General features: G+C 72.2%; 51 protein-coding genes (1 of these 51 only partly in view). 26 read left to right on the forward strand and 25 right to left on the reverse strand.

Features of this window, described 5'->3' with window-relative positions; genetic code table 11:
• The first annotated feature begins 18 nt into the window (after positions 1–18).
• Positions 19–525 (forward strand): 2'-5' RNA ligase family protein, encoded by a 507-nt coding sequence (locus tag ACZ5C2_RS15245; protein ID WP_468790609.1) that lies wholly within the window; start codon positions 19–21, stop codon positions 523–525.
• A 25-nt stretch (positions 526–550) separates the two neighbouring features.
• On the opposite strand, the gene ACZ5C2_RS15250 is transcribed toward ACZ5C2_RS15245, so the two are convergent.
• Together ACZ5C2_RS15250 and ACZ5C2_RS15255 are read right to left on the reverse strand one after the other, a co-directional pair.
• On the reverse strand, positions 551–1,306 hold the full coding sequence (locus ACZ5C2_RS15250) for a decaprenylphospho-beta-D-erythro-pentofuranosid-2-ulose 2-reductase (protein WP_468790421.1): 756 nt from the start codon (positions 1,304–1,306) through the stop codon (positions 551–553).
• Between the two features lie 29 nt (positions 1,307–1,335).
• Entirely contained in the window at positions 1,336–2,691 is a 1,356-nt protein-coding gene (locus ACZ5C2_RS15255) for an FAD-binding protein (protein ID WP_468790423.1), read from the reverse strand.
• 133 nt (positions 2,692–2,824) lie between these two features.
• Between ACZ5C2_RS15255 and ACZ5C2_RS15260 the strand changes: the two genes are divergently transcribed.
• From ACZ5C2_RS15260 to ACZ5C2_RS15275, 4 genes are read left to right on the forward strand one after another with little or no spacing between them, the layout of a single operon-like run.
• Entirely contained in the window at positions 2,825–3,358 is a 534-nt protein-coding gene (locus ACZ5C2_RS15260; protein WP_468790425.1) for a phosphatase PAP2 family protein, read from the forward strand.
• A complete protein-coding gene (locus ACZ5C2_RS15265) occupies positions 3,355–4,299 on the forward strand; it encodes a decaprenyl-phosphate phosphoribosyltransferase (protein WP_468790427.1) in 945 nt (314 codons plus the stop codon). The genes ACZ5C2_RS15260 and ACZ5C2_RS15265 overlap by 4 nt, the downstream gene beginning before the upstream one ends.
• Positions 4,296–4,733, forward strand: coding sequence for a GtrA family protein (locus tag ACZ5C2_RS15270; RefSeq protein WP_468790429.1), 438 nt, complete (start codon positions 4,296–4,298; stop codon positions 4,731–4,733). The genes ACZ5C2_RS15265 and ACZ5C2_RS15270 overlap by 4 nt, the downstream gene beginning before the upstream one ends.
• Entirely contained in the window at positions 4,721–5,632 is a 912-nt protein-coding gene (locus ACZ5C2_RS15275) for a YihY/virulence factor BrkB family protein (RefSeq protein WP_468790431.1), read from the forward strand. The genes ACZ5C2_RS15270 and ACZ5C2_RS15275 overlap by 13 nt, the downstream gene beginning before the upstream one ends.
• Here ACZ5C2_RS15275 and ACZ5C2_RS15280 read toward each other — a convergent pair.
• Positions 5,580–6,854 (reverse strand): D-alanyl-D-alanine carboxypeptidase family protein, encoded by a 1,275-nt coding sequence (locus ACZ5C2_RS15280; RefSeq protein ID WP_468790433.1) that lies wholly within the window; start codon positions 6,852–6,854, stop codon positions 5,580–5,582. The genes ACZ5C2_RS15275 and ACZ5C2_RS15280 overlap by 53 nt on opposite strands.
• A gap of 172 nt (positions 6,855–7,026) precedes the next feature.
• Here ACZ5C2_RS15280 and ACZ5C2_RS15285 point away from each other — a divergent pair, with 172 nt between their 5' ends.
• Positions 7,027–7,278: an SCO4848 family membrane protein gene (locus tag ACZ5C2_RS15285; RefSeq protein WP_468790435.1), complete on the forward strand. Its 252-nt coding sequence runs from the start codon at positions 7,027–7,029 to the stop codon at positions 7,276–7,278.
• 24 nt (positions 7,279–7,302) lie between these two features.
• A complete protein-coding gene (locus tag ACZ5C2_RS15290) occupies positions 7,303–8,640 on the forward strand; it encodes a metallophosphoesterase (RefSeq protein WP_468790437.1) in 1,338 nt (445 codons plus the stop codon).
• Positions 8,641–8,822: 182 nt separating this feature from the next.
• Here the strand turns inward: ACZ5C2_RS15290 and ACZ5C2_RS15295 are convergent, their stop codons facing one another.
• A complete protein-coding gene (locus ACZ5C2_RS15295) occupies positions 8,823–10,352 on the reverse strand; it encodes a sensor histidine kinase (protein ID WP_468790439.1) in 1,530 nt (509 codons plus the stop codon).
• Positions 10,349–11,038, reverse strand: a complete 690-nt coding sequence (locus tag ACZ5C2_RS15300; RefSeq protein ID WP_468790441.1) for a response regulator transcription factor — start codon at positions 11,036–11,038, stop codon at positions 10,349–10,351. The genes ACZ5C2_RS15295 and ACZ5C2_RS15300 overlap by 4 nt, the downstream gene beginning before the upstream one ends.
• A 162-nt stretch (positions 11,039–11,200) precedes the next feature.
• Between ACZ5C2_RS15300 and ACZ5C2_RS15305 the strand changes: the two genes are divergently transcribed.
• Complete coding sequence (locus tag ACZ5C2_RS15305) at positions 11,201–13,630, forward strand: MMPL family transporter (RefSeq protein WP_468790611.1); 2,430 nt, start codon at positions 11,201–11,203, stop codon at positions 13,628–13,630.
• Here the strand turns inward: ACZ5C2_RS15305 and ACZ5C2_RS15310 are convergent.
• From ACZ5C2_RS15310 to ACZ5C2_RS15350, 9 genes are all read right to left on the reverse strand, one after another.
• Positions 13,623–14,408 (reverse strand): TetR/AcrR family transcriptional regulator, encoded by a 786-nt coding sequence (locus ACZ5C2_RS15310; RefSeq protein ID WP_468790443.1) that lies wholly within the window; start codon positions 14,406–14,408, stop codon positions 13,623–13,625. The genes ACZ5C2_RS15305 and ACZ5C2_RS15310 overlap by 8 nt on opposite strands.
• 32 nt (positions 14,409–14,440) lie before the next feature.
• A complete protein-coding gene (locus tag ACZ5C2_RS15315) occupies positions 14,441–14,944 on the reverse strand; it encodes a thiol-disulfide oxidoreductase DCC family protein (protein WP_468790445.1) in 504 nt (167 codons plus the stop codon).
• Positions 14,941–15,348, reverse strand: a complete 408-nt coding sequence (locus ACZ5C2_RS15320) for a hypothetical protein (protein ID WP_468790447.1) — start codon at positions 15,346–15,348, stop codon at positions 14,941–14,943. The genes ACZ5C2_RS15315 and ACZ5C2_RS15320 overlap by 4 nt, the downstream gene beginning before the upstream one ends.
• Positions 15,349–15,473: 125 nt before the next feature.
• Positions 15,474–16,085 carry a Uma2 family endonuclease gene (locus ACZ5C2_RS15325; protein WP_468790449.1) on the reverse strand — a complete coding sequence of 204 codons (612 nt, stop codon included), beginning with the start codon at positions 16,083–16,085 and terminating at the stop codon, positions 15,474–15,476.
• Between the two features lie 158 nt (positions 16,086–16,243).
• The gene (locus ACZ5C2_RS15330; protein WP_468790451.1) at positions 16,244–17,023 is read right to left on the reverse strand and encodes a succinate dehydrogenase iron-sulfur subunit; all 780 of its coding nucleotides are present in this window, start codon (positions 17,021–17,023) and stop codon (positions 16,244–16,246) included.
• Positions 17,023–18,777, reverse strand: a complete 1,755-nt coding sequence (gene sdhA, locus ACZ5C2_RS15335) for a succinate dehydrogenase flavoprotein subunit (protein ID WP_468790453.1) — start codon at positions 18,775–18,777, stop codon at positions 17,023–17,025. The genes ACZ5C2_RS15330 and sdhA overlap by 1 nt, the downstream gene beginning before the upstream one ends.
• 19 nt (positions 18,778–18,796) lie before the next feature.
• A complete protein-coding gene (locus ACZ5C2_RS15340) occupies positions 18,797–19,279 on the reverse strand; it encodes a succinate dehydrogenase hydrophobic membrane anchor subunit (protein WP_468790455.1) in 483 nt (160 codons plus the stop codon).
• A 5-nt stretch (positions 19,280–19,284) separates the two neighbouring features.
• Positions 19,285–19,665: a succinate dehydrogenase, cytochrome b556 subunit gene (gene sdhC, locus ACZ5C2_RS15345; RefSeq protein ID WP_468790457.1), complete on the reverse strand. Its 381-nt coding sequence runs from the start codon at positions 19,663–19,665 to the stop codon at positions 19,285–19,287.
• Between the two features lie 181 nt (positions 19,666–19,846).
• Entirely contained in the window at positions 19,847–20,533 is a 687-nt protein-coding gene (locus ACZ5C2_RS15350) for a 2-oxo-4-hydroxy-4-carboxy-5-ureidoimidazoline decarboxylase (protein WP_468790459.1), read from the reverse strand.
• Positions 20,534–20,727: 194 nt separating this feature from the next.
• On the opposite strand from ACZ5C2_RS15350, the gene ACZ5C2_RS15355 reads away from it, so the two are divergent.
• The 4 genes from ACZ5C2_RS15355 (at position 20,728) to ACZ5C2_RS15370 (ending at position 24,126) form a co-directional block, all read left to right on the forward strand.
• The gene (locus ACZ5C2_RS15355) at positions 20,728–22,308 is read left to right on the forward strand and encodes a beta-N-acetylhexosaminidase (RefSeq protein WP_468790613.1); all 1,581 of its coding nucleotides are present in this window, start codon (positions 20,728–20,730) and stop codon (positions 22,306–22,308) included.
• 112 nt (positions 22,309–22,420) lie between these two features.
• Complete coding sequence (locus ACZ5C2_RS15360) at positions 22,421–22,924, forward strand: hypothetical protein (protein ID WP_468790461.1); 504 nt, start codon at positions 22,421–22,423, stop codon at positions 22,922–22,924.
• Between the two features lie 109 nt (positions 22,925–23,033).
• Complete coding sequence (locus ACZ5C2_RS15365; protein ID WP_468790463.1) at positions 23,034–23,591, forward strand: hypothetical protein; 558 nt, start codon at positions 23,034–23,036, stop codon at positions 23,589–23,591.
• Between the two features lie 139 nt (positions 23,592–23,730).
• Positions 23,731–24,126 (forward strand): hypothetical protein, encoded by a 396-nt coding sequence (locus ACZ5C2_RS15370; RefSeq protein ID WP_468790465.1) that lies wholly within the window; start codon positions 23,731–23,733, stop codon positions 24,124–24,126.
• 378 nt (positions 24,127–24,504) lie between these two features.
• On the opposite strand, the gene ACZ5C2_RS15375 is transcribed toward ACZ5C2_RS15370, so the two are convergent.
• Entirely contained in the window at positions 24,505–27,213 is a 2,709-nt protein-coding gene (locus tag ACZ5C2_RS15375; RefSeq protein ID WP_468790466.1) for an FG-GAP-like repeat-containing protein, read from the reverse strand.
• Between the two features lie 549 nt (positions 27,214–27,762).
• On the opposite strand from ACZ5C2_RS15375, the gene ACZ5C2_RS15380 reads away from it, so the two are divergent.
• The 5 genes from ACZ5C2_RS15380 (at position 27,763) to ACZ5C2_RS15400 (ending at position 32,602) form a co-directional block, all read left to right on the forward strand.
• Positions 27,763–28,497 carry a DUF3152 domain-containing protein gene (locus ACZ5C2_RS15380; RefSeq protein ID WP_468790615.1) on the forward strand — a complete coding sequence of 245 codons (735 nt, stop codon included), beginning with the start codon at positions 27,763–27,765 and terminating at the stop codon, positions 28,495–28,497.
• A 173-nt stretch (positions 28,498–28,670) separates the two neighbouring features.
• Complete coding sequence (locus tag ACZ5C2_RS15385) at positions 28,671–29,288, forward strand: RNA polymerase sigma factor (RefSeq protein WP_468790468.1); 618 nt, start codon at positions 28,671–28,673, stop codon at positions 29,286–29,288.
• Positions 29,289–29,561: 273 nt separating this feature from the next.
• Complete coding sequence (locus tag ACZ5C2_RS15390; protein ID WP_468790470.1) at positions 29,562–30,476, forward strand: hypothetical protein; 915 nt, start codon at positions 29,562–29,564, stop codon at positions 30,474–30,476.
• A 396-nt stretch (positions 30,477–30,872) separates the two neighbouring features.
• Positions 30,873–31,547, forward strand: coding sequence for an RNA polymerase sigma factor (locus tag ACZ5C2_RS15395; RefSeq protein WP_468790472.1), 675 nt, complete (start codon positions 30,873–30,875; stop codon positions 31,545–31,547).
• The gene (locus tag ACZ5C2_RS15400; protein ID WP_468790474.1) at positions 31,547–32,602 is read left to right on the forward strand and encodes a serine/threonine-protein kinase; all 1,056 of its coding nucleotides are present in this window, start codon (positions 31,547–31,549) and stop codon (positions 32,600–32,602) included. The genes ACZ5C2_RS15395 and ACZ5C2_RS15400 overlap by 1 nt, the downstream gene beginning before the upstream one ends.
• A 197-nt stretch (positions 32,603–32,799) precedes the next feature.
• On the opposite strand, the gene ACZ5C2_RS15405 is transcribed toward ACZ5C2_RS15400, so the two are convergent.
• A complete protein-coding gene (locus tag ACZ5C2_RS15405) occupies positions 32,800–33,645 on the reverse strand; it encodes a L,D-transpeptidase family protein (RefSeq protein WP_468790476.1) in 846 nt (281 codons plus the stop codon).
• A gap of 311 nt (positions 33,646–33,956) precedes the next feature.
• Here ACZ5C2_RS15405 and ACZ5C2_RS15410 point away from each other — a divergent pair, with 311 nt between their 5' ends.
• Positions 33,957–35,537, forward strand: a complete 1,581-nt coding sequence (locus tag ACZ5C2_RS15410) for an acyl-CoA mutase large subunit family protein (RefSeq protein ID WP_468790478.1) — start codon at positions 33,957–33,959, stop codon at positions 35,535–35,537.
• A 64-nt stretch (positions 35,538–35,601) separates the two neighbouring features.
• Complete coding sequence (gene leuE, locus ACZ5C2_RS15415) at positions 35,602–36,252, forward strand: leucine efflux protein LeuE (RefSeq protein WP_468790480.1); 651 nt, start codon at positions 35,602–35,604, stop codon at positions 36,250–36,252.
• A 3-nt stretch (positions 36,253–36,255) separates the two neighbouring features.
• Here the strand turns inward: leuE and ACZ5C2_RS15420 are convergent, their stop codons facing one another.
• Entirely contained in the window at positions 36,256–37,662 is a 1,407-nt protein-coding gene (locus tag ACZ5C2_RS15420; RefSeq protein ID WP_468790482.1) for an FAD-dependent oxidoreductase, read from the reverse strand.
• A gap of 70 nt (positions 37,663–37,732) precedes the next feature.
• On the opposite strand from ACZ5C2_RS15420, the gene ACZ5C2_RS15425 reads away from it, so the two are divergent.
• Positions 37,733–38,437, forward strand: coding sequence for a TetR/AcrR family transcriptional regulator C-terminal domain-containing protein (locus tag ACZ5C2_RS15425; RefSeq protein ID WP_468790484.1), 705 nt, complete (start codon positions 37,733–37,735; stop codon positions 38,435–38,437).
• Here ACZ5C2_RS15425 and ACZ5C2_RS15430 read toward each other — a convergent pair.
• From ACZ5C2_RS15430 to ACZ5C2_RS15455, 6 genes are all read right to left on the reverse strand, one after another.
• Complete coding sequence (locus tag ACZ5C2_RS15430; RefSeq protein ID WP_468790486.1) at positions 38,388–39,314, reverse strand: class I SAM-dependent methyltransferase; 927 nt, start codon at positions 39,312–39,314, stop codon at positions 38,388–38,390. The genes ACZ5C2_RS15425 and ACZ5C2_RS15430 overlap by 50 nt on opposite strands.
• A 178-nt stretch (positions 39,315–39,492) precedes the next feature.
• On the reverse strand, positions 39,493–40,584 hold the full coding sequence (locus tag ACZ5C2_RS15435) for an acyltransferase (RefSeq protein WP_468790488.1): 1,092 nt from the start codon (positions 40,582–40,584) through the stop codon (positions 39,493–39,495).
• A gap of 237 nt (positions 40,585–40,821) precedes the next feature.
• The gene (locus ACZ5C2_RS15440; RefSeq protein ID WP_468790490.1) at positions 40,822–42,168 is read right to left on the reverse strand and encodes a polysialyltransferase family glycosyltransferase; all 1,347 of its coding nucleotides are present in this window, start codon (positions 42,166–42,168) and stop codon (positions 40,822–40,824) included.
• A gap of 3 nt (positions 42,169–42,171) precedes the next feature.
• Positions 42,172–43,137, reverse strand: a complete 966-nt coding sequence (locus ACZ5C2_RS15445; protein ID WP_468790492.1) for a glycosyltransferase family 2 protein — start codon at positions 43,135–43,137, stop codon at positions 42,172–42,174.
• A 50-nt stretch (positions 43,138–43,187) separates the two neighbouring features.
• On the reverse strand, positions 43,188–45,488 hold the full coding sequence (locus ACZ5C2_RS15450) for a polysaccharide pyruvyl transferase family protein (protein ID WP_468790494.1): 2,301 nt from the start codon (positions 45,486–45,488) through the stop codon (positions 43,188–43,190).
• A complete protein-coding gene (locus ACZ5C2_RS15455) occupies positions 45,485–46,741 on the reverse strand; it encodes a hypothetical protein (RefSeq protein WP_468790495.1) in 1,257 nt (418 codons plus the stop codon). Before ACZ5C2_RS15455 ends, ACZ5C2_RS15450 begins: the two co-directional genes overlap by 4 nt.
• A 287-nt stretch (positions 46,742–47,028) precedes the next feature.
• On the opposite strand from ACZ5C2_RS15455, the gene ACZ5C2_RS15460 reads away from it, so the two are divergent.
• The gene (locus tag ACZ5C2_RS15460; RefSeq protein WP_468790497.1) at positions 47,029–48,288 is read left to right on the forward strand and encodes an RCC1 domain-containing protein; all 1,260 of its coding nucleotides are present in this window, start codon (positions 47,029–47,031) and stop codon (positions 48,286–48,288) included.
• Positions 48,289–48,845: 557 nt separating this feature from the next.
• Here the strand turns inward: ACZ5C2_RS15460 and ACZ5C2_RS15465 are convergent.
• Entirely contained in the window at positions 48,846–50,177 is a 1,332-nt protein-coding gene (locus ACZ5C2_RS15465) for a polysialyltransferase family glycosyltransferase (protein ID WP_468790499.1), read from the reverse strand.
• Positions 50,177–51,163: a glycosyltransferase family 2 protein gene (locus tag ACZ5C2_RS15470; RefSeq protein ID WP_468790501.1), complete on the reverse strand. Its 987-nt coding sequence runs from the start codon at positions 51,161–51,163 to the stop codon at positions 50,177–50,179. The genes ACZ5C2_RS15465 and ACZ5C2_RS15470 overlap by 1 nt, the downstream gene beginning before the upstream one ends.
• A gap of 198 nt (positions 51,164–51,361) precedes the next feature.
• On the opposite strand from ACZ5C2_RS15470, the gene ACZ5C2_RS15475 reads away from it, so the two are divergent.
• The 5 genes from ACZ5C2_RS15475 to ACZ5C2_RS15495 all read left to right on the forward strand — a co-directional run.
• Complete coding sequence (locus tag ACZ5C2_RS15475; protein WP_468790503.1) at positions 51,362–52,687, forward strand: DUF6716 putative glycosyltransferase; 1,326 nt, start codon at positions 51,362–51,364, stop codon at positions 52,685–52,687.
• A gap of 44 nt (positions 52,688–52,731) precedes the next feature.
• The gene (locus ACZ5C2_RS15480) at positions 52,732–53,985 is read left to right on the forward strand and encodes a cytidylyltransferase domain-containing protein (RefSeq protein ID WP_468790505.1); all 1,254 of its coding nucleotides are present in this window, start codon (positions 52,732–52,734) and stop codon (positions 53,983–53,985) included.
• A 13-nt stretch (positions 53,986–53,998) separates the two neighbouring features.
• Positions 53,999–54,937, forward strand: a complete 939-nt coding sequence (locus tag ACZ5C2_RS15485) for an N-acetylneuraminate synthase family protein (RefSeq protein WP_468790507.1) — start codon at positions 53,999–54,001, stop codon at positions 54,935–54,937.
• A 44-nt stretch (positions 54,938–54,981) separates the two neighbouring features.
• On the forward strand, positions 54,982–56,055 hold the full coding sequence (locus ACZ5C2_RS15490; RefSeq protein WP_468790509.1) for a hypothetical protein: 1,074 nt from the start codon (positions 54,982–54,984) through the stop codon (positions 56,053–56,055).
• 517 nt (positions 56,056–56,572) lie between these two features.
• Positions 56,573–57,221: the 5' portion of an amidohydrolase gene (locus ACZ5C2_RS15495; RefSeq protein ID WP_468790617.1), read on the forward strand. 581 nt of this gene lie beyond the right edge of the window; only the first 649 of its 1,230 coding nucleotides appear in the window; its start codon is at positions 56,573–56,575; the stop codon falls past the right edge of the window.

Below are 57,221 nucleotides of genomic sequence, written 5' to 3' on the forward strand. Positions count from 1 at the left end.
CCCCTCCACGAGGTCGTACTGGGGCCGTTCCCCCCCCCCCCCCCCCCCCCCCCCCCCCCCCCCCCCCTCCCCCCCCCCCCGCCCCCCCCCCCCACCGAGCTGGCGGCCGTCGAGGCGCATCTGAGCGAGGTCGCCGCGGCCGCCCGCCCGTTCCCCATGCGGCTGTCCGGCACCGGCACCTTCCGGCCGCTGACGCCGGTGGTGTACGTCCAGGTCGTCGAGGGCGGGGCGGCCTGCACCTGGCTGCAGAAGCAGGTCCGCGACGCCTCCGGGCCCGTGACCCGCGAGCTCCAGTACCCGTACCACCCGCATGTCACCGTGGCGCACGGCATCGACGAGGCGGCCATGGACCGCGCCTACGAGGACCTCGCCGACTACGAGGCCCAGTGGCCGTGCACCGGCTTCGCGCTCTACGAGCAGGGCGCCGACGGGGTGTGGCGCAAGCTGCGCGAGTTCCCCTTCGGCTCCACCGTGGTGCCCCCGCAGGCCGGGCGCGCGGACCGGGGCTCCGTCTCCGCCCACTGAGCCGGCCGGTGTCCCCGCGCGGCCCTCACACCGGCAGCCGCCGGAACAGCCCGCGCGGCAGATGCCGCAGCGCCGACATCACCATCCGCAGCGCCCCCGGCACCCACACCGTCTCCGCGCGGCGCCGCAGTCCCAGCTCCACGGCCGCCGCGACCGCCTCCGGGGTGGTGGCCAGCGGTGCCTCGGGAAGCCCGGCCGTCATCCGCGTACGGACGAACCCGGGGCGTACGACCATGACGTGCACGCCCGTGCCGTACAGCGCGTCCCCGAGGCCCTGGGCGAAGGCGTCCAGGCCGGCCTTGCTGGAGCCGTAGATGAAGTTCGCGCGGCGGGCCCGCTCACCGGCGACGGAGGACAGCACCACCAGCGAGCCGTGACCCTGTGACTGGAGCGCGCCCGCGCACACCAGGCCGGCCGAGACCGCGCCGGTGTAGTTGGTCCCCGCGACCCGGACCGCGGCCTGCGGATCCCGCTCGTCGTGCGCCTGGTCGCCCAGGGTGCCGAAGGCGAGCAGCACCATGTCGACGTCGCCCTCGGCGAAGACCTTGCCGAGGGCGTCCTCGTGGGCGGCGGGGTCGAGCGCGTCGAAGGCGACGGTGCGCACCTCGGCGCCGAGGCCGCGCAGCTGGTCAGCGGCCTCGTCCAGAAGGGGGGAGGGGCGGCCGGCCAGCCACACCGTGCGGGTGCGGCGGGCGATCAGCCGCCGCGCGGTGGCCAGCGCGATCTCGGACGTACCGCCGAGGACGAGCAGGGACTGGGGGAGGCCGAAGGCGTCCTTCACGGCGGCTCCTTGGAAGAGGGTCGACGGTTTCAGAGGTGGAGCCGGCGCGACAGGTCGGAGGTGAACACCCCGCGCGGGTCCAGTTCGGTGCGCAGGGCGCGGAAGTCGTCCAGACGGGGATACATGGCCGCGAGCAGCTCGGGGCGCAGCCGTGAGTCCTTGGCGAGGTAGACACGCCCGCCGGCACCGGCCACCTCCTCGTCGAGTTCGTCGAGGAAGCCGCCGAGACCGGGCAGCGCCGCCGGGATGTCCAGGGCCAGGGTCCAGCCCGGCACCGGGAAGGACAGCCAGCCCGGGTCGCACTCGCCGAAGCGTTTGAGGACGGCGAGGAAGGACGGACAGCGTCGCTCGGAGATCCGGCGCACGATCCGGCGCAGGGTGTCCTCCCCGCCGTGCCCGACGACGAACTGGTACTGCACGAAGCCGCCCCGGCCGTAGACCCGGTTCCAGTGCGGCACGCCGTCCAGGGGGTGGAAGAACGCGGGGATCCGCTGGAGCTGCCCGGTGCGCGCGCGGGGCGCCCTGCGGTACCAGAGCTCGTTGAACAGCCCCACGGTGAGGCGACTGAGCAGGCCCTCGGGGACGTAGGAGGGGGCGGCCGGGAGCCGGGAGGTGCGGAAGGACAGGGGTTCCCTGCGCGCGCGCGTGCCGCGCGGCAGCGCGTCCAGAGGCGCGTGGTCGCCGCGTGTGAGCACCGCGCGGCCGGTGGCCCGGCCCCGGGCCAGCAGATCGATCCAGGCGACCGAGTAGCGGTAGCGGTGGTCGGTGTCGGCGAGACGGGCCATCAGATCGTCGAGGTCGTTGGCGCGTTCGGTGTCGACCGACATCAGCGAGGTCTCGACCGGCTGGAGCCGGATCGTCGCGGTGAGGATCACCCCGGTCAGGCCCATGCCGCCCGCGGTCGCGTCGAACAGCGGCGTGCCCGGTGCGACCGTGCGGACCTCGCCGTCGGCGGTGAGCAGTTCCAGGGACAGCACATGGCGGGAGAAGGAACCGGAGACGTGATGGTTCTTGCCGTGGATGTCGGCACCGATCGCGCCGCCGACCGTCACATAGCGCGTGCCCGGTGTCACCGGCACGAACCAGCCGAGCGGCAGCAGGACCTCCATCAGCCGGTGCAGGGAGACACCCGCGTCGCACAGCACGGTGCCGCCGTCGGCGTCGATCGCGTGGACGCGGTCCAGGCCCGTCATGTCGAGCACCGCGCCGCCCGCGTTCTGCGCCGCGTCGCCGTACGCCCGCCCCAGTCCCCGAGCGATGCCCCCGCGGGCCCCGCACTCCCGGACGGCCAGGGCGGCCTCCTCGTACGTCCGTGGGCGGATCAGCCGGGCGGAGGTGGGAGCGGTGCGGCCCCACCCCGTGACGGAAACGGTGTCGGCAGGCATGACGGTGACCGTATCTCCCTTATGTGGCTCATTGGTTTTGAAACGTCAGCCCCGTCCCCGAAACGGGTGATTAATGGGATGTCGCTCCATAGCGGCGGAATTATGGCCCGGCGAGGGTGAACAGTGGGTCCACATGGACGACCACCACGACCTTCCGCACCCCCGGGGTCTCCACGGCATGGACCACCGGATCGTCGCCGTGCTCAGAGCGTGCGGCACGGACCCGCGCGTGGCCGGTGCCGCGCGGACCCTGTCCTGGGCGGGGGAGCACGGGGCGCTGTGGCTCGTGGCCGGTCTCGCCGGAGCCGTCGTGGACCGCCCGCGGCGCGGTGCCTGGCTGCGCGGCACCGCGCTCACCGCCGGTGCCCACGCCGTCAGCATGGGAGTGAAGCGCGTGGTGCGCCGGCCCCGCCCCGCCCATGTCGACCCCCTGGTCGGCACGGTCGGCCGGCACTCCTTCCCCAGCTCGCACGCCACCTCCGCCGCGGCCGCCGCGGTCGCCTTCGGCGCGCTGGGCGCCCGCGTGGTGCCACCCCTGGCCGCCGCCGTGTGCGTCTCCCGCCTGGTGGCCGGCGTCCACTACCCCTCGGACGTGGCGGCGGGCGCCGCCCTGGGCGCGCTCACGGCCCGGCTCGGCGCCCGCTGGATGACGGGAGGCCCCGCGTGACCGACACGGCCCTCCTGCACGACCGCACCGACCGGGGGGAGGCGCCACCGCCCCCCGGGGGCGGCCTCCTCAAGGGCCTGCTCCGAACCGCGCGGCCCAAGCAGTGGGTCAAGAACATCCTGGTCATCGCCGCCCCGGCCGCCGCCGGGGACCTGTTCTCCGCCGGCGCACCGACCCGGCTCGCCCTGGTCTTCGTCCTGTTCACCGCCTGCGCCGCCGCCGTCTACCTCGTCAACGACGCGCGCGACGCCGAGGCCGACCGCGCCCACCCCACCAAGTGCCACCGCCCGGTCGCCGCCGGCCAGGTCCCCGTACCCGTCGCCTACGCCGCCGGAATCACCCTCGGAGTCCTCGCGCCCATCGTCGCGGCCCGGCTGTGCCCGCCGGAGGTCGCTACCCTGCTGACCGCGTACCTCGCCATGCAACTGGCGTACTGCGTCAGCCTCAAGCACGTCCTCGTCGTCGACCTCGTCATCGTCACCACCGGTTTCGTGATGCGCGCAGTGATCGGCGGGCTCGCCCTCGGCATCCCGCTGTCACGCTGGTTCCTGATCACCACAGGGTTCGGCGCGCTGTTCATGGTCGCGGCCAAGCGCTACTCCGAGGCCGTGCAGCTCGCCGGGACGGCGGGCGCCACGCGCGCGCTGCTCACCGAGTACACCACCGGCTACCTCCGCTTCGTCTGGCAGCTCGCCGCCGGCGTCGCCGTCCTCGGCTACTGCCTGTGGGCCCTGGAGGAGGGCGGGGTGCCGCACACCAGTGTGCTGCCCTGGCGGCAGCTGTCCGTGGTCGCCTTCGTCCTCGCCGTCCTCCGGTACGCCGTCTTCGCCGACCGCGGGACCGCCGGCGAACCCGAGGACGTGGTGCTGGGCGACCGCGCCCTCGCCCTCATCGGCGTGGTGTGGGTGGCGATGTACGCCGCGGCGGTGGCGGACTGGTGAGGGACCGTCTGCTCCGGCACCGGCGGGAGCTCGTCGGTTTCGCCACCGCCGGTCTGCTCGCCTACGCCGTCGACCTCGCCCTCTTCGTCTACCTGCGCGGTCCCGCCGGACTCGACCCGCTCACCGCCAAGGCACTCTCCTTCGTCGCCGGGTGCACGGTCGCCTACGCGGGCAACGCGCACGGCACCTACCGCGGCACCCGCGTGCGCGGCGCGCGCGCCTGCGCGATGTTCTTCGCGGTCAACCTCGCCGGCGCCGCCGTGCAGCTGCTGTGCCTGGCCGTCAGCCACTACGGGCTCGGCCTCACGTCACCCCGCGCGGACGTGGTTTCCGGCGCGGTGATCGGCATGGCCCTGGCCACCGGTGTCCGATTCTGGGGCACCAGAACATTGGTCTTCCGCAATGAGGGCAGAGTCGGCTCATGGACTGGCTGAAAAAGCTCCCGGGCGTGGGACCGTGGGTGACGCGGCTGATACGCACCCACGCATGGCGGGCGTACGAACGTCTGGACCGTGTGCACTGGACACGGCTGGCCGCCGCGATGACGTTCCGCAGTTTCGTCGCGCTGTTCCCCTTCCTCACCGTGGCCGCCGCGATCGGCGCCGCCACCCTCGGCCGGGACCAGCAGGACGCCCTCCAGGACAAGATCACCGACCAGGTGCCCGGCATCTCCGACCAGATCGGGGACCTGGTGCAGAACGCCGGCACCGTCGGCCTCATCGCCGGCGCCGCCCTGCTGTTCACCGGCATCAGCTGGGCCGGTGCCATGCGCGACTGTCTGCGCGCGGTGTGGGAACTGCCCGACGAGGAGGAGAACCCCTTCCTGCGCAAGGGCAAGGACGCGGGCATCCTCGTCGGGCTCGGTGGCGCGCTCCTGACCACCCTCGTCGCCTCCGCCGTCGCCTCCGCGCTGGTCGGCCGGATCAGCGACGCCATCGGACTGGAGAAGGGCGGCTGGGGCGGGATCGTGCTGCACACAGCGGCCTTCGCCGTCGCCGTGGGGACCGACTTCCTGCTCCTGCTCTACGTCCTCACCCTGCTGCCCGGCGTCGAACCCACCCGGCACCGGCTGCTCGTCGCCGCACTCACCGGCGCGCTCGGCCTCGAACTGCTCAAACTGCTCCTCAGCGGCTATGTGCAGGGCGTCGCCGCGAAGAGCATGTACGGCGCGTTCGGCGTCCCCGTGGCGCTGCTGCTCTGGATCAACTTCACCACGAAACTGGTCCTGTTCTGCGCCGCCTGGACGGCGACGCCGAGCAAGCAGGAGGAGACGGACGAGGTCACGGACGCGAGCGACGGCGCACCAGGTCCGGCAGCGGCCAGCGCCGGTTGACCAGGAACGCACCGCCCGCGAGCAGCACCAGCACCCCGCCGGTGACACCCAGCGCCATCCCGATGCCGTCGGTTCCGCTGCTCGCCGGGGCACTTGCCACCGGCTTCGACCCGGCCCCGGCGCCCCCGGCCTCACCGGGGGAGGCCGACGGACCGGGCTGGGCACCGGCCGCGGTGGCGCTCTTCGGCCGCACCAGTGCGCCCACCGGCTCGACCTTGCCGGCCGCTTTGAAGCCCCAGTCGAAGAGCCGCGCGGTCTCCTTGTAGACCCCGTTGTGCCAGTCCTTCTCCGGGTTCATCACGGTGACCAGCAGCACCTTGCCGCCCCGCTCGGCCACACCGGTGAAGGTGGCGCCGGCGTTGGTGGTGTTGCCGTTCTTCACGCCGGCTATGCCCTGGTAGACGGGCACGTCGGAGTCACCGCTCAGCAGCCGGTTGGTGTTCTGGATCTCGAAGGACCCGCGGACCTTCTTGCCCTTCTTGTTCTTCTTCGTCTCACCCGGGAACTGCGCCCGCACCGTCGCGGCGTACTCCCGGAAGTCCTTCTTCTGCAGCCCCGAGCGGGCGATCAGCGTCAGGTCGTACGCGGACGACACCTGCCTCTCGGCGTCGTAGCCGTCCGGGCTGACCACGTACGTGTCGAGGGCCTGGAGCTCCTCGGCGCGCTCGTTCATTTCCTCGACCGTGTTCTCCACGCCGCCGTTCATCGCCGACAGCACGTGCACGGCGTCGTTGCCGGACCTGAGGAACACTCCGCGCCACAGGTCCTCGACCGTGTACGTCTCGTCCTCCTTGACCCCGACCATGCTGGAGCCGGACCCGATACCGGCCAGGTCGGAGACCTCCACCGTGTGCTTCGTCGTCTTGGGCCACTTCGGCAGCAGCGTGTCGGCGAACAGCATCTTCAGCGTGCTCGCCGGGGCCAGCCGCCAGTGCGCGTTGTGCGCGGCGAGCACCTCGCCGGACTCGGCGTCGGCGACGATCCAGGACCGGGCCGACAGGTCCTTCGGCAGTACGGGCACCCCGCTCGCGAGATTGACCTGTGTGCCCGGCTGCCCGAGCCGGGCACCGCCCACCGTCGACATCTTCGCCGGGGGAGTGGCCGACGGCGTCGTCGACGGCTTGGGGGCCGCGAGAGCGACGGGCGCGGCCAGCGCGGTGGACAGCAGGACCGTGGAAGCGACCAGCAGCGAGCGCCGGACGGTGTTCTTGGGTGCGGGCACGGACGGAAAGGTACATGCCATGCCTGAGGATGTCCCGCCCCGGTCCCCACCCCGGGCAAGGAACCGGACAGGGGCCGGTGATACTGGACCCATGCCGTGCTCATCCGGGGGACGAACCCCGGACTCCCGGCCGGCCGCGGGAGCACGGTGCCGCGACGAAAGGTCTGTTCCGGTGAAACTCAGCCGCCCCGTCTCCTGGTTCCTGCTCGCCTTCGGGGTGTGGAGCTGGATCATTTGGGTCACTTTCATCAGGAACCTGGTCAAGGACGGCAGCGGCCTCGCCTTCGAGGACGGGAATCCCACGGCGTACTTCTTCGTTCATCTGACGCTCGCTGTCGTCTCCTTGGTATTGGGGACGGTCATCGGGGGCATCGGGTTGCGCGGTCTGCGCGCACTGGGCCGGACGTCACGGACGACGTCGTAACGGAAAGCAGGGGATCTCCGCACCGTGGTCATCGTTTTCGTACTCATCGCGCTGCTGGTCGTGGCCATCCTGGTCACGGGCAACTGGTATGTCTGGCGGCGCCTGTTCCGGGACACCACGCGGGACCCGGGCGCGGTGCGCCGCGCGGGTGCGGTGATGATCGCCGGGGGCTGGGCGCTGACCGTCGGCGCGATGGTCGCCGAGCCGGCCGGGGCTCCCTTCTGGCTCCAGCAGGTGCTCGCCTGGCCCGGCTTCCTGTGGCTGGCGCTGTCCCTGTATCTGCTGCTGGCCGTGCTCGCAGGTGAGCTGGTACGGCCGGTGCTGCGCAGGATTCTGGAGCGGCGGGACCGGGCGGCGGAGACGACGGCCGCGGTGGCGGATGCGCCGGCGGAGCCGGAGGCGATATCGGCGGGCCGGGGCGCGGCCCCCTCGCAGGCCGACGGGCCGGGTGCCGGACCGGCCGGGGACGGCCCGGTGTCCGGCCCTGCTCCTGAAGTGCCGATGGTGCCCGAGACCCCCGCTCCGCCCTCCGGCCGCCCCTCGCGTCGTCTCTTCGTCTCCCGTGTCGTCGGCGGGGCCGCCGCCGCGGTGGCCGTGGGAACGGTCGGCTACGGGACGTACGGGGTGCTGCGCGGGCCGGGGGTGAAGCGGGTCACCGTGCCGCTGGCCAAGCTGCCCCGCGCGGCGCACGGTTATCGCATCGCGGTGGTCAGCGACGTGCACCTCGGACCGGTGCTCGGGCGGGGGTTCGCGCAGAAGGTCGTCGACGCGATCAACTCGACCCAGCCGGACCTGATCGCGGTCGTCGGGGACCTGGTGGACGGCAGCGTGAAGGATCTCGGGCCGGCTGCGGCGCCGCTGGCGCAGTTGCGGGCCCGTCATGGCTCGTTCTTCGTCACCGGTAACCATGAGTACTTCTCCGGTGCCGAGCAGTGGGTCGACGAGGTGCGCCGGCTCGGTCTGTCTCCGCTGGAGAACGCGCGGACGGAGTTGCCGCACTTCGATCTGGCCGGTGTCAATGACGTGGCCGGGGAGGGCGAGGGGCAGGGGCCGGACTATGCGAAGGCGCTGGGGGACCGCGATCGCGGGCGGGCGTGTGTGCTGCTGGCCCACCAGCCGGTGCAGATTCACGATGCCGTGGACCATGGGGTGGACCTGCAGCTCTCCGGTCACACGCATGGTGGGCAGTTGTGGCCCGGGAATCTCGTCGCGGGTGCGGTGAACCCCACGCTGGCCGGTCTGGACCGCTACGGGGACACCCAGCTGTACGTCAGCCGGGGGGCCGGGGCGTGGGGGCCGCCCACGCGGGTGGGCGCGCCCTCGGACATCACGGTGATCGAGCTGGCGTCGCGGGAGGCGTGAGGCAGCCGGCCCGCGGAGGGCGCCCGCCCCGGGGTGGGCGCGTTTGCCCGCGCGTGCGGGGTGCCTCCCGGGCGGCCCTCGAGGCACCTCAGGCACGGGACTGCCCGCGGCTACGGCCGTGTGTGCGCGAAGCCGCGGTGGCGGGCGGCTGCGGTGGACACCGTGCCGCGGGCCGCTGATCATCACCCCGGGGGAAGCAACGGGCCGCGCGCGGACAGCACTTGTCCTGGTCGATCCCCATCTGCCGGGGCCGGCGCCGCGCATCGCGCCGCGCGGTCCGGCAACGTCACCGTGGCGGTCAGGCCGGCACCCGGAGCCGTGTCCACCGTCACCTCGCCCTCGTGCGCCCGCACGACGCCCTGCACGATCGCCATGCCCAGGCCGCTCCCCGCGCCCCCGCCCGCCCGGAAGAAGCGGTCGAAGACCCGTGCCGCGTCCTCGGAGGTGAGCCCCGGCCCGTCGTCCGCCACGGACAGCCGTACCACCCCGTCCCTGCGGACCACCTCCAGCCGCACCGGCACATCCGCCGGCGTGTGCGTCCGTACGTTGCCCAGCAGGTTGCCGAGCACCTGCCGCAGTCCCGCCTCGTCCGCGTGCACCAGCACCGAACCGCCGGCGTCCACGGTCACCGGCCGTCCGGGCTGCTGCACCCGCAGATCCTCCGCCGCGTCCCGCAGCAGCCGGCACACGTCCACGTTCCGCAGCCGCAGTTCGGGACGCTGGTCGAGCCGGGCCAGCACCAGCAGCTCGTCGACCAGCCGTCCCATCCGGTCGGACTCCGCCATCATCCGGTCCCAGGCCCGCCTGCGCTCCGTGGGTTCCCGCAGCATCCCCTGGTCGTACAACTGGAGGTAGCCGCGTATCGCGGCCAGCGGTGTGCGCAGCTCGTGCGAGGCGTCGGCGACGAACCGCCGCAGCTGGGCCGCGCTGCGCTCGCGGGTGCGGTACGCCGACTCCACCTGCTGGAGCATCGAGTTGAGCGCGAGCCGCAGCTGCTCCACCTCGAGGATGGGGTCCCGGCTGGAGGGCACCCGCCGGGTCAGATCGCCCTCCGCGATCGCCGACGACGTCTCCACCATGTCCTCCAGCGGCCGCATCCGGCGCCCCACACTGAACATGGTCAGACAGGCCAGCAGCAACAGCAGCAGGGTGCCGATGGCCAGGTTCAGCTTGACCGCCTTGGTGACGACGTCGTGCACCCTCTCGGTGGAGCCGGCGATCAGGATGTACGTGCCGTCGGCGAGCCGGGTGGCGGTGGCACGGTAGGCGGCGCCGCGCACCGTGACGTCGTGCGGCTCCGGGTCCTTGATCAGCGTCCGGGCGTCGCCCACCGCGTCCGCCAGGGCGTGCTGGGCTTCGGTCGGCTGGAAGCCGAGGATGCCGACGGGCTCGCCCCGGGTGTCCACGGCGGCGAAGATCGAGTCCGGGTCGTTCGTCAGGTTCCCGTCCGGCTCCACCCGGTCGCGGAAGAAGCTCAGTGCGCTCAGCGAATCGATCTGCCGGAGCGTCAGCTCCGAGCCGCCCAGCGAGTCCCGGTTCCGGGTCAGCTCCGTGTCGATCTGGTCGAGCAGGTAGTACCGCATGCCCAGCACGCTCACCGCGGTGGCCGCGACGATGCCGAGGGCCAGCAGCACCACGTTGGCCAGGGTGAGCTGGCCGCGCAGCGAGTGGATACCCCGCGCGCAGCGCGGCCGTCGGATCGGCAGTCTCATGTCAGTCCGTATCCGACCCCGCGCCGCGTGGTGATCACCGGCGGGCCCAGCGTGTCGAGTTTGCGCCGCAGATAGCTGATGTAGGTCTCGACGACGGTCGATTCGGCGGGGGTGTGCTCGTACTGCCACACATGGCGCAGCAGTTGCTCCTTGGGCACGATCCGGCCGCCGTTGCGCACCAGGAAGCGCAGCAGGGCGTACTCGGTGGGGGTGAGCTCGACCGAGCGGCCCGCGCGGCGTACCGAGTACGTCGTCTCGTCCAGTTCCAGGTCGCCGTGGCGCAGCGGCGCCCGCTGCGGCAGTACGTCGGCGGGGCGGGTGCGGCGCAGTACGGCGGTGATCCGAGCGACGACCTCGTCGATGTTGAACGGCTTGGTGATGTAGTCGTCGCCGAAACCGAGCGCGCCGACGATCTCGGCGGGGGCGTCCCGCGCGGTGAGGAAGACCAGTGCCACCTCCGGCCGCCGGGACCGCAGTTCACGGCCCAGGGCACGGCCGTCCCCGTCGGGCAGCATCACGTCGAGCAGGGCGGCGTCGGGACGGGTGTGTTCGATCAGGGAGAGCGCCTCACGGACGGTGCCCGCCGTCATGACCTCGAAACGGTGGTAGCGCAGGGCGATGGCGAGGACGTCCGCGATGCTCTCCTCGTCCTCCACGACCAGCACGGTGCCGGGAACTGCTGTCATGCCCCCAGTATCGGCGCGGACGGTGTCGGCCGTACCGGCCGCCGCCTTGGAGTTCCTTGAGAGTCCGCGCGAGTCGTGTCGCCGCGCGGCTCCCGCCGTCGATTCTGCTGCCAGGACCTGGGGGACCGACCGATTCGACGAAGGAGCAGAAACGTGGCGGCATTGGCACGCTGGTGCTATCGGCATCGGCTGGTGGTCCTGTTGCTGTGGGTGGGGGCGCTGTTCGGACTGGGGGTGTCGGCGAGCAGCGCGGGCACGAACTACGCGGAGGTCTTCTCGCTTCCGGACACCGACTCCAAGCGCGCGTACGACCTGATGGAGCGGGCGTTCCCGGAGCGCGCCGGCGACACCGACACCGTGGTGTGGAAGGTCGACGAGGGGTCCGTGCGGGACGACTCCGTACGGTCCCGGATCGAGCCGGCGCTGAAGGAGATCGGGCGTATGGAGGGCGTCGGCGAGGTCACCGGCCCGTACGGTGACCAGGGCGCCGCGCAGATCAGCGAGAACGGGCGGATCGCCTACGCGCAGGTCACGTTCGCCGAACAGGCGGACGCGGTGCCGAAGGAGCTGGTGCAGGACGTCGTCGACACGGCGCGGGGTGCCGGGGGCGACGGGCTCCAGGTGGAGCTGGGCGGCCAGGCCATCACGCGCGTCCAGGCGCCGCCGACGGGCACCGCCGAACTCGTCGGCGTCCTCGCTGCCGCCGTCGTGCTGTTCGTGGCCTTCGGATCGCTGTTCGCGATGCTGCTGCCCATCGTGATCGCCGTCTTCGGTGTCGGCACCGGCATGTTCGGCACCCAGCTGCTCAGCCATGTCACCAACGTCCCCGAACTCGCCACGCTGCTCTCCACGCTGATCGGTCTCGGCGTCGGCATCGACTACGCGCTGTTCATCGTCACCCGTCACCGGCGCGGCATCCTGCGCGGCGCCGACCCGGAGGAGGCGGCGGTCACCGCCCTCCACACCTCTGGCCGCGCGGTGCTGTTCGCGGGCGGCACGGTGTGCATCGCGCTCGCCGGCATGCTGGTGACGAACCTGCGCTTCCTGGACGGCGTCGTCATCGGCACCTCGCTGACCGTCGTGCTCAGCGTGCTCGCCGCCGTCACCCTGCTGCCCGCGCTGCTCGGGCTGCTCGGCCACCGGGTGCTCAGCCGCCGCCAGCGCCGCAAGCTGGCGGCCACGGGCCCGCAGACCGAGGCGGTGAGTGGTCTCGCCGCGCGCTGGTCCGTCACCGTCGAGCGCCGCCCGCGTTCCGTCGCCGTGCTGGCCGTCGTACTGATGGCGGCGCTCGCGATCCCGCTGCTGTCCCTGCGGCTGGGCACCGTGGACCAGGGCAACGACGACGCCTCCCTGACCACCAGGCAGGCCTACGACCTGCTCGCCGAGGGCTTCGGGCCCGGATTCAACGGACCGCTCCAGGTGGTCGTGGACGGCGAGGCGTCCGAGGCGCTGGTGACGGCGGTGGAGGAGACCGAGGGCGTCGCCCAGGTCGCCGCGGTACCGCCCACGAACGGCGTGAGCGTCATCCAGGTCATCCCCTCCACCTCACCGCAGGACGTGGAGACGGACCGGCTCATCGACACCCTGCGCGAGGAGGTCATCCCGGACGCGGGTGTCGACGCCCATGTCGGAGGCGTGACCGCGGTGTCGAAGGACTTCGCGTCGGTGACGGGCGACCGGCTGCCGCTGTTCATCGCCACGATCATCGGCCTCGGCTTCCTGCTCCTGCTTCTGGCGTTCCGTTCCGTGGTGGTGCCGCTGACGGCCGCCGTGATGAACCTGCTCGCGGCGGCGGCGTCCTTCGGCGTCCTCGTGGCGGTCTTCCAGTGGGGCATCGGCCTGGACCTGCTGGGTCTCGGCACGGAGGGCCCCATCGCGTCCTTCCTGCCGATCATCATGCTGTCGCTGCTGTTCGGCCTCTCCATGGACTACCAGGTGTTCCTGGTGAGCCGGATGCACGAGGAGTGGGTGCACAGCCGGGACAACGCCCGCGCGGTGCGCGTCGGCCTCGCGGAGACCAGCCGGGTCATCAACTCCGCTGCCCTGATCATGGTCTGCGTCTTCCTCGCCTTCGTGCTCAGCGGCGACTACGGCGCGGCCATGGCGGGCGTGGGCCTGGCCGCCGCGGTCGCGCTGGACGCGTTCATCCTGCGCACCGCGCTGGTGCCGGCCGTGATGCACCTGCTCGGCCGGTCCAACTGGTGGCTGCCGGCGGGCCTGGAGAAGCGGCTGCCGCACCTGGCGGTGGAACCCGGGGAGGACGGTCCGGAGCCCGCCACCGGGACGCCCTCGGCGATCCCCGCGCAGCGCGGCGGGTCCCCCTCGGTCGTCCACGGCTTCGTCCGCACCGTCGACGGTGAGCCCGTCGAGGGCGCGGCCGTCACCCTGATGACATCAGGGGGCCGTCAGCTGGACCGGGTCGACTCCCTCGCCGACGGCGCGTACATCGTTTCCGTGCCGGCACCGGGTACCTACCTGCTCGCGGCCACGGCGGTGCCGCACGGTTCCCGCGCGGCACAGGTGACCGTGACGGACGGGCCGCTGGTGCATGACGTGGAACTCGCCTCCGGTGAGGTGGACGCCGTCAACTGACGGTGCCGGGGCGCTCGTCGTCGACGGGCGCCCCCTTCTCCGCGGGCGCTGCCTTCTTCGCGGGGTCCGGCAGCGCCTTCGTCATCCCGGGCAGGAACTCCGTGAACAGTTCGTGCACCTCGCGGACCAGGGGACGCAGCACCCGGAAGCGGGCCAGGGCGACGCCCCGCGCGGTGAGCCGGGCGCCCCGCTCGGCGAGCCGGTAGCTGCGCTCCCGGCCCTCGGTACGGTCGAAGATCCAGTACAGGCACAGCCCCATCTGCGACAGCCACATCAGCTCGGGCAGGATGTCGCGCAGCTCCGCCGGCACCTTGGTCCTCGTCCCGGCCAGGACCGACCGGTGCACACTGATCGCCTCCACGCGCGCGTGCTCCGACTCGGGGGAGAAGGGGCTGAGTGGGCTGTCGGGGTCGGCGGCGTTCTTGAAGAACTGCACCGCGAACTCGTGGTACGGGGTGGCGATGTCCAGCCACGCCTTCAGCACGCCCGCGAGCCGGGTCTCCAGGTCGGTCTCCCGGGCCAGGACCTCCCGGGCCGCCACCTGGTGTTCGGCGGCGATCCGGTCGTAGAAGCCCTGGATCAGGTGCTCCTTGCCCTCGAAGTAGTAGTACGCGTTGCCGACGGAGACCCCGGCCTCCTTGGCGATGGCCCGCATGGTCGTCTTGTCGTACCCGCGCTCCTGGAACAGCCGCATGGCCGTCTGGAGGATCAGGGCGCGGGTCTGCTCGGACTTGCTGAGGGTGGCGCCGTCGTCGGGGCCGTCGTTCTTCGCGGGCACGGAAAGAGAGCCTAATGCCAGGGGCGGATGCCCTACGGCGTGGTGCGGGTGTCCGCGGCGCAGCTCGGCGGAGCGTACGTCCAGCCGTCGCGCGGATCGAACGTCCACCCGTCCCCCCGGCGGTACACGCGCCCGCCCCACCCGGACCGCGCCCCGCGCCACTTGGCGGCGGCCAGCACCGCGCCCTTGGCGAGCAGGGCGCCGGACGGCGTGCTCAGCCGGTGGGCCAGCCGCCGGTGCCTCCGCAGCGCCCACAGGGTGACGATCCAGGCGGCGGCGCCCCGGTACACCTGACCACCGTCACCCACGACGGTGATCTCCTCCAGGGTGGCGCCGTGATCGAGGCCGGGAAGGCGGACCCGCGCGGCCTCCGACCCCGCCGGGACCAGCTCCAGCGGCACCAACTGCGGCTGGCGCACCAGCCAGTCCCGTACGAAGGCGCACAGGGAGCACTCGGCGTCGTACAGCACGGTGAGCCGGCGGACCGGGACGCGCGCGGCGCCCCGGCCCCCACCCGTGGCCCTCACGCCGCTCACGCCCCGGCCGTGGGGGTCATCCAGCCCTGCGGCGGTACCGGCGGCACCTGCTCCCGCTCCATCACCCCGCGCCGCCGGATCCGGTTGAGCACGTACACGTTGCCCAGGTGCATCAGGCCCAGCACCAGCAGCACCACGCCGAGCTTGGCCGACAGGGCCTCGAAGATGCCGCGGGTGTCGGTGATCGTGTCGTCGTCGCTCAGATACAGGGCGATGAACCCGAGGTTGACGAGGTAGAAGCCGACCACCAGGAGGTGGTTGACGGCGTCGGCGAGCTTCTCGTTGCCGTGCAGCACGTCGGCGAGGAAGACCCGCCCGTTCCTGCTGAGCGTACGGGCCACCCAGACGGTCAGCCCGATGCTGACGGCGAGGTAGATGACGTAGGCGATGACGGTACGGTCCATGCCCCCCAGCCTTTCTTGAACGCGTTCAAAACGCTGACAGGGGAGACTCTAGACCCTTCTTTTGAACGTGTTCAACTCAACGGTGAGGTGGGCTGCGTCACGGAACGGCCGTGCTCGGTGTGCGGTCAGTCGCCCTTGCGGGATCGCCCGGCCCGGAGGATCTCGGCCACGTCCAGGGTGACCTTGGCGCCGATCGAGTCGGGGAGGGTGACCTGCTGGCCCGGGGAGTGGAAGCGGTGGGTGGCGTACTCGCTCTCGACCGGGTCGGTCAGGACGTGGAGGCGCTGGTGCTTGCGGTCGACGACGACGTAGACGGGGACCTTCGCCTCGGCGTAGGCGGCGACCTTGGTCTTGAGGTCGTTCTTCCAGTTGCTGGAGGTGACCTCCAGGACGAGGCGGAAGCAGACAGGGTCGTAGGAGTTGTTCTCGACGAGGTGGTCGTCGAGGTCGGCGTCCACCACTGCGAGGTCCGGGATGGAGTAGTCCTCGGTGTCGGTGGGCAGCCAGATGCCGATGCCTTGGAGTACTTCGGTCTCGCCGTCGTCGAGGCCCGCAGTGATGAACGGACGCATGAGTTTGGTCAGGGCTCGGGCGTGCGGGCCGTCCGGTGGCGGGGTCACGAGGAGTTGGCCTCCGATGATCTCGACGCGGTAGCCCGGATTGCGGTCCATGAGACGGTTCGCCTCGGCGATCAGCGGACGCTCGTCGTGGGGCCGCTCGACGGATGCTGCGGACATCGCGTGCCTCCTAGGGGCTGGTGTCGAGACCATCATCGTAGGGCGGATGACGCCCTCACGTCCGTCTCGGGAGCGTTCACCCAAACGTGTGGCATATGCCAGAGGGCCCCGTCTCCAGCGGAGACGGGGCCCTCACGGACGCGAACGAACGACGTGGCTCAGTAGCGGCGCGTGATCAGCGCACGCTTCACCTCGGCGATCGCCTTGGTGACCTCGATACCGCGCGGGCAGGCGTCCGTGCAGTTGAAGACCGTGCGGCAGCGCCAGACGCCGTCGCGGTCGTTGAGGATCTCCAGGCGCTGCTCCCCGGCCTCGTCACGCGAGTCGAAGATGAACCGGTGCGCGTTGACGATGGCCGCCGGGCCGAAGTACTGCCCGTCGTTCCAGAACACCGGGCACGAGGACGTGCACGCGGCGCACAGGATGCACTTGGTCGTGTCGTCGAAGCGCTCGCGGTCCTCGGCGGACTGGAGGCGCTCACGCGTCGGCTCGTTGGTGTCCTTCGTGATCAGGAAGGGCATCACGTCCCGGTACGCCTGGAAGAACGGCTCCATGTCCACGACCAGGTCCTTGAGGACCGTCAGGCCCTTTATGGCCTCGACCGTGATCGGCTTCTCGGGGTTGATGTCCTTGATCAGCGTCTTGCACGCCAGGCGGTTCTTGCCGTTGATCCGCATGGCGTCGGAGCCGCAGATGCCGTGGGCGCAGGAGCGGCGGAAGGTCAGCGTGCCGTCCAGATCCCACTTGATCTTGTGCAGACCGTCGAGGACGCGCTCCTTGGGGTCGATCTCCAGCTGGAAGTCTTCCCAGACCGCCTCGGCCGAGATCTCCGGGTTGAACCGGCGGATCCGGAAGGTGACGGTGATGTAGGGGGAGTCGGCGAAACCGGGCTCGGGCGATCCGGCCGCGTCCGCCTTGCCCAGAACAGGGGTAGCCATCAGTACTTACGCTCCATCGGCTGGTAGCGGGTCTGGACGACCGGCTTGTAGTCCAGACGGACGGTCTCGGAGCCGTCGGCGCCGACCTCGCGGTACGCCATCGTGTGGCGCATGAAGTTGATGTCGTCGCGGTTGGGGTAGTCCTCGCGGTAGTGACCGCCGCGGGACTCCTTGCGGGCGAGCGCCGAGACGGCCATGACCTCGGCCAGGTCGAGCAGGTTGCCCAGCTCGACGGCCTCCAGCAGGTCGGTGTTGAACCGCTTGCCCTTGTCCTGGATCGCGACGTTCTTGTAGCGCGCGCGCAGCTCGGCGATCTTCTCGACCGCCGTCTTGATCGTCTGTTCGGTGCGGAACACCATGACGTTGGCGTCCATGGTGTCCTGCAGCTCGCGGCGGATCTCGGCCACCCGCTCGGTGCCGGTGGAGGAACGCAGCCGTTCGATCTGCTCGACGACGAGGGACTCCGGGTTCTCCGGCAGCTCGACGAACTCGGCCGTCTGCGAGTAGTCCGCCGCCGCGATACCGGCCCGCTTGCCGAACACGTTGATGTCCAGCAGCGAGTTGGTGCCCAGCCGGTTGGCGCCGTGCACCGACACGCAGGCGACCTCGCCGGCCGCGTACAGACCCGGCACGACGGTGGTGTTGTCCGCCAGCACCTCGCCCTGGACGTTGGTCGGGATGCCGCCCATGGCGTAGTGCGCGGTGGGCTGGATCGGGATCGGGTCCGTGTAGGGCTCGATGCCGAGGTAGGTCCGCGCGAACTCCGTGATGTCGGGCAGCTTGGCGTCCAGCTGCTCCGGCGGGAGGTGGGTGAGGTCCAGGTAGACGTGGTCGCCCTCGGGACCGCAGCCGCGGCCCTCGCGGATCTCCGTGTAGATGGAGCGCGAGACGACGTCACGCGAGGCGAGGTCCTTCATGACCGGCGCGTACTTCTCCATGAAGCGCTCGCCGTCCTTGTTGCGCAGGATGCCGCCCTCACCGCGGGCGCCCTCCGTCAGCAGGATGCCCATGCGCCAGATGCCGGTCGGATGGAACTGGAAGAACTCCATGTCCTCCAGCGGCAGCCCGCGCCGGTACACGGCCGCCTGGCCGTCACCGGTCAGCGTGTGCGCGTTGGACGTCACCTTGAAGAACTTGCCCGTGCCGCCGGACGCGTAGATCACGGACTTCGCCTGGAAGACGTGGATCTCGCCGGTGGCCAGCTCGTACGCGACGACGCCGGCCGACTTCCTGACGCCGTCGACCTCGGTGATCAGCTGGTCCAGGACATAGAACTCGTTGAAGAACTCCACGCCCTCCTTGACGCAGTTCTGGTACAGCGTCTGGAGGATCATGTGACCGGTGCGGTCGGCCGCGTAGCAGGAACGGCGGACCGGGGCCTCGCCGTGGTTGCGGCTGTGCCCGCCGAAGCGGCGCTGGTCGATGGTGCCGTTCGGGGTCCGGTTGAACGGCAGGCCCATCTTCTCCAGGTCGAGGACCGAGTCGATGGCCTCCTTCGCCAGGATCTCGGCGGCGTCCTGGTCGACCAGGTAGTCACCGCCCTTGACCGTGTCGAAGGTGTGCCACTCCCAGTTGTCCTCTTCCACATTGGCCAGCGCGGCGGCCATGCCGCCCTGCGCGGCGCCCGTGTGGGAGCGGGTGGGGTAGAGCTTCGTCAGGACGGCGGTGCGGCTGCGCTTCGTCGACTCGATGGCCGCGCGCATGCCCGCGCCACCGGCGCCGACGATGACGGTGTCGTACTTGTGGATCTTCATAGTTCTCGCAGCCCCGTGCCTAGCGGATGTTCGGGTCGAAGGTGAAGATCACCAGCGTGCCCAGCAGGATGGTGAACACCGTGGCCGTGTAGAGCAGGCCCTTGAGCCACAGCCGGGTGTTCGGCCGCTCCGCGTAGTCGTTGATGACCGTGCGCAGGCCGTTGGCGCCGTGCAGCATGGCCAGCCACAGCATCAGCAGGTCCCAGACCTGCCAGAACGGCGAGGCCCAGCGGCCGGCCACGAAGGCGAAGCCGATCTTGGAGACGCCGCCGTCCAGCACCAGCTGGATCAGCAGGTGGCCGATGACGAGGACGACCAGGACGACGCCGGACAGGCGCATGAACAGCCACGCGGCCAGCTCGAAGTTGCCCCGGGTGCTCTTCGGGGTCTTCTTGGTCCGCTTGCGCGGCGGCTCGATGACCGGTGCCGGGTTGTCGACGGAGTAGAGGGAGGAGCCCTCGACGGGGCCGATGCCCGAGGCGTTGGTTTCAGTCGTGGACATTGGCGTCAGCTCCCGAACAGTTCACGAGCGGCGTGGCCGAGCACGGGGTAGATCGCCCCCAGCATCAGCACGACCCACAGGGCGACGACGGTCCAGAGCATCTGCTTCTGGTAGCGGGCCCCCTTGGCCCAGAAGTCGACGGCGATGACACGCAGGCCGTTGAGCGCGTGGAAGAGGATGGCGGCGACGAGGCCGTACTCCAGCAGCGCGACGATCGGTGTCTTGTACGTGGCCACGACGGTGTCGTAGGCCTCGGGGGACACTCGCACGAGAGCGGTGTCCAGCACGTGAACGAACAGGAAGAAGAAGATGAGGACGCCGGTGACTCGATGAGCCACCCAGGACCACATTCCTTCCCGGCCGCGGTACAGCGTTCCAGCCGGCACGGAAATTTCCTCCGGGAGCGGGGATCGGGGCCGCGCCGGCTTTCCTTGTCGGTCGGGCCCGGCCGGGTACGGTCCACCGGCCCCCAGCATGGTAGCGACGAGTACCTGTGGCGCTTACAGGGGGCCTGCCGGTGTGATCAAAGTTGCACCCGAAAAGGGGGTGCAGGACGGTTTCTCACGGTTACCGGGGTGGGGCTTTGTCGTGATTGCCGGGTGCGGGCCGGTCTGTGGCCGGTCGCGCCCACGCGGCTGAGCCGCACCTGTCACGGTCCCGCGCCCTCACCGTGTCGGCCAGCCGCTCCCTGGCCAGGCGGCGGAGTTGGTCGGCGGCCACCACGCGCTCGTCCTCGGGATCGTTTGCCAATCGTGACCGGATGTCCGTCAGGACCCGGTCCAGGGCCTCTTCCTCGGGGACGCCGTTCAGGGAGATGACGAACACGTGGCCGAACTTGGCCTCGTAGGCCGCGTGGGCCGCGTTCAGGGCCGTGTGAGCGGCGGTGTAGGTGTCGTCGGGGAGGTCGGGGAGGGATTCCGCGGCCAGGGCCTGGGCCAGTTCTCCGGCGGACAGGTCGTACGCCGCCTCGTCCGCGGCCGCCAGGAGGGACGCCAGGTCGGGGTAGGGGCGGTGGCCGGCGACGCGCAGGGCCCAGCGGAGGCTGTGCAGACAGGCCAGGAGGGCGCGTTCGGCGTCCTGGACGGGGGCGGTGTTGAACCGCTCCAGCGGGGACGGGGTGCCGGGCGCGCCGCGGGACTGCGCGGGTATGGCGACTCGGCCGGGGAGGTCGGGGAGACGGTGCGTAGGCAGCGTGGGTCCTCGTGGGCGTCGCGTGTGTGTCGGTGGAAGATGCTGTGAGAGTTGTGACGACACGTTACCGAGTGCGCCCGAGACATGTCCGATCGGTACCCCGGATTCACCCGGACGGCAGAGTTTGGGATCGGCTCGTGGACGTCCCTCACCCGAATGGGTCGTACGTTGGCCGGGTGAGTCAGCACAGACAGCGCAGGCGGCAGAATCGGCATGGGCGTCGCTCGGTGGCGGAGGCGGTGAGGGAGCGCAGGGGGCTGGTCGCGGCCGTCGCCGCGGGGGCGCTGGTGGCCGTGTCCGGCGTGGGCCTCGGGCTCTGGGCGACCTCGGACGATGCCGGCTCGTCCGCGGACTCGACGGCGGCGTCCTCCACGCAGAGCCCGAGTCCGAGTCCGAGCCCCACCCGCTCCTATCCGCTCTCGAAGGCGCCGCGCACCATACCCGCCGTCCGTGAGCACACGGCGGAGCGCGGCCCCGGCTGGCGTCCGGCGCGTGCGAACCGGGTGGTCGTGGACGGTCCCGGACTGGCCGCAGAGGGCCGGCTGATAGCCGGCGAGCTCGGGCTGACGTACGCGGGCGAGAAGGACGACGAGCGGGCCGGGGACCTGCGGCTCGAGCTGAACCGCGACGCCGGAGCGAACCCCGAGTCCTACACGATGACCGTGCGGGGCGGACGGGTGACCGTGACCGCCCCCGCCGAGGCGGGCGTGTTCTACGGCACCCGCACCCTCAAGCAGGAGATCAGGAGGGCCGGCACCGCCCCCGAGGGCGTGGTGCGCGACGAGCCCGCCAAGCAGCGGCGCGGGATGATGCTGGACATCGCGCGCAAGCACTACAGCGCCGGCTGGATAGAGGACCGGATCCGGGAGCTCGGCGACCTGAAGTTCAACGAGATCGGCCTGCACTTCTCCGACGACCAGGGCTTCCGCATCGAGTCCGACTCGCATCCGGAGATCGTGTCCGCACAGCACCTGACCAAGGAGCAGGTCAGGAAGATCGTCGACCTCGCGTCGAGCCGGCACATCACCGTCGTACCGGAGATCGACTCGCCCGGACACCTCGGCGCGGTCCTCGCCGCCCACCCGGACCTCCAGCTGCGCAACGCGAGCGGCGGTGCCGTACGCGGCGCGATCGACATCTCGAAGCCCGGGGCCGCCAAGATCGTCGACGATCTGCTGAACGAGTACGCCGGCCTCTTCCCCGGCGGGCAGTGGCACCTCGGCGGCGACGAGTACCAGGCGCTGGTGGTCTCCGACCCCGAGGCCTCGTTCCCGGGTCTGGCCGCCGCCGCGCGGAAGAAGTACGGCTCCGGCGCGACGGTCGAGGACCTGACCACCGGCTGGCTCAACGACCGGGCCGCCACCGTCCGTGCCCACGACCGCACACCCCGCGCCTGGAACGACGGCTTCTTCCGGGACGGCTCGGTGCGGGCCGCGAAGGACATCAGGGTCGCCTACTGGACCGGCAAGGAGATCGGCGCCCGGCAGCCGGCCGAGTACCTGAGTGAGGGCCGCGAGGTCGTCAACCACAACGACGAGTTCCTCTACTACGTACTGGGGGAGCCGCTGACCTTCGTCTACCCGACGGGGGAGCGGATCTACGAGCAGTGGACGCCGCTGGTGCTGCGCGGCACCACCGCCGTTCCGGAGCGGTACGACGACCAGATCCTCGGCGGGTCCTTCGCCATCTGGGGCGACCTGCCCCGCTCCCAGACCCAGGACCAGGTGGCGGCCGGCATCCGCATGCCGCTGCGGGCGACCGTGCAGAAGCTGTGGGACCCGGACGCGCCCGAACTGTCCTGGACGGAGTTCCGGAACCTGGCGGGCGAACTGGGCTGACCCGCGCCCGTCCGGGCCGGGTGGCGGATTGCCGGATATGCCTGCGAACCCCCGTGCGACTGTGGTGGTGTTTTGCTGATCCGAACCGACGCACCGGGGGGAACACCAGCACATGGGCTACTGGGGGTATTTCGTCGTGGGCCGTGGGGAGCAGCCGCTCGCCGGACTGGACGCGCTGGCCGGTGCGGCCGGGGGCATGACCCTGCGCACCTCGGCGCCGGACGGCTGGCAGGTGTGGGAGTACCCGGGCGGCGAGGGCGACATCGGGAACATGAACGACCTGGCCCGGGAGACCGGTGCGCCCGCGCTGTTCGGATACGTCATGGACAGCGACTGCGTCGTGGTGGAGGCGGCGTCACCGGAGAGCGGGGCGTGGACGACCTGCCTGGCGCGGACCGCGATGGCCGGCTACCTCGACGGGCAGGAGGGGCTCACGGTCGACGACTACTTCCTGGAACCCGCCGACGCCGCCGAGCGTGCCGTCTTCTGGGCCGAGGAGGCGGGGCACACCGTGTCCGCCGAGGACCTCACCGAGGTGCTGACCGCCGACCCCGATCCCATGGCCGAAAACCTCTTCTTCCGTCTTCTCGACCGGCTCGGCGTGGTGCCCGAGTGACACTCCGGGCTTGTCGCACGCAGTAAGGGGAAATGCGGGCTCCGTGGGCGATGAGGCCCGGGCAGGGACTCATCGGAGGGCCTGTGACGACCCGCAAGGGGAGGCGTGGATGAGCCTGGTGGAACTGATCGCGCAGGCCGACGGGCGCGGGCTGGCCGTGAGCGGGTTGGCTTGTTTGGATCGGTGCGTGCCTTTGCTGGGCGGCGACGACGAGGTGCTGCGGCCGTTGTGGGGGACCCTCGCGGGGGACGCGGCCGCCGACGACTGGGCCGAACGGCTGGAGCAGACGCGCGGCAAGCTGGACACCGTGGCCGGCGGTGCCGCGGCGTCCGTGGTGCTCGCGCACGGGATGCTCGCCACCGCCCCCGCGCAGTGGTCGGCCGCCGGGCTGCGGGAGTGGGCCGGCTCCTGCTCCCTCGCCGCGCTGCGGATCCACCGGCTGCTGGACGGCGCCGCCGATGACGACGGCCTGGCCGACCGGTGCCGTGAGGGCCACGCGGAGGGCATGTCGCCGCTTCTCGCCGCCGAACTGCGCCGCCAGATCACGGTCCTGGAACTCCTGGCCGCCCATGGCCCGGCAGGGCTGCGCGGCGCGCTGGAGGTGTCGACGGAGGGCCGGCGGGTGCTGCGTGCGGCGGTGTCCCGCCGCAGCCGCAGGGACGGCTGAGGCGCCCTGCCGCCGCCCGGCACGGCAGGTCCTGTAACCATCCGGGGGCGGTCCTGCGCACGTTGGGGGACCCCCCCGGAATCCGGGTGACGAATCGGTTCGCCGCAGCGCTCTTCAGGGTGTGACGACTGCGACGACTGTGACGACACAGCAGGAGACCAGGCCCTCGGCCGCGACGAAGCCGGTCCGCTGGGCGGCCGATGCGGTGGCGGCGATGCGGGAAGGGGCACGGCTGCGCCTCGACTACTCGGCGCGCAGCCTGTGGAGCGTCGACCGGATCATCGAGGACATACACCAGGAGGCGGCCCCGTACGCCGCCGTGGAGCTGGTGCTGCGCGGATTCGGTGCCTACGCCGGTGAGGTGATCGTCCGTCACGCCGGAGGCGAGTGGTGGGCCTCCGGCGGCGACCACTGGGTCCGCACTCCCGACGGCCGCCTCTGGGACCCCATCGACGAGGCACGCCGCTGCTACACGGGCGAGGGATCGCTGCGTCTGCTGTGCCGGGACGCGTCCGGCGGGGGACCGCGCCCTTAGCCCTCGTACCGGCCGGCCTTCGCGGTGGCGCGGTGAGGGACGGGCCGAGCCGTCCCTCACGTCAACGACAGCGCGACGCTCAGCGGGCCGTCCGGCAGAGGGATTCCGGCGTACGGGCCGCTGGTCGGCCGAGGGGACGACCGCCGAGGGGCCGCTGGACGCGAGAGGGAAGCCCGTACGGCGCGGCGCCCGGCGGCACCGCCGCTCATGGACCGAGTGATCGGGACCGTCCCTGCCACGACCACCGGCCGGCAGGCAGAGCGCACCCGTCGTGCCGTCGTGCGGGAGTGGCTGGGATCCCCTGCGCCGTCCGCCGTGCCGTCCCACGACGACGGCCGGGGTCCCGCGTACCGCGGGGCCCCGGCCGTCGTCGTGGTGCTACGGGGTGAGCGTCTGGCCCAGGCGGACGTCCGCCGCCAGGCCGAACGTGCCGCTGCTGTAGAAGACCGTGTCACCGTAGCCGAGTCCCGAACCGTTGCTCGGGAGGTACAGCACAGCGCCGTCCCACGTGTCCTCGCCCTCGGCACCGAACGTCAGGTCCGCGCGGCCGTAGCCGGACAGGTCCGTCAGGGACACCGCGGATCCGAACCGGTCACCGGACTCCGTGGCGCCGGGGACGCCGGAGGTGTCCTGGGACACGAACACCGCGCCGGAGCCGGTGATGCCGGACGAACTGCCCCGGAGCAGGATCGCGCTGCCCGCGTCCTTGCGGTTGGCGCCGCTGCGGCTGAGGTCCTCGCCGGGTGCGCCGACCAGGACGTCCGCGTAGCCGTCGCCGTTGTAGTCGCCGGCCGAGACCGAGGTGCCCAGCGCGTCACCGACCTCGTTGCCGCCGGGGACGCCGGAGGTGTCCTGGTGGACGGTCTTCATGTAGGAGGTGGTGAACCCGGACGACGTACCCAGCACCATGGTGACCCGCCCGCCCGACGTCGTACCGCCGGACTCGCCGGCCACCGGCTGGCCGATGACGATGTCGTCGTAGCCGTTGCCGTTGAAGTCGCCCGCGGTGATGGAGCGCCCGCCCTTGACCGAGATGACGCCCGCCTTGGCCAGACCGGCAGCGGAGCCCGCGAAGCGGACGACACGGCTGGTGCCGCCGGTGTCGCGGTAGTTGAGCGCGACGTCCGCGTAGCCGTCCCGGTTGAAGTCGCCGCTCGCGGAGTCCATGTACGCGAGGGACCCCGTGGAGCCGGTCAGCGTGCCGTACGTGGTGGCGCCGCCGGTGTGGCGGGCGTTCCAGTTCCCGCCGTTGCCGGAGCCGGCCGCGAAGACGTCCGCCGTGCCGTCACCGTTGAAGTCGCCGACGGCCACCGTGGTGCCGAGCTTCGCGCCGGTCTGGGTGACACCCGTCGTGGCGTAGCCGAAGCCGGTGTCCAGCGCCGGTCCGTACATCACCACGACCGCGCCGCGATCGGCGTGGCCGCTGGTGTCGTCCTCGCCGGGGACGCCGATCGCGAGGTCCGCGTGACCGTCGCCGTTGATGTCGCCCCAGGCGGTGGAGGTGCCGAAGCCGTCACCGGACTCGCGGGAGCCCCAGACGCCGGCGCTGTTCTGTGTGAGGGTCGTGCGGGCGCCGGTGACCGGGCCGTCGACACCGCCCGGGACCACGGTGACGCTGCCGCCGCCGTTCTGGTCCCGCGGGGTGCCCGCGACCAGGTCGGCGAGGCCGTCCCGGTTGTAGTCCGAGGTGGCCAGGGCGTGCGAGATGCCCGGGGTCTTGGCGAACGTGGCGATCCGGGACAGCTTCGGGTACAGGTTCTTGCCGGGGCAGGCCGTGTAGTTGGTGTCCCGGTGGCCGAAGACCCGCGGCAGGGTGACCGACTCACCCTTGTCGATCTTGTTGCCGTTGACACCGGCCTCCGTGCCGGAGGTCAGCGTGACCTTGCCGGTCGGGTCGATGCCGTACATCCCGAACTTCCAGGCGATGACCCGCGCCATGGAGTCCATCGCGGCCCGGCTCGGGTGCGCGCTCTCGAAGTTGCCGATGTACGAGATGCCGAGCGTGTCGGTGTTGAAGCCGACGTCGTGCGCGCCGACCACCGGCAGGTCCATGCCGCCGCTGCGGCCCTCGAAGATCTGGCCGCAGCGGTCGACGACGAAGTTGTAGCCGATGTCGTAGTAGCCGCGCGCGAAGTGCTCCTGCTGGATGGAACGCATCCGGGCGCGCGAGTCGGCGCAGGACACGCTGTTGTCGCTGTCGACGCCGGTGTGGTGGACGACGGCCGCCTTGATTTCGGTGCCGTAGCTCGGCGTGCCGTCGTAGTCGGTGGACGCGCCCCACTCGGCCTGCGTGATGACGGGCGGCTTCACGACCGTCGAGGGACGGGGTTCGGGGACGGTGGGCGTCGGAGAGGGGGAGGCGGTGTCGGTGGGGGTCTCCGACGGGGTTCCGCCCGGGGTCGCGGACGCGCTGTCCGTGGCCGTGGCCGTCTCCGTCACGGGCGGCGCCGACGTCGGCTCGGTGGTCGGCGACCCGGTCGGTGCCGGGGTCACCGGCGCCGTGGTCTCCGCCGTGAACGCGACCGGGTCCATGGTGGCCACCGTCGGCGCGCCCTCGGGGTCCGTACCCGGGTCGAGCAGCTTGACGTCCATGCCGGACGGCTGGCCCCCCGCCTGGGTTCCGTCGTCCTTGACCACCCGGACCTCGACGCCGTCGGCGTCACCGGTCCACACCGAGGCCGTACCGCCGCGGGTCGCCGCCCGCTCGCCCTCCGCGCCGTCGGCCTGGTTCGGCTCGTCCTCGAGCTCCCGCCAGCCGGACCACTTGCCGGTCTCCAGGTCCCGGGTGCGGACCTCGGGTGTGCCCTTGGCCTCCGCCTCGGGGTCGTCCCAGGTCACCAGCACCGCGGCGAAGCGGTCGGTGGTCTGCCGTTCGAGACCCCGGCGGCCGGCACCGCGGTTCTCCAGTTTCAGCGTCTGCACGCGCGGTTCGCGAGGCTTCTCCGCGGTCTCGGCCGGTGCGGACGACTGATCGGCCACCGCGTACGTGACGACGCCCGCGCCGCTGAGCACGACGGCTCCGACGGTCAGCCACACCCGCCGTTTCAGGCTGAGCGGCTTGTACGCATGGGTCCTGCGAGGACTCAACTACCCCACCCCTAGACAAGGAACATGGTCACCACCTGTCCCACAGGTGGCATTCACACAGCGTCAAGGACTGGCCAAACGTCACAGTCGTGGTCACCGGACCCGCGCATCCGCCGACTCGTCCTCACGGACGTACGGGCGGTCAAAAGGTTGTACGGAAGCGACGGGTCCGCCGTGTGGTGATCAACACGCTCATGATCCGTGACGATCACGGTCCGTCTGACGCTCTCTCAGCCGGGGGAGCGGCCCATGTTCCGGGCCGCCGTCCGGTCGTCAACAGGGTTGTATGGGGTGATTCCCGTCGTGGGGAAGCGTGACGGAGGCGGGGAACGGCGCGGACGCGGGGAACGGGGGGTGCGGCGCGCTCGTGGGAGCGCTCCCAGACGCCCCGCCCGAGGACGGTCGCGGGAGGGCCGTCGGCGCTGGACCCGGACCGTACCGGCCGGGCTGGCCTTCGCCGCCGTGATGGTCACCGCGGGCGCGGCCGTCGCGTACTACCAGGACCGGCACGGACGCGCCGTGGACGACCCGCCCGTGGTCACCGGCGACATGCTGGAGGGGAACACCGGCGACACCCGACCGGAACCGGGGGCGCGCACCTCCGGCCCCGAGTCCTCCCCCTCCGCCTCCTCGACCCCCTCGTCCTCTTCGTCCTCCTCGTCACCGAGCGCCTCCGCGTCCGCCTCCGCCTCGTCGTCGGCCCCGGGGACCGCCATTCCGGCCACCGGCCCCGGTACCTTCACCACCGCGCAGGCCGACGGGACGGTCGTCGGTACGGGCAGCCGCGTCCGGCGCTACAAGGTGCTGGTCGAGGACGGCGTCGAGGTGTCGGCCGGCGCGGCCGCCGCCGAGATCTCCGCGGTCCTGGCCGACCGCCGGGGCTGGACCCGCGACGGTGTGAACTCCTTCCGGCTCGTCGGCTCCGGGCCGTACGACTTCGTTGTGAAGATCGCGACACCCGGCACGACGGACCGTATCTGCGGTGCCGCCGGGCTGCTGACCCGCGGTGAGGTCAACTGCAGCGTGGGCACGGACGTGGTGGTCAACCTCAAGCGGTGGGTACTGGGCTCACCGCAGTTCGACGGGCCGATCGGCGAATACCGCGCGCTGATCGTCAACCACGAGGTCGGCCACCGCATCGGACACGGCCACGAGACCTGCCCGGGCCCCGGCCGCCCGGCCCCCGCGATGATGCAGCAGATCAAGGGCCTGCGCGGCTGTGTCGCCAACGCCTGGCCCTACGGGCGCGACGGCACGTACCTGGGCGGGCCCGCCGTGCCCTGACGGCCGGCCGCCGGCAACACACCCGGGCTCGGATGTGACGCCCGTGGTGTCGGGCGGCTGTGACACATTCGTGGCGCCGGACGCTGATGACCGTGGGGGTGTGGGCACCGTCAGACGTGCTCACGTCAGGCGATAGCGGTGCGCTACGCGTTCGGTACGGACGAGGACGGTTCTTGGGCCACGGAGGGGAATCCCGCCGCGCACAGGCGTACGACGGGGAGCTGGGCGCGGCCGTCGCGCGGGCCCAGAAAGGGGACGAGGCCGCCTTCGCCGTGGCCTACCGGCTCATACAGCCCGGACTGCTCGCCTATGTGCGCGGGCTGGTCGGGGACGACGCCGAGGACGTGATGTCGGACGCCTGGCTGGAGATCGCCCGGGACCTGGGCAGGTTCAAGGGCGACGGGGCCGGCTTCCGGGGCTGGACGGCGACCATCGCCCGGCACCGGGCGCTGGACCATCTGCGCAGGCAGCGGGTACGGCCCCGGCCGTCGGCCCTGGAAAAGGACGTACTGGACCTGCCCGGACCGCAGAGCACCCACGACCAGGCCCTGGAGGCCATGTCCACCGAGTACGCCCTCCAACTGGTCGGCGGACTGCCGCGTGACCAGGCCGAGGCCGTGCTGCTGCGCGTGGTCGTCGGCCTCGACGGCCCCGCCGCCGCCCGTGTCCTCGGCAAGCGGCCGGGCGCGGTACGGACGGCCGCGTACCGGGGCCTGAAACGGCTGGCCCAGCAGCTCGGCGCCGAAAGTGTGACGGATGAGGGGCCGCGGACGCTGGGTGAGTCGACATGAACGTCGACCGGCACGGCGGACCCCGTGGCCGGCGCGACGACGCCCGGCCCGGGCCGGGCGCTGAACCCGGCGGCCCGCGACGGCCGCCACGGGCCGGGTGCTGAACAAGCCCCGCACGGGGAACGTATGCGTCGGTCCGGGCGGTGCCGCCCCCGCGGTGGCGAACGGGCACGGCGGCCCGGACGGGTCAGGTCCACGCGGGCCGCGTGAACCGAGTGGAGCGAGCAGGACCGGGCAGGAACCGGGCAGGACCGAGCAGGGACGGAAACGGACATGGGTGAACGGCAGAACGACGGCGGGCCGGCCGGTCGTCGGCGTGTGCACCCGGAGGGCACGCCACCCGCGCGGAGCGGCGGTCCGGGCCCCACCCCCGTCAGGCGCGCCGTCGTCGACGCCGACGGCCTGGAGGCGCTGCTCGCTGCCGCACTGATCCACGAGGGTGTGGATCCCGGTGCCGAGCAGCGGGCCGTCGCCGCGTACCGGGCAGCCCGGGAATCGGGAGCGCATGGCGCGCGCACCCGCCGCCGGGACAACTGGCGGGCACGTGGGCGGCGGCTCGGCAGCCACTCGCTGAAGGCCACGCTCTCCGTGCTGGTCGCCGGCCTCACCCTGAGCGGTGTCGCGGTCGCCGCGATCGGCGCGGCGGGCTCGTCCACGGACGACCCCCCGCGCGACATCGAACAGACCCACGCGCCGTCGCGCGCCACCACCGCCCCCGAGTCCGCCGCCCCGGACGCCGGGTCCGGCCGCCCGGAGCCGGACCGCCCGGGGACCGCCCAGGACACCGAGGCCCAGTGCCGCGCCTACGAACAGGTCGGAGGGCGCGGCAAGGCGCTGGACTCGACGGCTTGGAAGCGGCTCACGGAGGCCGCGGGCGGCGCGGCCCACGTCGACGCCTACTGCGCCGAACAGGGCGACCGGGAGACGGTGCCGCCCGGGAGCACCGGGATCACCGGGATCACCGGGAGCACCGGGAGCACCGGGATCACCGGGACACCAGGGAAGAACACCGGCGGGGCGGACGGGGCCGAAAACGGCGGTGACGCGGGCGACCACGCCGCACGCGAGGCGGAAAACGGACCGGAGGGCAGCCCGGGCACCGACCCCGGCAGTGAGCCGGGCGACTCGGGCAACGGACCGGGCGGCAGTGCGGGCAAGCCGGCCGAGCCGGGCGCCAGGAACCCGTAACGTCCGCTGCCCGTCGGCAGTTACCGGAAGACAGAGCCCAACCCAACCCGCGGACCCGCGGCAGGCCGTCGGCGCCGAGGCAACGGCCGAGGCCGCCACCCCCCACAGGAGAGGCCCCGGCCGTCGCGCGGCACGGGCCGCGCGGCGACCCGTACCCTCTACAGCGCCAAGAGTGCGTTTTCTGTCACACCATCCCGGGTCACGGGTCAGTTCCATGTTGGACGAACATGGACGGGGCGAGGAATCAGGCCGTAACGTGCCTTTCGCGCCAGGCCGCGGCGGACACATGACCACCAACCGCCCGTGGCCCAAGACCGCAGACCAATTGAGCAATCACGACGGCGAGAACCCGGTCCGCGAGAGCGGCGCCGGCTGAGGCGCAGAAGGGCGCGCGCGGTGCTGGGGGACGACGCGGAGCTGACCGCCGCGGTGTGTGCGGCACAGGACGGGGACGAGACCGCGTTCCGGACTGTGTACCGCACGGTGCACCCGCGGCTGCTGGGGTACGTCAGGACACTGGTCGGCGAGCCCGACGCGGAGGACGTGACGTCCGAGGCGTGGCTGCAGATCGCCCGTGACCTGGGGCGGTTCACGGGCGACGCGGACCGGTTCCGCGGCTGGGCCGCCCGTATCGCCCGCAACCGGGCACTGGATCACATACGCATGCGGGGACGTCGCCCCTCGATCGGCGGTGACGAGACCGAGCTCACCGGGCGGGCCGCCGAGTCCGACACCGCCTCGGAGGCGATGGAGGCACTGGCCACCGACGGCGCGTTCTCCTTGATCTCCCGGCTGCCGCAGGACCAGGCCGAGGCCGTCGTCCTGCGCGTGGTGGTGGGTCTGGACGCCAAGACCGCCGCCGAGACGCTGGGCAAGCGTCCCGGTGCCGTACGGACGGCCGCGCACCGGGGTCTGAAACGGCTGGCCGAGTTGCTCGGTGACGATACGGAAGGCCATCCGGAATCCGCGGGGGTGCTCGACGCCCTTCCGCACCAGAGAGGACCACGCCGTCGTACGGTGACGTCCGCGAGTGTGACGCAGATGCGAGCGCGGACGCAGAAGGACATGTGATGGCCGACGAGCTGTACAGGTGGCTGGACCGCGAAACCACGGAGCGCTTGCTGAGCGGAGAGCCACCCGAAGCTGCCGACCCCACCACTCGTGACCAGGCCGAACGGCTCGCCGCCACCCTCCGCGCGCTCTCCGCCCCACCTCCCTCGGCCGACGGTGAACTTCCCGGGGAGGCCGCCGCGCTGGCCGCCTTCCGCACGCTGCGGGAGGAGCGCGCGGGGCAGGCCGGCCCGGTCACGCGCGCCGGTGACCGCGCCGGGGCGGAGAACTCCGACGTCGGCCTGGTGCGTATCGGTGCCTCGCGCGGTGGGCGTTCCGGAACCGCGGGCGGACCGCGTGATCCGCGTCCGCTGCGGCTCGGGCTGGCCGCGGCGCTGGTCGCCGGCATGGTCGGTGGCGCCGCGGTCCTGGCCGGAGCCCTGCCCGTACCGTCCGGTGAACCCGGGACCGGTCCCGCGGTCTCCGCCACCGCCACGGATCCCGAACGCCCGCTGCTGTCATCCCCGCCGGAGACCGGCGGAGCCACGCCCGAGGGGCGGCACCCGGCGAGCACCGCCGGCACGGGTGGGCACGGTGTGGAGGCCCGGCCCGGCGGGGACGCCGGGGCGTCCGCGCCGGGGAAGCCCGGCCCGGACTCCGGTGACCCGGCGGCCCGTTCCGGGAGAGGGGGGAAGCAGATCGTTTCGGCCTGCCGCGCCTGGCGCGACGGCGAACACCTGAACGGCGAGCGCGAACGCCTCCTCGAGGACGCGGCGGGCGGCGCCGCCCGGGTCGGCCCGTACTGCGAGGACGCGCTGTCGTCCGGCGAAGGCGGCACCGGCACCGGGTCCTCGGGCAGGAAGGACTCCGACGAGGGCGCCCACGAGGGTGACGGCGACGGAAACGGCAGCGGCAACGGCAGCGGCAACGGCAGCGGCCACGAGAAGGGCAAGGGCAAGAACACCGGCGCCGGCAAGAGCGGCGGCGGCGAGGAGGACACGGGCAACAGCGGCGAGAAGGACGAGGGCGGCGAGAAGGGGCAAGGGGCCGAGAGGTCTCAGGGAAACCGCCCCTGACCTGCACTGTTGTTGATCGCCGAGATTTCTTCGCCGACGGGTGTGACACTTCCGGCCCTCGTGGCGCAGTAATGAGTGAGCCGACTGGTCATCGGCCCTCGCACAGAGCCGGGGTTCCCCCCGTACCCACGGCTCGTGCACACGGCGGGGGGGGGGGGGGGGTCCCCCCGCCCCCCCCCCCCCCCCCCCGCCCCATCTCACCAGTGCACGACGACCTTGTCGCCATCGCGCACCTGCTCGTACAGCCGCGCGATCGCCTCCTCGTCCCGTACGTTGACGCAACCGTGCGAGGCACCGCCGTATCCCCGCGCGGCGAAGTCGGCCGAGAAGTGCACGGCCTGACCGCCGCTGAAGAACATGGCGTACGGCATGGGCGAGTCATAGAGCGTGGACACGTGGTGCCGGGACTTCCAGTAGATGCGGAAGACACCCTCGCGGGTCGGTGTGTACTCGGAGCCGAAGCGGACCGGCATCGTCGACACCGTCCGTCCGTCGATCATCCAGCGCAGGGTGCGGCTCGACTTGCTGATGCACAGCACCCGGCCGATCCGGCAGCGGGCGTCGGGTGCGTCGGCCGGCTGGCCGCCCATCAGATAGAGCTCCCACGTGCCCGGCTCACGCGTCATCGCGAGCAGCCGCCGCCAGGTGACGCTGTCGGTCACCCCGGTTTTCGGCAGCCCCCGCTTGCCCTGGAAGCCCCGGACGGCCTTCTCCGTCAACTCGTCGTAGGTCCCCGTGGGCCCGTGGAAGATCCAGGCGACCTGACGCAGCCGCGCCTGGAGCTCACGTATGTCCCGCCCGGAGTCACCAGGGGACCACAGCACGCGCGGCGCGCCCCGCGTCGACGGAGGGCCGGCAGGGGACGGCCGGTCGTCGCCGTCCGGCGCCCGTGACGACGGCGCGGTCGGCGTCCGGCTCGGCACCTCCAGGCGCACCGGCGGCCTGCGCTCCCCGTCCGTACCGGCGGGGTGCACCGTGCAGCCCGCCGCACCCGCCGTGAGGGCGGTGAACGCCGCGAGGCCGGCGATCCCTCTCCTGCTCATGCCCGTACTACGCACCCCTGCCCCCCGTTGTCTCACCGGCCCCTGCGCCCGGTCGTCACCTGAGGTGTACCCCGGAGGTGACCGTCGCCGAACAACGGGGCATGGTGGTGAGTGACCGGAAGACAGGCGCCGAAGCGGACGCTGTGAGCGCAGTCCCGTCGCGGCTGTGAGGAAGGTCCCAGCGTGTACCCCTCCACCGGGCCGTACGCGCACCGCTACAGTCCGTCGAGGGATCAGCCTGTACTGGCGAGTAACTGACGGTCGGCGGGCGATCAGGTCGAGCAACGCTGCTCAGCGGGAGGCATCACACCATGGCGCGCGAGTCGGAGTCCGGACTGCCCATCGAGCCGGTCTATGGGCCGGGGGCTCTTGAGGGCTGGGATCCGGCGGAGAAGCTGGGGGCGCCGGGGGCGTATCCCTTCACCCGGGGTGTGTATCCGTCGATGTACACGGGCCGGCCGTGGACGATGCGTCAGTACGCGGGCTTCGGTACGGCGACGGAGTCCAACGCCCGTTACAAGCAGCTGATCGCGAACGGGACGATGGGTCTGTCGGTGGCGTTCGATCTGCCCACGCAGATGGGGCACGACTCCGATGCGCCGATCGCCTCGGGCGAGGTCGGCAAGGTGGGTGTGGCGATCGACTCGATCGACGACATGCGGGTGCTGTTCGGCGGGATTCCGCTGGACAGGGTGTCCACGTCGATGACGATCAACGCTCCCGCCGCGCTGCTGCTGCTTCTCTACCAACTGGTGGCGGAGGAGCAGGGCGTGAGTGCGGACAGGCTCACGGGCACGATCCAGAACGACGTGCTGAAGGAGTACATCGCGCGGGGCACGTACATTTTCCCGCCCAAGCCGTCGCTGCGGCTGATCGCGGACATCTTCAAGTACTGCCGGGCCGAGATCCCCAAGTGGAACACGATCTCGATCTCCGGCTATCACATGGCGGAGGCGGGGGCGTCTCCCGCGCAGGAGATCGCGTTCACCCTCGCGGACGGTATCGAGTACGTGCGTACGGCGGTCGCTGCGGGAATGGACGTGGACGACTTCGCGCCACGTCTGTCGTTCTTCTTCGTGGCGCGGACGACGATCCTGGAGGAGGTCGCCAAGTTCCGCGCGGCGCGCAGGATCTGGGCGCGGGTGATGCGGGAGGAGTTCGGCGCGAAGAACCCCAAGTCGCTGATGCTGCGCTTCCACACGCAGACGGCCGGGGTGCAGCTGACCGCCCAGCAGCCGGAGGTGAACCTGGTCCGCGTCGCCGTACAGGGCCTGGGCGCGGTGCTGGGGGGCACGCAGTCGCTGCACACCAACTCCTTCGACGAGGCCATCGCCCTGCCGACGGACAAGAGCGCACGCCTCGCGCTGCGCACCCAGCAGGTCCTCGCCTACGAAACGGACGTGACGGCGACGGTCGACCCGTTCGCGGGCTCCTACGTCGTCGAGAAGATGACCGACGACGTGGAGGCGGCGGCGCTGGAACTGATGCGGAAGGTCGAGGACCTCGGTGGCGCGGTCACCGCCATCGAACACGGCTTCCAGAAGAACGAGATCGAGCGCTCCGCCTACCGCATCGCCCAGGAGACCGACTCCGGCGAACGCGTCGTGGTCGGCGTCAACCGCTACCAACTCGACGCGGAAGAACCCTACGAACCCCTCCGCGTCGACCCCGCCATCGAGGCCCAGCAGGCCGAACGCCTCGCCACACTCCGCGCGGAGCGCGACCAAGGAACGGTCGACTCGGCACTGGCCGCCCTGAAGAAGGCCGCCGAGGGCGAGGACAACGTCCTCTACCCCATGAAGGACGCCCTGCGCGCCCGCGCCACGGTCGGCGAGGTCTGCAACGCCCTGCGCGAGGTCTGGGGCACCTATGTGCCGAGCGACGCGTTCTGAGTGCCCTTGCCGGTGACCGGGATCATGCGGAGGAGTGGCGTACCGCCGTGCGACACTCCTTCTCATGTTCGGCGTCATCGACCTTCCCACCTATCTGGTGGGCCTGGCCCTCATCATCCTGCTGCCGGGGCCCAACTCGTTGTACGTGCTCTCCGTCGCCGCCCGGCGCGGGGTGCGGGACGGGTATCGGGCCGCCGCCGGGGTGTGGTGCGGCGACGCCGTGCTGATGACGCTGTCGGCCGCCGGGGTCGCCTCGCTGCTCCAGGCGAACGCCGTGCTGTTCGGGATCGTGAAGTACGCGGGCGCCGGCTATCTGACGTGGCTCGCCGTCGGCATGCTGCGGGCGGCCGGGGGGATGTGGCGGACGCGGCGGGACAAGGACGCGACCGAGGCGCCGCCCGCCGTCGCGCCCGGTGAGCGCCCGTACCGCAGGGCGCTGGTCGTCAGCGTGCTGAACCCCAAGGCGATCCTGTTCTTCATCGCCTTCTTCGTACAGTTCGTCGACCCGGGTTACGCCTATCCCGCGCTGTCCTTCGTGGTCCTCGGCGTCTTCGCGCAGCTCGCCAGCATGCTCTACCTCAGTGCGCTGATATTCGGCGGCACCCGGCTCGCCGCGGCCTTCCGCCGCCGCAGGGGTCTGTCGGCGGGGGCGACCTCGGCGGCGGGCGCGCTGTTCCTGGGCTTCGCGGCGAAGCTGTCGCTGGCCGGCTCGTAGCCGTCAGCGCCCGGTGAACCGGGCCCGGTACTCCGCGAGCCCGGCCGGCGTGTCCCCGGCCCAGCCCACATAGCCGTCCGGGCGGACGAGGAACAGGCCCGTGCCGTAGGTCTCGGGGGCCGGTCCGTGGACCAGCCGCACGGCCGCGGGCGGTTCGGGGACGTCGTCCGTGCCCAGGGCCAGCAGGGTCCAGTGCGGGCCACGGAACGCGTCGAAGAGGCGTACGCCGCTCACCCTCCCGTCGGGTGCCCGGTCGCCCGCGCGCACCGGCCCGGGTGCCGTGCGGGTCTCCGCGGTGAGCGAGGAATCCGGGTAGCCCAGGTCCAGTTGCCGGGTGGCCCCGCCCCGCCGGGTCTCACCCCGGTGGACGCTGGTGGACAGGTCCAGCATCTGCTGGGCGATCGGGCGCCGCTCCTCCCCGTACGTGTCCAGCAGCGCCGCCGCCGCACCGTCGCCCAGCACCGCACCCAGCTTCCAGCCCAGGTTGTAGGCGTCCTGGACGCTCGTGTTGAGGCCCTGGCCGCCGGCCGGGGAGTGCACGTGCGCCGCGTCACCGGCGAGGAAGACCCGGCCCGCCCGGAAACGGTCGGCGAGCGCGGCCCGCGGGCGGAAGTCCGAGGCCCAGCGGACCTCCGTGACGTCCTCGGCGGCGAGATGCGAGCGGGCGGCCACGACCTGCCGGATGCCCTCCGGCGAGAGGTCCACGTCCGTCCCCTCCGCGAACCGGGCCACCAGCTGGAAGTCCTCCGTCGCGGACAGCGGGCAGAGGGAGAGGAAGTCCTGACTGCCCTCCCCCGGTGGGAAGAGGTGCCAGTTGTCCCGGTCCAGCCCCGTGATCCGTACGTCCGCCACCAGGGTCGGCAGGGGGTCCACCTCCTCCCCGGCCATGCCGATCCCGACCGCCCGGCGCACCACGGAGCGGCCCCCGTCCGCCGCGACGAGATACCGGGCGCGCACCGGCTCACCGGCACTGAAGTGCGCGGTCACCCCGTCCGCGTCCTGGGTCACGCCGGTGACCTCCCGGCCGAAGGCGACCTTGCCGCCGAGTTCCTCCAGCCGCTCCAGCAGGATCTGCTGGGTGCGCCACTGGGGCACCATCCAGGGCGCGTTGTACGGCGCGTCCTCGCTCGGCTCGACCGGGTCGAACAGGTGGTGCTCGCCCATGCGCTCGCCGTTTCGCCAGATCATGCCGACCGGGTAGCCGCCGCCGGCCGCGTGGATCGCGTCCAGTACGCCCAGGTCGTCGAAGACCTCCATGGTGCGCGGCTGCATGCCCTTGCCGCGCGAGCCGGGGAACAGTTCCTCCGCCCGCTCCGCCACCAGCGCCGGAATCCCGCGCCGGGCCAGGTCGATGCCGAGGGTGAGCCCGGTCGGCCCGGCACCCACGACCAGCACGTCGATGTCGCTCACGCCACTCTCCTTAACGTTGTTAAGTGACCTGCCCTCCGAGAGTGTCCCTAACGGTGTTAAGTTGTCAAGCGTGAGCACGGAACGACGCATCCCCCTGGACCGCCGGAGGGTCGCCGACACGGCACTGAGACTGCTGAACGAGGTGGGCCTGGACGGCCTGACCCTGCGCGCCATCGCCCGGGAACTGGACGTCAAGGCGCCCGCCCTCTACTGGCACTTCAAGGACAAACAGGCGCTGCTCGACGAGATGGCGACCGAGATGTACCGCCGGATGACCGCCCAGGGCCCGCTCGCCCCGGACGACACCTGGCAGGAGTGGCTGCGCACGGCAAACCGCGGTCTGCGCACGGAACTGCTCGCCTACCGCGACGGGGCGAAGGTGTTCAGCGGCTCACGCTTCACCGGCATGGAGCACGCCGAGCAGATGGAGGAGGGCCTGCGCCTGTTCACCGCCGCCGGTCTGACCCTCACCGAGGCCGCCCGCGCGCTCACCACGTCGTATGTGTACACCCTCGGCTTCGTCACCGAGGAACAGGGCGTCCAGCCACGGCCCGGGGAACACAGGGAGGGCTTCGACCTGGAGGAACGCGCCCGCAGAATGGCCGACTTCCCGCTCGCGGCCCAAGCCGGCGCGGAGATCTTCGACCACTACGACCAGCACTTCGAAGAGGGCCTCGCCCTGCTGGTCGCGGGGATCGAGGCCCGGTACGGGGCGCGCCGAGAGGTCAGGAAGCCCGCAGGAACGCCGACAGCGCCGCCTTGCCGAGGTACGTGAACCGGGTGTCGCCCGAGAGGTGCTTGTCCAGCGCCTCCTTGATGCCGGGCCACTTGGGGTCGCCGAAGTCGTCCAGGACGACGATCGCGCCCGGGGCGGCGATCTCCTCCGCCCACTCCAGGTCCCTGGCCACGCCCTCGGCGGAATGGTCGCCGTCGATGACGATCACGCCGTAGCGCCGGTCCGAGACGGCCGCACGGGTGCCGGGGTCCTCGGAGAAGCCCCGCTGGATGCGGCCGGCCACGCCCGCCGGACCGGCCAGGGCGAGATTGGTCCGCACGGCGTGCTCGTCGACCGGCGTGCCGGAGGGGTCGGAGCGGCGCGGGGTACCGGGCTGGAGCTGCACACCGGCGAACGGGTCGACGATCGTCACGCTCGGACTCCGGCCGTCGCGCTCCATCATCCGGATCAGCCCCGCGGAGAACATGCCGTAGAGCGTGCCGATCTCCAGGATCTCGTCGTTCGGCGGGTCCAGGAGGGGGATGGTGCCGAGCTTGCCGCAGATGTTCATGGTGCCGCCGGCGATCCGGCCGACGCCGAGCGACTCGAGGCCGACCAGCAGCCGGTACGCGGCGGCGACATTGCGGTCGGCGGCGTCCTGGTCACCGGCCAGCTCCGCGACCTCGGACCGCAGCCGGCTCAGCGGGCCGGGGCTGACGATCCGGGAGAGACCGCGGCCGGAGGAGCCGAGCAGCAGATCGAGGGTGAGCTGCTGGCGCCTCACCGCCTCCGCGGCGTCCCGGAGCCGCTCTCTGCCTGCCATGTCCGCGGCCGCCGCCGCACGCAGCCGCCGGTCGATGCGCCGGTCGATGAGATCGGCGACGGGCCGCAGAAGCCGTCGGGACGCCGACGTGGTGAGCAGGGAGCGGGTGTTCATGGATCCGGAGACCTCAATCCGTCGGAACACGGTGGGGCGGTGTGGCTCGCGGGTTGAGGACAGGCTAGGCGCGCACCGCCGGTGGGGGAGGGATGGGGAGCCGAGCGGAACGCAAACAGCCGGCGAACTCCGCGTGGCGCCGGGCCTGCCGTCCGCCGGGTCCGCCGGGTCCGCCGGATCAGCCGAGCAGGCGCCGCAGGTTCAGCTTCCCCCACAGCAGGCTGGTGGCGAACGACAGCACCAGCACCGTGCCCAGCAGAGCGATCAGGAGCAGTCCCGCCACCGGTCCGCTCAGATCCGGCGACACCAGCGGAGCGACGATCTCCTCCACGAACAGCACATGGACCATGTACGCGCCGAGCGCCGCACCGGCCAGCCTCTTCAGCGGGGGCCGCAGCTTCTCGGGGACCCTGATCCTGCTGATCAGGAGCAGCACGCAGATGCTCATCGCGGCGACGAACAGGTGCGCGTTGGGCATCACGTAGTGGATCTGCGTGTTGTACCAGAGCGCACCGGCCACGGTGAGCGGCAGCGCCACGTACAGCGGCCACCGCCACCGCAGGGCTCCGGCCGGGAGGGCCAGCAGCAGGGCGCCGCCGACCGCGTACACGACTGAGTAGGTGTTGAACCCCCAGGCGACCGGGGGCATTTCGGCGTCCGTCAGTTCGGCGACGGTGGTCAGTACGCTCGGCAGGACCGCGAGGGTGAGCAGCGCCGCGCCGAGGCCCCAGGGCCGTTTCCCCGACTTGATCAGCGTCGCGCAGGCGAGCAGCGCGATGATCGGGATGTAGGTGTACATGAACCACAGGTGGTAGGCGGGCCGCACGGAGCCGACGAGGGAGTCCGTCGCCAGCTCGGTCATGGGCCTGTCGTTGCGGTCGCGCAGCCAGGCCCAGAGCAGGTAGACCGCCGTCCACGCGAAGAGCGGGACGGTGTTGCGGACGATCCGCTGCCACATGCGTGCGCTGTCGCGTGGGGGTGCGCCGACGAGGACGGCCCAGCCGGCGATGGCGAAGTACACGGGGACGGCGTAGGGGTTGATCGCCTCGGCCACGTGGCCCGCCCAGTAGGCGCCCGAGCCGTTCGCGGGGTCGTTGTCCGTGGAGCGGATGAACTGGGCGCCCGTGTGGCCCAACATGATGGTGGCGGAGCAGATCAGGCGCAGGAGGTCGATGTCGAAACGGTGCTCCCGGGACGGCGGGGTGCCGGGCTGTCCGGGAAGGGCGATGACCTGTTGCTGCGGCAGGCGTACGGCGATGTCGTTGGGCACCGCGTCACTCTGGGGTGGTGCGGTGTACGGGAGTTGAAGCGGGGGTGGCACTGCTGTGGCCGGTGCGTCTCGGTTGCCGTCGGGCGGCGGGGCCGGGGTGTCGCGCGGCCCGACGGCTGCGGGGTGCCTTCCCACTCCCGGCATCGCTCGAGCGGGGGCACCCCCATCGCCCTGGGGGTACCCCCGCTGGGGAGGCGCGGCTGCCCGCAGCTGGGTGGGCATGCCTGCTCGCGGGCATCAGCCCCGGCGGACCGCCCTGCGGACGACGCGTTTGGCCCGGGCTGCCTGGATCCGTGCGCGGGTGCGCGGGGTGCTTCCCGGCAACGCGAGCTCGGCCAGGCGGAGTTCGGGGAAGTAGTAGTCGGGCGTGTCAGCGAGGTGCGTGCGGAGCCAGTCGGCTGTCGTGTCACGCAGACCGCCGTAGGCCTTCGGCTGCATGCAGAAGCCGATCGCACGGACCAGGGGGGACAACGTGTCCGGGGCCGAACCGACCACCGCCGGGGTCTCCTCCCGCTCCAGGTCCGGTACCAGGTGGTCGATCAAGGCCAGCGGCACCCGGTTGCTGTTCGGGTAGGGCTTGAGGCGGCCCATCACCCGCCCCGTCCCCACCCGGGCGACGGGCACGTCGTAGTAGGCCGACGCGGTCACCATCGCCGTGGAGAAGCAGCCGACCACGAGCTCGGGACGGCAGTGGTGGTACAGCGTCTCGGCCAGCAGCGGTGCGTCCAGCACGGTGAGCCGTACGCCCGCGTCCGCCGCCGCCTTGGCGAGCGCCGCCGAATAGCCCGCGGGGGCGGTCGGGTGGGGCTTGAACACCACGGACCTGTGCCCGGCACGCACGGCCCCGGTGAGCATACGGACGTGGAGGTCCTCCTCCTCCCGTGCGCTCAGGATGTTGATCGCCGCCAGGTACTGGCCGAGGAGCACGGCCGTCGGCGCCTCGTCGAGCACCGGCGCGAGCCGCGGGTCGTCGGCCGCGTCCCGGGAGATCTCGTCCAGCACCCCGTGGAACGCCCCGTCCGGGACGACCACCGGTTCCACGCCGTACTCGGACAGCAGCAGCGGCCGCAGACCGGGGACCAGGTCGAGGTGGAGCAGCCGCCGGATGCGGCGCGCGAGGGTCAGCGGGAGCTTCTCCCGGGTCGGGCCGTAGCTCATCAGACCGTCCGCGTAGACGTCGACGGCGGCCTCGGAGAAGATCGCCGCGAGCGCGCGGGCCGGGTTGACCTGGATCGACTCGACGGCGACCTCGATCATGTCCCGTTCGTCGATGTCCCAGAGGAGCCGGAAGGCCCGCTGCCACAGCACCGTGTCGTTGGCGCGCGGACCCCAGGCGCTGGGGTGGTAGGGACTGATCGCCTCGTTCCAGCTCACCACCGAGTCGAACCGGCCGGCGATCTGCCCGTAGCCGTGCATCTCGTCCAGCCGCAGGGCCGTCTCCGGCACGGCGGCGTTGTGGGAGACCAGCAGGATGCGGCGGGCCCTCCCGCGCGGCCCGAAGAGGCCCGCGTCCAGGGCCGCGGCCAGCGTGGCCGCTCCGTAGAGGGTGGAGACCTGGAAGATCTGGGTCGTTGTCCGGGGCATGGGTCAGGCAGCCTTCCGACCGTCACGCAGGCGGCCGAGCAGCCTGCTCCGGTTGCTGTCGATGGTGGCGAGGGTCTCCTCCAGCGCCTGCCCGGGCATGCGGTGCAGCGCGTCCCGCGCCTCGCGCCGCAGCCGCCGGGCCGCCGAGGGCTCGTACTCGTTCGCCCTGCCGATGTGGAACGCGATCATGGCGCAGTACGTGCGAACGGCCTTGAGGAGGAAGCGGTCGCTCTCCGGGTCGTCCCGCAGGTCCCGCAGCAGCGCGTCGTAGGCCGGGATGAAGTCCAGCTGGCGGGAGTCCTTGATCTGGGTGAGGGAGGTCGCGACACCGCGCCGGTAGAACACCCCGTGCAGACCGAGGGAGGCGTACGTCCGGGCCTTCAGATGCAGCCGCCAGATCCACAACCGGTCCTCCGCCGTACGGAGTTCGGTGACGAAGCGCATGCCGCCGTCGTCGAAGAGGCGCCGGTGGTAGATGCCCGCCCAGACGAAGGGGTAGTCGACCATCGTCTCGGTGTCGGCGGGTGTGATCCCGTCGCGCGGATCCATCACCGCGCCCCGCACCGGGGCCGGCGGCCGCTTGATCACCCGCTCGGTGCCGGTGGCCTGGACATGGTCGGTGCGGGCGAAGTCGCAGCCCAGCTCCTCCATGGCGGCCACCAGACCGGCGAGGTGGCCCGGCGCGTACCAGTCGTCCCCGTCGAGGAACGTGAGGAACTCGCCCCCGGCCGCGTCGATACCGGTGTTGCGCGCCTGGGCGATGCCCATGTTCCGCTCGTGCCGGATCACCCGCGCGCCCGGAAGCTTCTCCGCCCAGCGGTCGACGATCGAGGGCGTGGCGTCCGTGGAGCAGTCGTCGACGAGCAGGAACTCGACGTCCGGCCCGGCGTTGGCGGCGAGACTGCGCAGCGTGCTCTCGGCGAACGGTTCCACATTGTGCTGGGGGACGACGACGGACAGTTTCGGCACGTGGGGCTCTCCTTGGGGTCACTCGGAACGGCGGTGGATCTCTCGGTGGCTCAGGTCGGTCCGAAGGTCTCCCGGAGTTCGTCGAGGTTCGACCGCGTGGTGTCCCACAGGAACTTCTGCGCGTCGTGCACGTCCGCCACCGCGGCCGGATGGTCGTCGAGCACCGCCGCCGCCCGTTCCATGAGCCGGGAGCCGAGGTCCCGGTCGTGCACCGACAGCCCCCAGTCCTCGCGGCCGATGTCGGACAGGAAGTAGGCGAGCTTCGGATGGGAGACAAGGCTGAGGATCGGGGTGCCGCAGCCGAACGGGATCATCCCCGCGTGCCCGCGCATCCCGATCACCAGCCGCGCCCGGCGGTACAGGTCACGGATCCCGTCGTTGGTCATGTCGTAGAGCCGCTCCACGGGCAGGCTCAGCCCGTGTTCCCGGCGCAGGTCGTGCACGAACCTCTCATCGGCGGGCATATGGGCCGCGTACCGTACGTCGGCCCGGTCCCGCAGGCCGCGCAGCGCGGTGGCCATCCGGGCGAGGAAGTCGCCGTAGTCGTGGCCGAAGCGCAGACCGGCACGGTCGTAGGCGCAGTTGACCAGGACGGTGTCGTCCCGCTCCGCCGGGTCGGCCCAGCCCGGGACCAGGTACCGGGCCACGGTGGTGGGGCAGGGCTGGTAACGCACCCGGTCGCGCAGCCCTGCGGGGAGCAACTCGCGGACGCGTTCGACCGAGCCGTGGTTGCGCAGTCCGAAGAACGCCGACCGCTCGACGAGGACCCGCAGGCTCTCGGCGAACCGGCTCCTGCGGTACAGCTGCCCGTCGAACACGTTGTAGCCCACCGCGAACACCGCCAGCGGTGCCGTCAGCCGGGCCAGCACGTCGTCCGGGACGTTCCACTGCCAGTGGCTGTTGCCGTTGGGGGAGGTGTCGGGGAGGAACAGTCCGCCGCCGCCGACGACCACCCCGCGCCGCGCGTTGAGTTCCTCCAGCGCCGCTTCGTCTACCAGCCGGTGCACCGGCTGCCGGTACCAGCCGCGGGGCCCGGTGTCGGGGCCGAAGCACAGGCGCACGGCCTCGGGCAGCACCTTGTCGCCCGCGTTCTCCTGCCCCTCGGCGAACAGCGCCACATGCGCCAGCTGGTCCCCGGCCGCGACCGGCGCCGGATCCGGCCGGTCCTCCGCCCGCGTGCGGACGTACCAGCCGCGGCACCCGGCGTCGGTCGGATCGGCCTCCAGCCCCGCACGGGCGTAACCGTGTGCGTCCGTGTCCCGTCCGCACAGCCACGCCAGCCGCGCGAGCTGGGCGAAGGCACGCGGCGCCACGTCGGGGGATGCCGCCGCCAGCAGCAGCCGCGCCTCCGCCTCCTCGTAGCGCGACAGCGCCATCAGACAGACGCCCAGCGTCTCCTGGCAGCGCGGCGCGTCCAGCCGGTCGCCGACCACCGGGGCGAGTACGTCCACGGCCTCGTCGTAGCGGCCCTGCCCGCGGTACACGTCGGCGACCGTACGGGCGAGGCCGAGCGAGGGACGCGCCCGGAGCAACGGCGGCGCGAGGTGGGCCAGCAGCTCGGGGTGCCGGTGGCCGGGCAGGGCGCAGTACGCGGCGCGGAACTCCTCGTCGCCCCACTCGAAGCGGCGCCGCGCCTCGGTGGCCGGGGCGTACCCGGGCTCGTCGGACGGGCCGGGGAAACGCAGCACGGCGGCCTGGGCGGGTACGGGTGTGTCGTCGTAGAGCCGGCGGACGAGGACGTCGTACCGCGCGTCGACCGGCGTCAGGACCCCCTCGAGCGCCGAGCCCCAGTCGTCGCCGTCGAGCCGGGCGACCACGGCGTCGCTCACATCGGCGCGCTGCACCACCAGCAGACCGTCCGGCAGGACGGTACGCCGCTCACCGCCCTGCCCGTCCCACACCGCCTGACGCACGGCGCCCACCCCATGCCGCAGACGCAGCAGTTCCCCGATGTCCCCCAGCACGACCATGGTGGGGGAGAGGGCGACGACGGTGTCGTAGTCCTCCAGCCGGAACACGTCCCGGCGGCTGTCCGCGCGGCGCGGGACCAGGCGCGGGTGCAGCCCGCGCAGGGCGTCGAACGAGGTGTCCGGCAGCCCCGGGTGCAGCACCACGAAGTCCTCGCACACACCCGGATTGGTCAGCGCCAGGCTGCGCAGCAGCGTGGCCAGAGCGGGCAGGCGGTCGGCGTCGGTGTGCACGGCGAACGCGATCCGGCGTTTGCCGGTGACGGCGCGCCGGTCGTCGGCGGAGGAGGAAGCGGACGAGGAAGCGGAGGAGGAAGCGGCGGCGCCGTCGGAGGCGCCGGAGGCGGAGGAAGCGCCGGTGGCCTGTGCGGCGGAGTGGGTCATCGCAGGGCGATCCTCATCGTGCGGGCGTCGACGTGCGTCGCGCGGTCCATGACCCACTCGGCCTCCGCCGGCCGCAACCGGCCGGGCCTGTCGAAGCCGATGAGGTCCAGGCGGGGGCTGACATCCAGGAAGTCCAGCAGCCGCAGCACGGTGAACGCGGTGCCGGTCCCCGTGCCCCAGCTGTCCTCGCCCAGCAGCGCCGGATCGCTCAGGGGCCGCCGCAGCGAGGCGTCACCGACATGGTCCTGCGCCCCGGCGGCCAGCCGCTCCCGCGTCGCGCGGCGCCAGGTCCCGGCCGGGTCCCCGAACACCAGCCGGATGCCTGCCCGCCGCGACCACGAGGGCCCGTCCCACGGTGTGTCGCCCCGCAGCGAGACGGCGTGCAGCCCGGTGCGCTCGCCGGTGCCCTCCGCGCGGATACGGAACGCGTCACAGCGCACGACCAGGTCATAGCCGTCGATCTCCGCGCCCAGCGTGCTCCCGGCGACCTCCCCGGCGTTCGAGACCAGGCACACCGTCCGCCCCGCGACCAGAGCCCGCAGCCCGCCGACACCGACCGGTGTGCTTCCGCCCAGCAACGGGTCCTCCAGCGCGGACCGCTCGACGAGTCGCCGGTACGTGCCGTACAGCTCCAGCAGACGCCGTACGGCGGGATCGCCCATGCCGTGCTCGGCCACCCGCGCCCGCACCTGGGCGGCGAACTCCCGCGCCGCGATCCCGGTGGGGCGGCCGGTGAGGTCGCGCGGCGGGCCGCCGGAGGCGGGGAACAGCGCGGCGGCCTCCTCCAGGCACTCCCGCCGGCGCCGCAGCGTGACGACCCGGCGGGCGACCGCCTCCGCCGCGTCACCGCCCTGCTGGAGCGCGAGGTGGCGGCCGTAGCACTCCAGTGCCTCGTCGTCGCGCCCGAGCCGGTCCAGCGCCAGGCCGCGCAGCCGCCACGCCGCCTTGGACCGCTGCCGGAGCTCGGTCGAGGTCTCGGCGATGCCCAGCGCCAGGGCCGGCCCGTCCTCCGCGCCGGCCTCCAGCGCGCGCTCGCCGACCTGGAGCAGGGCGTCGAAAGGATCCGCCGACGGGGTGCCGAGCGAGGCGGCGAGGACACCGACCGCCCGGATGAGGCGCGGGTCGGAGGGAGCGGACCGGTCGTCACGGGCCGCGAGATACTCACCGCACAGGCGCATGCCCCGGGCGTACAGCGCGGGCCTGGCGGCCTCCTTCTGCCGTGCCTTGAGCAGTCCCGCCAGGGGGTTCGTCATCCGTTCCACCGTCCTTGGATCGGAGGACGAATGTGCCCCAGTTCAACGGTCCGCCGGTGGCGTCCGGGTGGACCAGGGGTGAACAGTCCCCTTCGAACAGTCGGCTCGGCGTCCGGGGGCTCGTACTCAGGCCCCGCTGGGTGCCGGTACCTACCCGTGGGGAGCCCGGATGAGCAGGTCCGCCCTGCCGCCCGTGATCCGCGCCCGGCACCGTGGGGACCGGTGAGGAAGTCCCTCTCCGCCCTTCGGACGGGCCGGGCCGTGCCCCGGCGCGAGTGGAGTGTCGTATGGCCCTGAAATCGTGGCTGCGGGTCCTGGTCGCGGGCGCCGCCGTGCTCGGTCTGGCCGGATGCAGCAAGGCGGACCGTGCGGTCCTCGACGCGCCCCGGTGTCCGGACGGGCCCGCCGCGCATCCCGCACCGCGGCAGGCGCCGGTGGGCGTCGCCTGGCTCTGGGCCCCGATGGACGGCGCACCGGCCGGTATCCGCGAGGAGGGCCCGGTGCCGGGCTGGACCGACGTCGTCTCGGTCGCGGACGGCCGCTGGACCACGGTGGCGGTACGCGCCGACGGCACCGTGTGGTCCTACGGCACCAACATCGGCGGCTCCCTCGGGCAGGGCTCCCGCGCACGCTATTACCAGGCCGAGCCGCGCCAGGTGCCCGGCATCGAGGACGCCCGCTCGGTCCACAGCAGCGGGCCGACGTTCTACGTCGTCCGGCGGGACGGCACCGTGATGGCCTGGGGTGCGGACCGGTTCCTGGTCAAGGCCGGGAAGCGGGAGGGGCACGACGGCGTGACGACCCCGCAGCGCGTCCCCGGTCTGAAGGACGTGGTCTCGATGGGGCCCGGCTCCCTCAACGCCTTCGCCCTGCGGTCCGACGGCCGGGTACGGGGATGGGGCATCAACCTCACCGACGTCCTCGGCGACGTCGACCACACCCGGCTCACCACGATCGACGGCGTGAGCGGTGTCGTCGACGTGGCCTCGGCGGGCGGGGCGGTGGTCGCCGTCAAGGGGGACGGCAGGGTCTGCGCGTGGGGGAACAACGCCCACGGTCTGCTGGGGGTCGAGCCGCGCGGCGGCCAGACCGGCGACCCGGTACTCGTGCCCGGTCTCACGGACGTGGTTCAGGTGGCGGGCGGCGAGAACGTGGCCTACGCCCTGGACCGCGACGGCGTGGTGCGGGCCTGGGGCCGGGGCGTGGGCGGCGCGCTGGGCGACGGCGACACGTCGGAGCACACCTCCGCCGAGCCGGTCCGCGTGGAGGGCCTCCCCGAGATCCGCCGGATCGCCGCGTCCGGATTCGCCGGACTCGCCATCGACACCCGGGGGCGGCTGTGGGGCTGGGGGTCGGGCCTGGGACTCGGCGGCCGGACCGGGAACGGTGCCGCCCGGCCGGTGCGGATACCGCTGCCCGGCCCCGCCCTGGACCTGTCCGGCCGGCACGTGGTCCTCGAGCAGGCCCCGTCCGCCGACGCCACCGGCAACGAGCCCTTCCGGGACGCCACCGCCCAGCATCCGGACCGGCTGACCCAGCCGGCGTGAACCGGCGGTTTCCCGGTGCGCGGACCCGCGTACCGCGGTGCGTGTACCGGATCCCGTGGCGCCGGCCCGTGCACCGGGCCTCGTGCACTGGGTTGCGTGTACCGGATCCCGTGGCGCCGGCCCGTGGCGCCGGCCCGTGCGCCGGGCCTTGCGCGCCGGGCCTTGCGCGCCGGGCCTTGTGCGCCGGGCACCGCGTCGCCGGCCTGGCGTACCCGACCCCGCGTACCCGACCCCGCGTACCCGACCCCGCGTACCCGACCCCGCGCACCCGACCCCGCGCACCCGACCTGGCCGCACAGCACGCCCAAGGCCTGACGTTCGCTTCGGACCCCACCGCGGGCGAAAGGCCGGGCACACACTCCTCCCACGGTCCGAAGAGCGCGAGGGCACGCCCCCAGCGGCGTTGTCGTCCGGTTCCGCTCCCCGTGCCCGACCGCGCTGGCGGGGCCCCATCGCGTCGACGGTGCCCTCCTTCGCCGTGCGGCCGCGCGCACCGGACCCCGCTGCGCGCGCCGACGGGCGCCGTCGACCGACCGCGTACTGATCCACACGACGGTCTATCCCCGCACGGCCTTCCTCAGCGCCCGTGCCCGCCGCACCACCCGGCGCGCGGTGGCGTTGCGGGGCAGGAACGCCAGCCGCTTCGGGATGCCGCCGGGCAGCCCCAGCGAGGTGAGCCGCTTGCGCCGGAACCAGTGTTGGGCACGCGGGCCGAAGTGCCGGGCGAGGTAACGCTCGGCGGCCGGGCGCAGGGACGGGTGGACCTGCGGCCGCATGGTGAAGCCCAGCGCGGTCACCAGGTCGTTCAGCTCGTCCGCCGGGACCGGTGCCGTGGCCTTGCCGCCTTCCAGGTCCAAAAGCAGCGCGTCGGCCAGGACGGCCGGGATCCGGTGGGCGTTCTGGTAGGGCGTCAGCCGCTCCAGCAGCCGCTCGGTGCCGACGCGGGCGACCGGCAGGCCGTAGAACGCCGACGCCGTGAACAGCGCGGTCGACGAGCAGCCGACGACCAGCGCGGGCCGGGTCGTCTCGAACAGCACCTCGGCGGGCACGGGGGTGTCCAGGACGGTGAGGTCCACCCCGAGCCGCTCCGCCTCGGTCCGCAGCGCGCTGCCGTGCCGGACCGGAGCGGCGGGGTGAGGCATGAAGACGACCGTGCGATGGCCGCGTTCGCTCGCTCCGCGCAGCATCCGCACATGCAGGCCGTCCTCTTCCCCGGGGGAGTGGATGCCGAGCGTGGACAGGCACTGGCCCACCAGCAGCGCCGCGTTGTCCGGCAACGAGGGCAACTCCAGGATCGCCGCCGACAGTTCACGGACCACTTTCAGGAAGGTGTCCGTGGGCACCGCCCGCGCGGGCACACCGAACTCGGTCAGCAGCATCGGCGTCAGGCCCGGCACCAGGTCCAGATGCAGCACCTGCCTCACCCGTGTGCCGATCAGCGGGTCGAGCTTGCCCCGCGTGGGCCCGTAGCCCGCCGGGCCGCCCGCGTGGACGTGGACCGGAGCCCCGGTGAACACCTGGGCCACCGCCAGGGCCGGGGGGCCGTCCGGCGACTCCAGCACCAGCTCCACACGGTCGTCGCCGAGCCCCCACAGCAGCCGGAGATGACGCTCCAGGAGCGGAACGTCCTCGGAGCGGGGTGTCCAGGCCGCCGGGTGGAAGGGCCGGACGGCCTCGTTCCAGGACAGCACCTCGTCGAAGTGGGCGCGCAGCGGCGCGAAGCCCGGTATCGCGTCCGGTGCCGGTGTGGCCTCCGGGACGGCGGAATCGTCGCAGACCAGCAGCACCCGCCGCTCGGCCTCCGGGAAGCAGTCGGACTCGATCGCCGCCGCCAGCATGACCACGCCGTGCAGCGTCGAGGCGCAGAAGATCTGAGTGGTACGGGACATCAGGCGGCCTCCTTCCCCGTGCCGGCACGGCGCCGCAGCCGCCGCAGCCGGGTGGAGCGGTGCGGGTCCATGCTCTCCAGTACGTCGTCGAGCACATCCTGTGGCAGCCGCCGCAGGGCCGCCGCGCTCATCGTCCGCAGCCGCCGGGCCACGGCCGGTTCGAACTTGTCCGGCTCGGCCAGGTGGTGGGCGATGACCGCGCAGTACGTCCGCACCGCCTTCGGCAGCAGCAGGGCGGCGTCCCGGTCCGCCGACGTCTCCTCCACGACCTGGTCGAAGGCGCGGATGAAGTCGAGCTGCCGGGCGTCGCCGATCCGGGTGAGGGAGGAGGCGACCCCGCGCCGGTAGAACACGCCCAGCAGGTCGGTCACGGCGAACGACTCCGCCTCGCGGTGCAGCTTCCAGATCCACGGCCGGTCCTCCGCCGTGCGCAGGCCCTCCGTGAAGTGCAGCAACCCCCTTTCCAGCAGCCGCCGGTGGTAGACGCCGGCCCAGACGAACGCGTAGTCCACCGAGGTCGTCCGGTCCGCGGGCAGGATCGCGTCCCGCGGGTTCAGCACCTCGCCCCGGAGACCGACCGGCACCCGGCGTACGGACCGGGCGCGGTCGGTGACCTGCACCTGGTCGGTGCGGACGAAGTCGCAGCCCAGCCCTTCGGCGGCCGCCACCAGGCCGGACAGATGTCCCGGGGCCAGCCAGTCGCCGCCGTCCAGGAAGGCCAGGTACTCGCCCCCCGCCGCGTCCAGTCCGGTGTTGCGCGCGGTGGCCACCCCACGATTGCCGTCATGGCGGATGTGGCGGACCCGGGCCACGGCCGCGAGTTCCTCGGCGGCCCGCTCGACCAGTTCCTGAGTTCCGTCCTGGGAATGGTCGTCGACCAGAACGAACTCGAAGTCCGGCCGGGCGTTCAGGTGAAGACTTCTGAGGGTGTCCGGCGCGTATTGCCGGATGTTGTGGAAAGGGACGATCACGGAAAGCTTCGGCACCCGCACCACGTTAGGAGCCTGCCCGGATCGGCAACTTTCCGGTGACCGTACAAGGCATGAACTCCGTGTGTCGGTACGGTGTCCCCCGCCTACGTACCGTGTTTTCGCAGGCCGGTTCGGCTCTCGGTGGGGTGTTGTTAACTTCTCGTTGATTCACGGTTGGGCCGTACCTAGAATTCGCTTCCTAGCGTCTTCGGTGTGCCAGCAAGTGCAAAGAAGCCCCTGAGCGTGGCGGTCCTCGCGGATTCCGACACCCGATGGAAATGGGGCGCGCTCACCGCGAACCGCATCGCTCCGCGGGAAATCCGCCTGCACGGATATCTCCTGCGGGGCCGTGCCACGCCCACCGCCCGCCAGCTCGGCGAGGTAGGCGTCGGCGCGGACTCCCTCCGGGAGGTCACCGCGGTCGAGTTCCTGCGCGCGATGCGCGAGGAGCCGTGCGACGTCCTCGTGCTCTCCCTGGTCGGCGGCGGTGTGCAGGCGATGCTGCACGGGCTGAAGCGTGCCTGGGAGGACCGGGCCGACCGGCCCGTCGTCGTCACCGGATATGTCGGCGTCGTCTACGAGAAGCTCGCCGACGGCCTGCTGCTGCGTCACGGCGCCGACCTGGTGCTCGCCAACTCCCGTCAGGACGCGGACCGTTTCCGCGCCGTGTACGAGGGTGTGGGCGCCGACGCCGGTTCGGTGACCGAGGTCGCGCTGCCGTTCCTCGGAGGGGCCTCCTACACCGGCGAACACACCCCTTACACCGTCACGTTCGCCGCCCAGCCCTCCGTACCGGACAGCCGCAAGGACCGTACGTACCTGCTGAACCGTCTGGTGGAGCACGCCCGTCGGCACCCCGAACGCGAGGTGCTGCTGAAGCTGCGCTCCAAGCCCGGCGAACACACCACACACATCGAGGAACTGCCCTACCAGAGGCTGGCCCAGCGTCTCGACCTCCCCGCCAACTTCCGCCTCGTCTACGGGCACATGGGCGAGGTGCTCGACCGCACCGACCTCCTCGTCACCGTCAGCTCCACGGCCGCCCTGGAGTCCCTGCACCGCCGCATCCCCACCGTGGTCCTCACCGACCTCGGCATCCGGGAGGCGCTCGGCAACCACCACTTCGTCGGATCCGGCTGCCTCGCCTCCTGGGACCAGCTCGACGCCGGCCACCGCCCGGAGCCGGACGAGGAGTGGGTGGCCCGGCAGGGGGTCGCCACCGGGGACACCGCCTCCGGGGCAGGCGCGTACGAGACGGCCTTCGACGCCGCCCGTGGCCGCATCGCCGGACTCCTCGGCCGTCCCGGTGGGCTTCCGCCGCTGACGCCGTACTACACACCCGTCACCGCGCCCGGTTATCTGCCCGGCATTCTCGCCCGCCACCACCTCGGCCCTGACGGCACTCCGCTGCCCGGCGCGCCCGCCGCCGACAAGCAGCCCGGACCGGTCCGGCAGGTCGTGCGCCGGGCGGCGCGCGGCGCCTACCGGCACGGAGTGCAGCGGGTGGCTCCCGTGATCCGCCGGATGGGCGAGCTGTGACCACCCGGAGCCCCGCCCCGAACCCCGCTCGAGGAGCTGATCCCATGTCCAACCCGCCGGCGGTACGCCGGGTACTCGCCGTGATCCCCGCGCGCGGCGGCTCCAAGGGCGTGCCCGCGAAGAACCTCGCCCCCGTCGGGGGCGTCCCCCTGGTGGCCCGCGCCGTGCGCGCGTGCCGGGCCGCACGGTACGTGACGGACGTCGTCGTCTCCACCGACGACCAGTCCATCGCCGCCGCCGCGCGACAGGCCGGCGCCGAGGTCGTCCTGCGGCCCGCCGCCATCGCCGGCGACACCGCCACCTCGGAGGCGGCCGTCCTGCACGCCATGGAGTCCCACGAAGCCCTGCACGGCCCCCCGGTGGACGTGGTCCTGCTCGTGCAGTGCACCAGCCCGTTCCTGCTCCGCGAGGACGTCGACGGGGTGGCCGCCGCGGTCGTCGACGGGGGCGCCGACACGGCGGTGACCGTCGCCCCGTTCCACGGCTTCCTCTGGCGGGACGCCGACGACCGGACGACCGAGGGCGGTTACGGGGTCAACCACGACAAGTCGTTCCGCCCCCGCCGCCAGGACCGCCCCCAGGACCTCCTGGAGACCGGTGCCGCCTACGCCATGGACGCGGCCGGTTTCCGCGAGCACCGGCACCGCTTCTTCGGCCGCACCGAACCCGTACGCACCGACCCCGCCCGTGTCCTGGAGATCGACGACCCGCACGACCTCGCCCGGGCCCGCGCCCTCGCGCCGCTCTTCGACGCCGACCTCCCCGACTCCAAGCTTGGTTCGAGCGGAGGGACCCCCGTCGGCGCGCTTCCGACCGCCGACGACATCGACGCGGTCGTCCTCGACTTCGACGGCACCCAGACCGACGACCGGGTGCTGATCGACTCCAGTGGACAGGAGTTCGTCGCCGTGCACCGCGGCGACGGGCTCGGCATCGCCGCCCTGCGCAGGAGCGGCCTGAAGCTGCTCGTCCTGTCCACCGAACAGAACCCGGTCGTCGCCGCCCGCGCACGCAAGCTCCGGCTCCCCGCGCTGCACGGCATCGACCGCAAGGACCTCGCACTCAAGCAGTGGTGCGAGGAGCAGGGCATCGCGCCGGAGCGCGTGCTCTACGTCGGAAACGACGTCAACGACCTCCCGTGCTTCGCCCTCGTCGGCTGGCCCGTGGCGGTCGCGAGCGCCCACGACGTCGTACGCGGCGCCGCCCGTGCCGTCACCGCCCTGCCCGGCGGCGACGGCGCGATCCGGGAGATCGCCGGCTGGATCCTCGGCCCCTCCCTCGATTCCCTCCCCACGTAAGGAAACCCCGGACATGAGCACCAACTCCCGTATCCGCACCCTCGGTTCCCGCGAGGCCGGACCCGGCCGCCCCGTGTACGTCACCGGCGAGATCGGCATCAACCACAACGGTGACATCGAGAACGCGTTCAAGCTGATCGACGCCGCCGCCGAGGCCGGCTGCGACGCCGTCAAGTTCCAGAAGCGCACGCCCGAGATCTGCACCCCGCGCGACCAGTGGGACATCGAGCGGGACACCCCCTGGGGCCGGATGACGTACATCGACTACCGCCACCGCGTGGAGTTCGGCGAGGACGAGTACCGCCAGATCGACGCCTACTGCAAGAAGAAGGGCATCGCCTGGTTCGCCTCCCCGTGGGACACCGAGGCCGTCGCCTTCCTGGAGAAGTTCGACGTCCCCGCCCACAAGGTGGCCTCCGCCTCCCTCACCGACGACGAACTGCTGCGCGCCCTGCGTGCCACCGGCCGCACCGTCATCCTCTCCACCGGCATGTCGACGCCGAAGCAGATCCGGCACGCGGTCGAGGTCCTGGGCAGCGACAACATCCTGCTCTGCCACGCCACCTCCACCTACCCGGCGAAGGCCGAGGAGCTCAACCTGCGGGTCATCAACTCCCTCCAGCAGGAGTACCCGAACGTCCCGATCGGCTACTCCGGGCACGAGACCGGTCTGCAGACCACCCTCGCCGCCGTCGCCCTCGGTGCCGCGTTCGTCGAGCGTCACATCACCCTCGACCGCGCCATGTGGGGCTCCGACCAGGCCGCCTCCGTCGAGCCGCAGGGCCTGACCCGTCTGGTTCGCGACATCCGCACCATCGAGGCGTCGCTCGGCGACGGCGTGAAGAAGGTCTACGAGTCGGAGCTGGGCCCGATGAAGAAGCTGCGCCGCGTCGCCGGCGCGGTCGCCGAGGCCGAGATCGCCACGGCCGCGGGCGAACCGCTGTCCGTCTGACCCACACCCCCCACCCCTACGACGACGGGAACGGTCGTACGCCGATGAGCCCCCGCGCCGGCCGGCCCGGCACCCACACTCTCGCCTTCGTCGAGAGCCCGGTACAGCTGCTCAACGTGCTGGAGTGGGCGCACGCGCATGCGCCCGGCGTGGGGCTCACCCTGGTGGTGCTGTCCCCGGTCGACCCGATGACCCGCGGCCAGCTGCGCCGGATGGCGGAGCTGGCCCGCGAGGAGGGCCACGAGGTCCGCTGGGAGGAGGCCCGCGGGGGAACGGGCGCCCCGCTGCGGACGGTCGGCGGACTGGCCGGGCCGCTGCGCCGGGCCCCCCGCGTCGTCCTCGGCGACCCCTTCTCGCGGTATGTCCAGCTGCTGCTGACGATCACCCGGGCCCGCGAGGTCGTCGTGGTCGACGACGGCACCGCGACCATGGAGTTCGTCGGCCAGCTGGCCCGTGGCGAACGCCTGGTGCGCTGGCACCGCAAGGGCGGCCGCCCCGGCCCCCGAGACCTCGTCCTCGCCCCCGTTTCCGCCGCCGCCAGGCGCCGGCTCACCCCGGGCAGGAACCGTACGGTGGAGGTCTTCACCTCCATGCCCATGGAGGACACCCCGCCCGGAGTCACCGTCCGCGCCCACACCTTCGCCTGGACCCGGGGCCGCTTCGGCCCGCCCCGTGTCACCCAGGGTGCCGACCTGGTGGGCACCTCGCTGGTGGAGACCGGCGTGGTGGACGCCGACGCCTACCTGCGGGCGGTCCGCTCCCTGGCGAAGACCCATGGCGCCCGGCGCTACTTCGCGCACCGCCGTGAGAGCACGGAGAAACTCCACCGGCTGACGGTCGAGACGGGTCTGGAGATCGTCCGCCCCGAACTCCCCCTCGAGTTGGTCGCCCGCCGCGGGCCCATCGGCCGCACCGTCCTCAGCTTCCCGTCCACGGTCGTCCACACCCTCCCCCTCGCCCTGACCGGCACGGACGTCCGCGTGACGGTCTGCGACATAGATCCCGCCTGGCTGACCGGAACGGCCTCCCCCCGTGCCCAGGGCTTCCTGTCCGGGGTGACGGACTCCGCGCGGGGCGTCCACCGGCTGCCGGCGGTGGCGTCACCCGTCCGGCCGTAGGCCTGGTGCCGAACCCGCCGCCGGGCGGGCCCTCCCGGCCCTCAACGCCCCCTCTCACCGGGCCGCGCCTGGCCGCCCGCCCCCGGAGGAGCGCGAAATACGCTCGATCGTGTCCCCGATCCGGGGAGGGAGGGTGCCCGGCGAGGGCTGTCCGGGCGTCGTCACGGCCTGCCGTCCGACGTGAGCGGTGATCCGCACCACCCTGCCGGGCGGTCTCCGCCCCCTCATCCCGGCCTGCCCGGTGTCCGCCAGATGAACCGGTCCGCGTGGGTTGCGCCGAGCGTGGTATCCGTCAAGGAGTGGATGGGTGCCGGAGCCACTCGTACGGCAGTGACGGACGTCACGATCCGGCAGGTCATGGGACCTCTCACCCCGCGAAAGAGCGGCAATTTTACCCATCCCGATTGACAGCTATGCGTAGGGCGGCCGATTTTTCTTCCCCTGACGGGCTGATTTTTCTTGATCGAGGGTCGGTAGTCGGCTTCGGCGCCCTACTCTTCAAAGGGTGAAACCACTGATGTCACTGGAGTCCGAGGTCGACCTCCCCGGCGGAGCGGTGCTCCCCGGCGCGTTGCCCGAGGCCCTGCGTGCCGAGCTCGTCGCGTTCCGCCGCGACCTGCACATGCACCCGGAGCTCGGCAACCAGGAGTTCCGCACCACCGCCGCGATCAAGGAGCGTCTGGAGCGGGCCGGCCTCCGGCCGCGCGTGCTGTCCAGCGGAACCGGCGTGATCTGTGACATCGGAACGGACGACGAGGCCGGCACCGACTCGGCGATCCTGGCCATGCGCGCCGACATCGACGGCCTGCCCATCCCCGACATGAAGACCGAGTGTTCCTACCGGTCCACCGTGCCCGACCGCGCCCACGCCTGCGGTCACGACGTGCACACCACCGTGGTGCTCGGCACCGGTCTCGTCCTCGCCGAACTGCACCGCCAGGGCCTGCTGCCCCGCCCCGTACGGCTGATCTTCCAGCCCGCCGAGGAAGTGCTGCCCGGAGGCGCCGCCGACGCCATCGCGGACGGCGCGCTCGAGGGCGTCGGCCGGATCATCGCCGTGCACTGCGACCCCCGCGTCGACGCCGGGAGGATCGGGCTGCGCGAGGGCGCCATCACCTCCGCCTGCGACCGGCTGGAGATCGCCCTCGAAGGCCCCGGCGGACACA

It is taken from the genome of Streptomyces sp. NPDC031365, from assembly GCF_055569765.1.

What these genes read in the sequence shown, in the direction of transcription:
- ACZ5C2_RS15255 (WP_468790423.1), bottom strand. Translation starts at nt 2,691, where the DNA reads ATGCCTGCCGACACCGTTTCCGTCACGGGGTGGGGCCGCACCGCTCCC.
- ACZ5C2_RS15260 (WP_468790425.1), top strand. Translation starts at nt 2,825, where the DNA reads ATGGACGACCACCACGACCTTCCGCACCCCCGGGGTCTCCACGGCATG.
- ACZ5C2_RS15275 (WP_468790431.1), top strand. Translation starts at nt 4,721, where the DNA reads ATGGACTGGCTGAAAAAGCTCCCGGGCGTGGGACCGTGGGTGACGCGG.
- ACZ5C2_RS15295 (WP_468790439.1), bottom strand. Translation starts at nt 10,352, where the DNA reads ATGAGACTGCCGATCCGACGGCCGCGCTGCGCGCGGGGTATCCACTCG.
- ACZ5C2_RS15300 (WP_468790441.1), bottom strand. Translation starts at nt 11,038, where the DNA reads ATGACAGCAGTTCCCGGCACCGTGCTGGTCGTGGAGGACGAGGAGAGC.
- ACZ5C2_RS15320 (WP_468790447.1), bottom strand. Translation starts at nt 15,348, where the DNA reads ATGGACCGTACCGTCATCGCCTACGTCATCTACCTCGCCGTCAGCATC.
- ACZ5C2_RS15325 (WP_468790449.1), bottom strand. Translation starts at nt 16,085, where the DNA reads ATGTCCGCAGCATCCGTCGAGCGGCCCCACGACGAGCGTCCGCTGATC.
- ACZ5C2_RS15330 (WP_468790451.1), bottom strand. Translation starts at nt 17,023, where the DNA reads ATGGCTACCCCTGTTCTGGGCAAGGCGGACGCGGCCGGATCGCCCGAG.
- sdhA (WP_468790453.1), bottom strand. Translation starts at nt 18,777, where the DNA reads ATGAAGATCCACAAGTACGACACCGTCATCGTCGGCGCCGGTGGCGCG.
- ACZ5C2_RS15340 (WP_468790455.1), bottom strand. Translation starts at nt 19,279, where the DNA reads ATGTCCACGACTGAAACCAACGCCTCGGGCATCGGCCCCGTCGAGGGC.
- ACZ5C2_RS15360 (WP_468790461.1), top strand. Translation starts at nt 22,421, where the DNA reads ATGGGCTACTGGGGGTATTTCGTCGTGGGCCGTGGGGAGCAGCCGCTC.
- ACZ5C2_RS15365 (WP_468790463.1), top strand. Translation starts at nt 23,034, where the DNA reads ATGAGCCTGGTGGAACTGATCGCGCAGGCCGACGGGCGCGGGCTGGCC.
- ACZ5C2_RS15380 (WP_468790615.1), top strand. Translation starts at nt 27,763, where the DNA reads ATGCTGGAGGGGAACACCGGCGACACCCGACCGGAACCGGGGGCGCGC.
- ACZ5C2_RS15390 (WP_468790470.1), top strand. Translation starts at nt 29,562, where the DNA reads ATGGGTGAACGGCAGAACGACGGCGGGCCGGCCGGTCGTCGGCGTGTG.
- ACZ5C2_RS15400 (WP_468790474.1), top strand. Translation starts at nt 31,547, where the DNA reads ATGGCCGACGAGCTGTACAGGTGGCTGGACCGCGAAACCACGGAGCGC.
- ACZ5C2_RS15405 (WP_468790476.1), bottom strand. Translation starts at nt 33,645, where the DNA reads ATGAGCAGGAGAGGGATCGCCGGCCTCGCGGCGTTCACCGCCCTCACG.
- ACZ5C2_RS15410 (WP_468790478.1), top strand. Translation starts at nt 33,957, where the DNA reads ATGGCGCGCGAGTCGGAGTCCGGACTGCCCATCGAGCCGGTCTATGGG.
- leuE (WP_468790480.1), top strand. Translation starts at nt 35,602, where the DNA reads ATGTTCGGCGTCATCGACCTTCCCACCTATCTGGTGGGCCTGGCCCTC.
- ACZ5C2_RS15430 (WP_468790486.1), bottom strand. Translation starts at nt 39,314, where the DNA reads ATGAACACCCGCTCCCTGCTCACCACGTCGGCGTCCCGACGGCTTCTG.
- ACZ5C2_RS15440 (WP_468790490.1), bottom strand. Translation starts at nt 42,168, where the DNA reads ATGCCCCGGACAACGACCCAGATCTTCCAGGTCTCCACCCTCTACGGA.
- ACZ5C2_RS15450 (WP_468790494.1), bottom strand. Translation starts at nt 45,488, where the DNA reads ATGACCCACTCCGCCGCACAGGCCACCGGCGCTTCCTCCGCCTCCGGC.
- ACZ5C2_RS15455 (WP_468790495.1), bottom strand. Translation starts at nt 46,741, where the DNA reads ATGACGAACCCCCTGGCGGGACTGCTCAAGGCACGGCAGAAGGAGGCC.
- ACZ5C2_RS15460 (WP_468790497.1), top strand. Translation starts at nt 47,029, where the DNA reads ATGGCCCTGAAATCGTGGCTGCGGGTCCTGGTCGCGGGCGCCGCCGTG.
- ACZ5C2_RS15465 (WP_468790499.1), bottom strand. Translation starts at nt 50,177, where the DNA reads ATGTCCCGTACCACTCAGATCTTCTGCGCCTCGACGCTGCACGGCGTG.
- ACZ5C2_RS15480 (WP_468790505.1), top strand. Translation starts at nt 52,732, where the DNA reads ATGTCCAACCCGCCGGCGGTACGCCGGGTACTCGCCGTGATCCCCGCG.
- ACZ5C2_RS15485 (WP_468790507.1), top strand. Translation starts at nt 53,999, where the DNA reads ATGAGCACCAACTCCCGTATCCGCACCCTCGGTTCCCGCGAGGCCGGA.
- ACZ5C2_RS15490 (WP_468790509.1), top strand. Translation starts at nt 54,982, where the DNA reads ATGAGCCCCCGCGCCGGCCGGCCCGGCACCCACACTCTCGCCTTCGTC.